Raw genomic sequence first — 45,482 nt, 5'->3', positions numbered from 1 at the left:
AGTCAGAAACCCCGGAAATACAGAGGCCGACGCCCACGGGCGCCGGCCTCTTCACTTACAGGTTACAAACTGGGAAATGCAAACTGCGAAGCCTCATGGCTGGCACGCTGCGGCCAGCGTTGGGTAATGGCCTTGCGACGGGTATAAAAACGCACCCCGTCCGGACCATAGGCATGCAAGTCACCAAAAAGTGAACGCTTCCAACCACCGAAGCTGTGATAGGCGACAGGCACTGGCAATGGAACATTGACGCCAACCATGCCGACTTCAATCTCATCGCAAAACAACCGCGCCGCTTCGCCGTCACGGGTAAAGATGCAGGTGCCGTTGCCATATTCGTGATCGTTGATCAGTTGCATCGCCTCTTCCAAGCTATTGACCCGGACGATACACAGCACCGGCCCGAAGATTTCTTCCTTGTAGATGCGCATCTCAGGCGTCACGCGGTCAAACAGGCAGCCACCCAGGAAAAAGCCTTCCTCGTGCCCAGCAACGCTCAAGCCACGACCATCGACAATCAATGATGCCCCCGCCGACACGCCCTCCTCTATATACCCACTGACCTTGTCGCGGTGCTGCCCGGTAACAAGCGGCCCCATGTCCAGTCCGCAAGAAGTCCCCGCACCGATCTTCAGTGCCTTGACCTGCGGCACCAACTTGGCCACCAGGGCATCCGCTACTTGATCGCCGACACATACCGCTACCGAAATCGCCATGCAGCGCTCACCGCACGAACCGTACGCCGCGCCCATCAAGGCGCTGACTGCGTTGTCCAGATCTGCATCCGGCATCAGCACCGCATGGTTCTTCGCCCCACCCAGCGCCTGGACGCGCTTACCTCGACGAGTACCTTCGGCATAGATGTATTCAGCGATTGGTGTCGACCCGACAAAACTCAGCGCTTTTACCTCCGGCGCCTCGATCAAAGCATCCACCGCCGCCTTGTCGCCATGGACTACGCTCAATACACCTTTGGGCAAACCGGCTTCCAGCAAAAGCTGGGCGATCAGCAGTGTCGAACTCGGATCGCGCTCCGACGGCTTGAGAATGAAACAATTCCCACAGACGATAGCCAGCGGGTACATCCACAACGGCACCATTGCCGGGAAATTGAACGGCGTGATACCCGCCACGACACCTAAAGGCTGGAAATCTGACCAAGCATCGATATTCGGCCCTACATTGCGACTGTATTCGCCCTTCAGGATTTCCGGCGCCGCACAGGCAAACTCAACGTTTTCGATACCCCGTTTGAGTTCCCCCGCCGCGTCTTCCAGGGTCTTGCCGTGTTCTTCGCTGATCAACTGGGCGATGCGCGACTCGTTCTGCTCCAGCAGTTGCTTGAAACGGAACATTACTTGGGCGCGCTTCGCCGCCGGCGTGTTGCGCCAGGCCGGGAAAGCGGCCTTGGCGCCATCGATCGCCTGCTGGACAGTTGCGCGATCCGCCAGCGGTACTTGATGGATTGCCTGGCCGGTGGACGGGTTGAACACATCGGCTGTACGGGCGTTATCGCTCAACAGTTCGCCATTGATCAAATGCGGGATGAGGCTCATGGGGACTCCAGGAAATTGATCACCAGACGCCCATTAACGAGCGTCTCTCTATATAGAAGAAATCAGTCGATCTTGTTCAGCACTTCACCAACTGCGTCGAACAGGCGATCCAGGTCCTGCGGCTTGCTGTTGAACGTCGGCCCGAACTGCAAGGTATCGCCGCCAAAGCGCACATAGAACCCAGCCTTCCACAGTGCCATTCCCGCCTCGAAAGGACGCACGATAGCGTCACCGTCACGGGGGGCGATCTGGATCGCCCCGGCCAAGCCAAAGTTGCGAATATCGATAACGTTTTTCGAGCCTTTCAAGCCATGCAATGCGGTCTCGAAATGCGGCGCCACCTCGGCCACACCCTGCACCAGATTCTCTTTTTGCAGCAGGTCCAACGCCGCCAGTCCCGCCGCGCACGCCACTGGGTGCGCCGAGTACGTATAGCCATGGGGGAATTCCACGGCATATTCAGGCGTCGGCTGGCTCATGAACGTCTGGTAGATTTCGCTGCTAGCAATGACCGCCCCCATCGGAATTGCACCGTTGGTGACTTGCTTGGCGATGCACATCACGTCCGGCGTCACGCCAAAGCTGTCGGCACCAAACATCGCGCCGGTACGACCGAACCCGGTGATCACTTCGTCAAACACCAGCAAAATGTTGTGCTGGTCGCAGATTTTCCGCAGACGCTTCAGGTATCCCTCTGGCGGCACCAGCACACCGGCGGACCCAGCCATCGGCTCGACAAACACGGCGGCGATATTGGAAGCGTCGTGCAGCTCGATCAACTTCAACAGCTCATCGGCCAAGGCGATCCCGCCCTCCTTGGGCATGCCGCGGGAATAGGCGTTACTGGCCAGCAAGGTATGGGGCAAATGATCAACATCCATCATGGCTTGGCCGAACAATTTGCGGTTGCCGCTGACGCCGCCCAGGCTGGTGCCGGCAATATTCACACCGTGATAACCGCGGGCACGACCGATCATCTTGGTCTTGGTGGCCTGCCCCTTGAGGCGCCAATAAGCGCGAACCATCTTCACTGCGGTATCGGCGCACTCGGAACCTGAATCGGTGAAGAACACATGGTTGAGGTTGCCCGGGGTCAGGTTGGTGATCTTTTCCGCCAATTGGAACGACAACGGATGTCCATACTGGAATCCCGGCGAGTAATCGAGCGTGCCCAGTTGCTTGGCGACCGCTTCCTGGATCTCCTTGCGGGTGTGCCCGGCGCCGCACGTCCACAATCCCGACAGCGAATCGTAGACCTTGCGTCCCTTGTCATCGGTCAGCCAGCTACCTTCGGCGGCGACGATCAGGCGAGGGTCGCGTTGGAAATTGCGATTGGCCGTATAAGGCATCCAATGAGCGTCCAGCTTGAGCTGGCTGGCCAGGGAACCGACAGCGTGTTCGGGCATGTTCATCGACAAAACCTCGCAAGACATAAACGGTATGAAATCAGGAGCGTTCTTGCGACTACGTTGCCACGGCGATAAAGTCGGTGAAACCCAGCTTTTCTAACCTTCAGTCAGCGGATTACTAAACTATGAGCATGCGTCGTTCCGATCCGCTGGCCCAGGTCAGCGACTTCGATATCCGCTTGCTGCGCATTTTCCGCAGCGTGGTGGAATGCGGTGGTTTTTCTGCCGCCGAAACGGTCCTCGGGATCGGCCGCTCGGCTATCAGCCAGCAGATGAATGATCTTGAACAACGCCTAGGGCTGCGCTTGTGCCAGCGTGGCCGCGCGGGCTTTTCCCTGACTGAAGAAGGTCGCGAGGTCTATCAGTCGGCGCTGCAACTATTGAGTGCGCTGGAAAGTTTCCGTACCGAGGTCAACGGCCTCCATCAACATTTACGCGGCGAATTGATCATTGGCCTGACGGACAACCTTGTCACCCTGCCGCATATGCGTATCACCCACGCCTTGGCCCAGTTGAAAGAACGCGGGCCAGACGTGCAAATCCAGATTCGCATGATCGCACCCAACGAAGTCGAGCAAGGCGTACTCGACGGTCGCCTTCACGTCGGCGTGGTCCCCCAGGCCAGCGCCCTTTCGGGTCTTGAATACCAACCGCTCTACAGCGAACGCTCGCTGCTGTATTGCGCGGTCGGTCATCCACTGTTTTACGTGGACGACCAGCAACTCGAAGACGCTCGCCTCAATACCCAGGACGCCATCGCGCCAACCTTTCGCTTGCCGGCCGACATCCAGGCCCATTACCAGGCACTGAACTGCACGGCCAGCGCATCGGACCGCGAAGGCATGGCGTTTCTGATTCTCACGGGTCGTTATATCGGTTATCTACCGGATCACTACGCCAATCTCTGGGTACAACAAGGTCGCCTACGCGCGCTCAAACCCTTCGCGCGTTTCTACGACCTGAGCCTGGCATCGGTCACGCGCAAGGGGCGTCGCCCTCATTTGGTGCTGGAAAACTTCCTCGAAAATCTCGCGGCAACACGCTGAATTTCTTCAACGTGCCGCTTTTATAGCCGCAGCACTTGTCTGATCCGCGCCGGTGCGCTATGAACGCATTTGCCCGCACCCACAGACCCAGCCCGGAAACGTCCATGACTTTTGAAGTTCCCGCCCATGGCGGCAAGCCTACCGGCCGCATTCGTCAACAGAACGAAGAGACCATCCTCAGGGCCGCCGAGGATGAGTTCGCCCGTCACGGTTTCAAGGGCACCAGCATGAATACGATTGCCTTGAAGGCTGGATTGCCCAAGGCCAACCTGCACTACTATTTCACCAATAAGCTCGGGCTCTACGTGGCGGTATTGAGCAACATCATCGAGTTATGGGACAGCACGTTCAATTCCCTGACGGCCGAAGACGATCCGGCGCAGGCATTGACCCGCTACATTCGCGCCAAGATGGAGTTCTCGCGGCGCCAACCTCAGGCATCGCGGATCTTCGCCATGGAAGTGATCAGCGGCGGCGAGTGCCTGAGCGAATATTTCAACCAGGACTATCAGGCCTGGTTCAAGGGCCGAGCGGCTGTTTTCCAGGCTTGGATCGATGCAGGAAAAATGGACCCGGTCGATCCGGTGCATCTCATCTTCCTGCTATGGGGCAGCACCCAGCATTATGCCGACTTTGCTACCCAGATCTGCCGCGTGACCGGTCGCAGCAAGCTGACCAAGCAAGACATGATCGACGCTGGCGACAACTTGATCCGTATCATTCTAAAAGGCTGCGGCCTGACACCTGACCTCTCATACAGATCCTAGGACTACATGCCTTATACCCTCGCCGGCTTTTGTGAGTACCGTGAAGAAATCCGCAAAAGCCGTTTCATTACCCTTGCCGCCGCCATCAACAGCCCTGCCGAGGCCCAGGCCTTTATCGAACAGCACAGCGACCTGGCCGCCACGCACAATTGTTGGGCCTGGAAATTCGGCAACCAGTACCGCAGCAGCGACGATGGCGAACCAGGCGGTACCGCCGGACGTCCGATCCTGGCAGCCATCCAGGCCCAAGCCTGCGATCAGGTGGTGGTGCTGGTGATCCGCTGGTACGGCGGAATCCAGCTGGGGACCGGTGGGTTGGCGCGGGCGTACGGCGGCGGTGCAAACAAATGCCTGCAAAACGCCGAGAAGATTGAATTGATCAGCCGCGTGGGGCTGCGCTGCGTTTGCGGGTTCGCGGAACTGGCCCTGGTGAAACTGCGCACAACCGAATGCGGGGGGTTGGTGAACGCCGAGCATTTCACCGCCGATGGTGTAGAGCTTCAATTGGCGGTGGGCGAAGAACACATCGAAACGCTGCAGGCACGGCTGGCCGACCTGAGTCGCGGGCACATACGCCTGGAGCGTGAGACCGCCGTGTGACGGCAAAACGCGGATTTGCCCACACGCGCTGTGCACCCGCTTGTGGATAACCTGGGCGTACCACGCTGTAACCCTTCTGTCATGCGGCTTTCGGGGATTTGTACATTTTTCGTACAGGGACATCCAGACTTCAGAGATCCGTCAGCAAAACAATCACTTGCGGCGCTTTATCACCTTTAGAAGAAAGCCGCCCGGGGCTTATTCCCGACCTTGGAGCTTGCGCACAATTACTGTGGAACAAGCTGTGGATAACCCGTTCATGGGTCCAGCAGCCTCAGTAACGGCATGGACCGCAGCCGCTTGATCAATTTTTAATCAATCGATACGGTGATACAAACCCGACGCGTTGCGTCACGAGTTGAAACAACGGCTCGGGCAATGTTGTCCATTAAATCCATGGCCTTTTCTTTCAAGGATGCCTTCATGAATTCGGCGAAAAATGCATTGATCATCGGTGCTTCCAGGGGCTTGGGCCTGGGTTTGGTAAAGACGTTGCTCAGCGACGGCTGGAACGTCACTGCTACCGTGCGCAACCCGCAGCACGCGGACGCCTTGAAAGCGCTGGGTCCGGTGCGAATCGAAAGGCTCGACATGGACGACCAGCAAGCCGTCATCGCCTTGAGCCAGCAACTCAAGGGCGAAATCTTCGACCTGCTGTTCGTCAACGCCGGCGTAAAGGGCCCGGCCAATCAGAACCCTGGCGGCGCAACGCTGGCGGAGGTGGGCCAATTGTTCTTCACCAACGCAGTGGCACCGATCAATCTGGCCCAGCGCTTCGTCGGGCAGATTCGCGAACGTAGCGGCGTGCTGGCTTTCATGAGCTCCGTACTGGGCAGCGTGACCATGCCCGACGCGCCGGAACTGGCGTTGTACAAGGCAAGCAAAGCCGCCCTCAACTCAATGACCAACAGTTTCGTCAGTCAATTGGGCGAGCAGTCGCTGACCGTACTGTCCCTGCATCCGGGCTGGGTGAAGACCGACATGGGCGGTGAAGGTGCCGAGATAGACGTCCCGACCAGTACCCGTGGGCTGATCGACCAGGTCAATGCCTTCACCGGCAAGGGCGGGCATCACTTCGTCAATTACAGGGGCGAGACGATTCCCTGGTAAACGCCACCCATTACGTCGCCGGGTACTGGATATGTGCCGAACAACCTGAGTAAACTCCGACCCGCGCCCTCCCATGGCGCCCCTGGATCAGCAGACAGGGCATCACTGAGCTGGCTAACCTGAACCCACTTTCAGAGGAGCCGGCCATCATGCCTGCGACCCGTACCTGGTTAAAAAATCCCCTCGCCGTCTTCACGGCCAACGGCCTCGATGCCCGTGGCGGTCTCGTCCTGCAGGACGGTGCGATCGTCGAACTGCTGGGCCTCGGCCAGCAACCTCGCCAGCCCTGCGACCTAGTCTTTGACGCCCGCGATCATGTAATCCTGCCTGGGCTGATCAACACTCATCACCACTTCTATCAGACCCTCACCCGCGCCTGGGCACCGGTGGTCAACCAGCCGTTATTCCCTTGGTTGAAAACCCTCTATCCCGTATGGGCACGACTGACGCCAGAAAAACTCGCGCTGGCAAGCAAAGTGGCGCTGGCTGAACTGCTGCTGTCAGGCTGCACGACGGCGGCCGATCATCATTATCTGTTCCCGCAAGGCCTGGAAAATGCGATCGATGTGCAGGTTCAAAGCGTTCGCGAGCTGGGCATGCGCGCAATGCTGACTCGCGGCTCCATGAGCCTGGGCGAAGCCGACGGTGGCTTGCCGCCGCAACAGACCGTCCAGCAGGGCCAGGTGATTCTCGACGACAGCCAGCGATTGATTGCCCGCTATCACCAACGAGGCGATGGCGCGCAGATCCAGATTGCCTTGGCGCCGTGCTCGCCGTTTTCAGTCACGCCCGAGATCATGAGCGCCAGCGCCGAACTCGCGGAAAAACTCGACGTACGCCTGCACACGCACCTGGCCGAAACCCTCGACGAAGAAGATTTCTGCCTGCAACGCTTCGGCCTGCGCACCGTCGATTACCTGGACAGCGTCGGCTGGCTGGGCCCGCGCACCTGGCTGGCCCATGGCATTCATTTCAATCCGGACGAAATCGTCCGTCTCGGCGCCGCCGGCACCGGTATCTGTCATTGCCCCAGCTCGAACATGCGCCTGGCCTCGGGGATCTGTCCGACGCTTGAACTCACCGCCGCCGGCGCCCCGCTGGGCCTGGGGGTTGATGGCTCAGCCTCCAACGATGCCTCAAACATGATCCTGGAAGCCCGCCAAGCGCTCTACATCCAGCGCCTGCGCTACGGCGCACAAGCGATCACACCGGAACGGGTACTGGGCTGGGCGACCCGGGGTTCGGCGCAATTGCTGGGGCGCAGCGACATCGGTGAATTGGCGGTGGGCAAGCAGGCTGACCTGGCGCTATTCAAACTTGATGAGTTGCGCTTTTCCGGCAGCCACGACCCGATCTCGGCACTGCTGCTGTGCGGTGCCGATCGGGCGGATCGAGTGATGGTTGCAGGCGAGTGGCGTGTGATCGACGGACAGATCGAAGGCCTCGACCTGAAAGGGTTGATTGCCGATCACAGCCAGGCCGCGCGGGAGCTGATTGCTGCATCGTGACCCAATCAAAGGACGAATGTGGGAGCGAGTCTGCTCGCTCCCACAAGGACTCTGACAAGCTAAAGGCCCAGCAAAGACAACATCACAAACGTCGCAAACAACACAAAATGGGTCATCCCCTCGATGGCGTTGGTTTCGCCATCGTTGAGGTTGATGGCGCTGACGATCAGGGTGATGAAAATCATCACCGTCTGCACCGGCGTCATCGCCATCTGGAAAGGTTGCCCGGTGTAGAGCGCCATCGCTTCCATCACCGGCACGGTCAGGATCACGGTGGACAACGACGCCCCCAGCGCGATGTTGACCACCGACTGCATGCGATTGGCCAGGGCTGCGCGCAGGGCCGTGAGGATCTCCGGCGCAGCGGAGATGGCCGCCACCAGGATTGCCGTGACCACTGGCGGCGCGCCGGAGCCCTCCAGCCCCAGGTCGATGGCTTTGGACATGACTTCTGCCAGCGCACCGATTACCACTACGCCAAACACTAATGCGCCGATTGAAAATGCCAGGCTGATGGGTTTCGGCTCGGTTTCCACGGGCTCTTTCCTGCGGCGCTTTTGCGGGTAGCTGTAGCTGAAAAAATAGCTGTGGGGTCCCACCTGCATCCGTAGGAACAAGGTATACAACACGACCATCGCGCCGATGGTGAACGCCGAATAATGTTTCCAGTTTTCCTGTGGAATGAACTCCGGCACCACCATCGACACGCCCATGGCGGTGAGAATCATCACGCTGTAGGTGCGCGCCGAGTCATCGTTATAGACCTGCTCGCCATGCTTGAGCCCCCCCATCAAAGCCGCGAGCCCGAGAATGCCATTGATGTCGAGCATGACCGCAGAATAAATCGTGTCTCGTACCAGGGTGGGTGATGCTTCGTTACTCATCATGATCGCCAGGATCACGACTTCCACCAGCACCGCCGACAAGGTCAGGATCATGGTGCCGTAGGGATCGCCAACCTTTTCCGCCAACAGTTCCGCGTGATGAGCAACGCGCATGGACGCAGAAACAATAAAACCGATCAGCACCAACCCACTCGCCAGCGCCACGGCCTGCCCGCTGCCCAGAAACCAATGTTCCAGCGGGTAGGCGACGAAGGCGGCGAGCAGGGCCAACAACAGCAGTTTTTCTTGCTTGATCAACGAGAACATCGTGGGCCTGGCAATGGACGGGTCATGAGCTACTAGACTGTGACGGGCCGGGAACGTTTCGTGCGGATGCGGCCTGCGTAGTGGATCAGCCGGTCAGGTTTTACCAGACATCGGCGCCTACCCCTGTAGAATGCCCGCCATCGATTCGCTGATGAGAAAAAGACATGTACGACTGGCTGAACGCCTTGCCCAAGGCTGAACTGCACCTGCACCTGGAAGGCTCGCTGGAGCCCGAGTTGCTGTTTGCCCTGGCCGAACGCAACAAGATCGCCCTGCCATGGAACGACGTTGACACCCTGCGCCAGGCCTACGCCTTCAACAACCTGCAGGAATTTCTCGACCTGTACTACCAGGGCGCCGACGTGCTGCGCACCTCCCAGGATTTCTATGACCTGACCTGGGCCTACCTGCTGCGTTGCAAGGCGCAGAACGTGATCCACACCGAACCGTTCTTCGATCCCCAGACCCACACCGATCGCGGCATTCCATTCGAAGTGGTGCTCAACGGCATCGCCGCCGCCCTCAAGGACGGCGAACAGCAACTGGGCATCACCAGCGGCCTGATCCTGAGTTTCCTGCGCCACCTGAGCGAAGAACAGGCCGAGCAGACCCTCGACCAGGCGCTGCCTTTCCGTGACGCGTTCGTGGCCGTCGGCCTCGACAGCTCGGAGATGGGCCATCCACCAAGCAAATTCCAGCGGGTGTTCGACCGCGCGCGAAACGAAGGTTTCCTGACCGTCGCCCACGCTGGCGAGGAAGGTCCGCCCGAGTACATCTGGGAAGCCTTGGACCTGCTGAAGATCCAGCGCATCGACCACGGCGTTCGGGCAATCGAAGATGAACGGCTGATGCAGCGAATCATCGACGAGCAAATCCCGCTGACGGTGTGCCCGTTGTCCAACACCAAGCTCTGCGTGTTCGACGACATGTCGCAGCACAACATCCTCGATATGCTCGAACGCGGCGTGAAGGTAACGGTGAACTCCGATGACCCGGCGTATTTCGGCGGCTACGTCACCGAAAACTTCCATGCGCTGCATACGCATTTGGGCATGACTCAAGACCAGGCCAAGCGCTTGGCGCAAAACAGCCTGGATGCGCGACTTGTAAAACCTTAAGCCCGTCTCAACGCCTGTGGAAGCGAGTTTGCTCGCGATGGCGGTCGATCATTCAACATTGATGTTGGCTGACCCGGCGCTATCGCGAGCAAGCTCGCTCCCACAGGAGACTGTGTTCAGTCAGCGACATTCGCTTCGCTCAACTCCTCCAGCGTCTTGCCCCGCGTCTCCATTCCGTACAACCAGACCACACCCGCCGCCACCGCAAAGCACAGCGCGCCCAGGGCAAACACACCGCCTTGCCCGGTGATCGGAAATACCAACCCTGTTACCAAGGGGCCAAGCAGCGAACCGATGCGTCCGACCGCCGAGGCAAAGCCCGATCCCGTGGCTCTCGCCGAGGTGGGGTAAAGCTCCGGTGTATAGGTGTAAAGCACCGCCCACATGCCGAACAGGAAGAACTGCATCAACAGTCCGGTGCTTATCAGCAGGCCGACGTTGCCGCCGAACACCGCGCTCTGGCCATACAGAAATGCCATGACCCCGCCGCCCAGCAGCGTGATGATGCACACCGGCTTGCGCCCCCAACGTTCCACCAGCCAGGCCGCCATCAGGAAACCGGGGATCCCGCCGAGAGAAATCAGAACCGTGTAGTAGACCGACTGCGTCACCGCAAAACCCGATTGCTGCAACAAGGCGCTGAGCCAGGACGTCAGCCCGTAGAACCCGAGCAGGGCGAAGAACCAGACGCTCCAGATCATCACCGTGCGTTGGCGGTACAACGGTGACCAAATCTGCGCCAGGGCCGAGAAAAAGTTGCCAGGCACGGTCGCCAGCCTCGGCAGGCGAATGGGCTCGGGCAAATCGTGCGTGCCCAGCGAGGCGCGGACTTTGTCTTCGATCCGCTTGAGCACGGCATCCGCTTCATCGCCCCGGCCAGCCTGCTCCAGCCAACGCGGCGATTCGGGAATGAAAAAACGAATCACCAGGACGAAGACCGCCGGCACCGCCAATACCAGGAAAATGTCACGCCAGCCGATCACCGGCAGGAGGAAATACGACAACACGCCCGCCGCCACAAAGCCCAGCGGCCAGAAGCCGTCCATCAAGGCGATGTAGCGTCCACGGCGCTTCGCTGGAATAAGCTCCGAAAGCATCGACTGGGCGATTGGAAACTCCATGCCCATGCCGACGCCCAACAGGACACGAAACAACGTCAATGTCTCGATGTCCTGGGCGGTGGAACACAGGTAACTGGCCACCCCCCACAGTACGATGCTCCACTGGAACACCGGCTTTCGTCCAAATCGATCGGCCAACATGCCCGACAGCGAGGCGCCCACCACCATGCCAAAAAAGCTCGAGCTGGCCAGCAGCCCTGCCTGGGCCGAACTCAGGCCGAACTCGGTTTTGATCGACCCCAGCAAGAACGTCATCATGGCCAGGTCCATGGAGTCGAAGAAAAACGCCAAGGCGATGATGATGAATATGACCCGGTGATAGCCGCTGATCGGCAATCGCTCCAGTCGTTCCGCGGCACTGTAAACGTGAGTGTCCATTGCATTCCCCAATCCGAAAGAACCCCAGACCGAGTGTGCGCGAACCTCACAGGCGACTATTGCTGATAGCGACCTGCCGACAGCCCTAGAGCGCCATTTCCAAGGTGTCCTGCCTGGCGAACCGATGGATTTCCTGCTGGCCGAGGGTGGTCACCTGCAGGGCCCTCGAGTCATTTGGAAGGCTCAGCCAACCCGATTGCATGAACAACTGCAGCAACGCAGCCCCCAGCGCGCCACCCAAGTGTGGGCGCCGCTCACTCCAATCAGGGCAGGGGCAAGCAATGCGCGCGTTGCGATGAGCCAGTGCCTGGATGAACAGGCCACGCCCGGCCAACTGGTTCGCGCCCTTGTGCGTGACGATTACCCGCTGCTCAACCTGTTCAAGCCATCCGGCATCCAACAATCGCTGATACAGATCCGCCGCCAGGGTACCGCCCAGATGATCATCGCAAAGCCTGGCGCGCATCAGCGAAGCCGGTGCCGTCGGCGCCTTGGTTGGCATGAGGCCGCGTTTGAAAACTTCTGGAACCTGTCGCGGCGTGCTGGCAAGGGTCGCACTCGCCAACGCCTCGACGGCGGCACCGATCTCGGGGGCCGCCAGGCGAAAAAAACGCTTGCGGCCGCGGACTTCGACTTTCAACAGACCGCCCGTGGATAACCGCCCCAGATGGGCGTTGGCCGAAGAGGGCGAAAGCCCGGCCAGCAAAGCCAATTCATCGGCCTGTCGGGCCGTACCATCCATCAACGCCCACATCATCGCGCTACGCTTTGGGTCGGCCAGCAGCGTGGCAATCTGGCTGATGCAAGGTGCATGTTCCATGTATTCACTCCCTGTTGAATCGTCTGTCTACTGCTTTGGGGCATATTGACCCGTAAGAAGGTGCCGCCCAAAGCGGCTGACCGCCTGGAAGACCGGCATGCCCGTGCGGACTTCGCTTGCCGTCGTGCCCGTTTCAACGCTGACACAGGCGGCCGCTAGTATAAGCGTGCGGATCAAGGTTTCCTGTCCTCCAGAAACCTTTGGAGGCGATTGTGCGTGAGGGAAAAATCTCTATTTGCCCGCGACTAATGGTCATTATCAAAAAAACACTGAAAGAGCCTGTTGGTTTAGCCGCTTTTACCCCGCCCCCAAATCGCCAAACATGGGCGCCATCGTCCCTGCTCACGGAGCCGCTTCATGAAAGCCATCGCCTATTACCAATCACTGCCCATCAGCGATCCTCGCGCGCTGCAAGACGTCGAGCTGCCGGAGCCGGTTGCCGGCCCGAGAGACTTGCTGGTGGAGGTCAAGGCCATCTCGGTCAACCCCGTCGATACCAAGGTTCGCCAGAACGTGCAGCCAGAAGGCGGTGCCGGCAAGGTATTGGGCTGGGACGTGGCTGGAGTCGTCAAGGCCGTGGGCAGCGAGGTCACGCTGTTCAAGGCTGGCGACAAGGTGTTCTACGCCGGATCCATCGCCAGGGCCGGTGGCAACAGCGAAATGCATGTGGTGGATGAGCGTATCGTCGGCCACATGCCCAAGACCCTCGGTTTCGCCGAAGCCGCCGCGCTGCCGCTCACGGCGATCACCGCCTGGGAACTACTGTTCGACCGGCTGCAGATAAAAGAAGGCCAGGTTGACCACGGCCAGACCCTGCTGATCGTCGGCGCCGCCGGGGGCGTGGGTTCGATCCTGACGCAACTGGCCAGCCAGCTCACCGGCCTCAAGGTCATCGGTACCGCGTCCCGACCGCAGACAGTGGATTGGGTGCGTGACCTGGGTGCCGACCTGGTGGTCGATCACAGCCAGCCGCTGAGCGAAGTCCTCAAGCAGGCAGGCCAGGCTCAAGTGACCCACGTGGCCAGCCTGACCCAGACCGACCAGCACCTGGATCAATTGGTCGAAGCCTTGGCGCCCCAAGGCAAGCTGGCCCTCATCGACGACCCGAAATCCCTGGACGTGACCAAGCTCAAGCGCAAGAGCCTGTCCTTGCATTGGGAGTTCATGTACACCCGTTCCCTGTTCGAGACAGCCGACATGCTTGAACAGCACAAGCTGCTCAATCGCGTGGCGGGATTGATCGACGCCGGCACCTTGAAAACAACGGTGGGCGAACATTTCGGCGTGATCAATGCAGAGAACCTGCGCCGAGCCCACGCATTGCTTGAAAGTGGGAAGGCCAAGGGTAAGATCGTGCTTGAAGGATTCTGATGCCGGGCAGTCGCCCGTGGCGAGGGAGCTTGCTCCCTCGCCACAAAAGCCTGCACCGTCAGTCCGACAATTGACCGTTGTCACAACTGCGCTCGCAATCGGGTCTACACTCGAGGCCTTTGCAACGCAATCTTTTACACGAGGAGGTCAGCAATGAAGATCCTGATAAAAGAGGTGGCAAAATCTCAATGGCAAGTGCGCCTTGACCAGCATGTCGTGACCTTTCGCTCCGAAGCCGAAGCCCAGGCTTTCGCGAACACCCTGCAAGCGCGCATTCGAGCGCCCCATCACTTTCCCGAACATCAGCAGCGCGCGGCCGGTTGAATCAGCTTCGCTGACTCGCCTGGGCAAGCGCCAAAGCGTTTTGCAGACGACGGGTCAGCATTGCCGCGCCGACCACCAACAATCCGCAAAGGCTGATGACGATCGCCATCGGCACCGCCGTGCCGTCATGTAGCGCTGCCACCAACGCGGCGGCACCCGCAGCGACGGAAAACTGAAGGCATCCCAACATGGCCGAGGCGCTCCCCGCCCGGGCACCCTGCCCGTTCATGGCGCAAGCCGACGCATTGGGGATGATGCAACCCAGACTGGCGATGCAGATAAAGAGCGGGATCAACAACGGCCACAACCGCTCCGGCTGGAAGGCGCTGATGGCCAACAAACTCAGCCCGGCAATCCAATAGACCCAGACCGCGCGGGCCAGCAGGAAGGCCGGACCGCGTTTGGACAACAGCCTGGCATTGACTTGCGCCACCAGGATGAAGCCCGCCGCGTTGGTACCAAACAGCCAGCCAAAGTGCTCAGCGGGCACGCCATAGAGCTTGATGAAAACGAACGGCGAACCGGCGATGTAGGCAAACATCCCGGCAATCGCGATGCCGCCTGTCAAGGCATGACCAAGGAAAACAGAGTCCTTGAGAAGGCGACCGTATTGGCGCAATGCCCCGGACAACGGTTGCCGTGGCACATGCTCAGGCAGGCTTTCCGGCAACCACAAGGCAACCGCCGTCACCGCAAGCGCACTGAACAACGTCAACCCAATGAAAATGGATTGCCAACCGTAAACGTTCACCAGCAGGCCGCCGAGCATCGGCGCGAGGATCGGCGCCAGGCCCATTACCAGCATCAACTGCGAAAACACCTTGGCCGAGCCCACTGCGTCGCATTTGTCGCTGACCACCGCCCGGGAAATCACCATTCCCGCGCATCCGCCCAAAGCCTGCACGAAGCGGGCGCCGATCAGCCATTCGAGGCTTGGCGCGTAGGCGCAGGCCAGGGATGCCACGGTGAACAAGCCGACCCCCGCCAGCAGCGGGATACGCCGTCCGAAGCGATCCGCCACCGGCCCGTAGGCCAGTTGGCCGAGGGACAGCCCGAGGAAATAAGCCGCCAGGGTCAGTTGGATATGTTTTTCATCGGTGCCAAAAGCGATTGCCATCGCCGGGAACGCCGGCAGATAAAAATCGATCGCCAAGGGACCGAAAGCGCTCAAGGCGCCAAGAATCAGAATGGTACGGAGGTTCATCAGGCGTCCAGATCAGCGTCAGTCGGCAGCCCGACAGTTTAGCCGGGCTGAGCGCTCTTGAACATTCCGATAGGTCGCTAACGATTAAGAATCTCAGGCGGGACTGGCTTCGTAGCCCTCCTCCCTTATCGCATCGATCACCGTCTTCTGCGGCAACGTGCTTTGGACCTGGACGGTCCCAGCCCCCAGATCCACTTGCACCTGCGCGGTTGGATCCTGAGCCTGCACAGCCTGGGTAACGGCCTTTACGCAATGACCGCAAGACATTCCTCGAACATTGAAGATTTGCATGAAATGACTCCTTGGGATTGGAATTGACCACAGTTTCAAGCTTGCCATCATGGCAAGGTCAAGTTTTGGCAAAAACTGCCGGGCTGGCAATCGGCGTCCTGCTCGGCCAAGCTGCACCTATCAGGATTTCATACCGGAGGTTCAGCCATGCGCTGGTCAGCGTTCAGCCTGTTTTGCATGCTCGGTCTTTCAGCAGTGCCCCCCCAGGCATCGGCTGTTGGCGAAGACTATGGTGTGCTGATCATTTCTCGTGAGCGCCTGGAAGTGCCGACCAGTTGCGAAATCGGCATCTACATCGAGGATCAGCTCTCGGCCAGGCTATTCCAAGAGCAAAGCACCTCCTTCAATCTGCCGCCCGGTCGGTTTTCCTTGCGCCTGAAACTACTGCCTGGCCAGGCCGCGGGTTGCGCCCCGGGCATGCTCGCTCCGGGATCGCAGGACATCACGCTCAAGGCCGGCGACATTCTGAAATACCGAATCGCAGCGAATGGGGAAGGCATGTACCTCAAGCAGGCTGACCTCGGATACTGACGTTGCCCCTAACATGGGGGAGCGAACTTGCTCCCACGGTGCAACGTGCAAGCTTTTGCATTGGCGCTTGACCTTGCCAACATGGCAAGGTTGATCCTGTGGTCGTCCACTACAGGGAGCCTGCCCCATGCCTGAACCCACTATTTTTGATCTGCCGATCTGCGGCATGACCTGCGCCAGCTGCGCCGGGCGAGTCGAGCGAGCGTTGCGCAAGGTGACCGGCGCCAGTGCCGTCAGCGTCAACCTGGCGACGGAACAGGCGCGGGTCCAGGCGCCAGAAGGAAGCCTGCCCGCCTTGATGGAGGCAGTCGAACAAGCAGGTTACGGCGTTCCCGTGCAGACCCTGGAATTGAGCATCGAAGGCATGACCTGCGCCTCTTGCGTTGCACGGGTCGAGCGAGCATTGAGCAAAGTCGCCGGCGTGCATCGCGCCAGCGTGAACTTGGCCAATGAGCGGGCTCACCTCGAATTGCTGGGCCAGATCGACCCGCAAACGCTCCTCGAAGCGGTCAAGCGCGCCGGCTATGACGCCAGTGTCTGGGAGGTGGAACAACCGCGAAAAAACCAGGGCGATCGACTGAACCGCGAGCGGCTGGCACTGATACTGGCAATTTTGCTGTCCCTGCCCTTGGTATTGCCGATGATGTTGCAGCCCTTCGGCGTGAGCTGGATGCTGCCAGCCTGGCTGCAGTTCGCGTTGGCGACGCCCGTCCAATTCATCTTCGGTGCACGTTTCTACGTCGCGGCTTTTAAAGCTGTCCGCGCCGGGGCCGGGAATATGGACCTATTGGTCGCCCTGGGCACCAGCGCCGGTTATGGCCTGAGCCTCTACGAATGGGCGATTGCCCAGCCCGGGAGCATGCCGCACTTGTACTTCGAGGCCTCGGCCGTGGTGATTGCCCTGGTATTGCTCGGCAAATATTTGGAAAGCCGTGCCAAACGACAAACCGCCAGCGCCATCCGCGCCCTCGAAGCCCTGCGACCGGAGCGGGCTGTCCAGGTGATCGACGGCGAGGAACGGGACGTTGCCATCAACGCGCTGCGCTTGAATGACTGGGTGTTGGTCAAGCCTGGCGAGCGATTCCCGGTGGACGGCGAAGTGATCGAAGGCCAGAGCCATGCCGACGAGGCACTGATCAGTGGCGAAAGCCTGCCCGTGCCCAAGCAACCCGGTGACAAGGTCACCGGTGGCGCGATCAATGGCGAAGGTCGTTTGCTGGTGCGCACCCAGGCCCTTGGCGCAGAGACGGTCCTGGCGCGCATCATTCGCCTGGTGGAAGACGCCCAGGCGGCCAAGGCCCCCATCCAGAAGCTGGTGGACAGAGTCAGCCAGGTATTCGTGCCGGTTGTGTTGCTTTTGGCCCTTGCGACATTGGCGGGCTGGTGGCTCTACGGAGCGCCGCTGGAGACAGCACTGATCAACGCCGTCGCCGTGCTGGTGATCGCCTGCCCCTGTGCCCTGGGCCTGGCGACGCCGACAGCGATCATGGCCGGCACCGGCGTCGCCGCGCGCCACGGCATCTTGATCAAGGACGCCGAGGCGCTGGAGCGCGCCCATGACGTGGACACAGTGGTGTTCGACAAAACCGGAACCTTGACATCCGGCGCGCCGCGCATTGCTCACTTGGCGGCGCTCGAAGGTGAAGAAAATGCGCTGCTGAGAATGGCCGGCGCCCTGCAACGGGGCAGCGAGCATCCGCTGGCCAAAGCAGTGCTGGACGCCTGCGCCGAGCGCGGCTTGAACGTACCGGACATCAGCGATAGCCAGTCGCTTACCGGGCGCGGCATTGCCGGCAGCCTCGACGGGCACCGCCTGGCGCTGGGCAATCGGCGCTTGCTGGAAGAGCTCGGGCCAGACCCCGAGTCGCTGGCCGAGGCGGCGCAGGCCTGGGAAACCGAAGGTCGGACGTTGTCCTGGCTGATCGATCAAGGCTCGACACCTCGCGTCCTCGGCCTGTTTGCCTTCGGCGACACACTCAAGCCGGGCGCCTTGGCGGCGGTGGAGGCCTTGAACCAGCGTCATATCACCATCCATCTGCTCACCGGCGATAACCGAGGCAGCGCTCGGGTTGTGGCCCAGGCGCTGGGAATCAACAACGTCCACGCCGAAGTATTGCCGGCCGACAAATCCGCCATCGTCGAGCGACTGAGGGGCCATTCGGTGGTGGCGATGGTTGGCGACGGCATCAATGACGCCCCGGCCCTGGCCGCAGCCGACATTGGCATCGCCATGGGCGGCGGCACCGACGTGGCGATGCACGCCGCCGGCATCACGCTGATGCGCGGCGACCCTCGCCTGGTGCCGGCGGCGCTGGATATCAGCCGCAAGACCTACGCAAAGATCCGCCAGAACCTGTTCTGGGCCTTCGTCTATAACCTGGTCGGGATTCCCCTGGCCGCGTTCGGCTTGCTCAACCCGGTGCTGGCCGGCGCGGCCATGGCGCTGTCGAGCGTCAGCGTGGTCAGCAATGCATTACTGTTGAAGTTCTGGACACCCGCAGATCTGGAGGACAAGCGATGAACATCGGCCAAGCGGCCCGCCAGAGTGGCCTTAGCGCGAAGATGATCCGGTATTACGAGTCCATCGGCTTGCTCAAGGCGGCCCATCGCACGGACAGCGGCTACCGGATCTACGGCACCGATGATTTGCACACGCTGGCGTTCATCAAGCGCTCCCGAGACCTGGGGTTTTCCCTGGAGGAAGTCGGCAAACTGTTGACGCTTTGGCAGGACCGCCAACGTGCCAGTGCCGACGTGAAGACCCTGGCCAAGCAACACATCGATGAACTGAACCAGAAAATCCGTGAACTCGCGGAGCTGCGCGATACCCTCCAGGACTTGGTGGAGCACTGCCAGGGCGATCACCGGCCCGACTGCCCGATCCTCAAGGAGCTGGAATCGGGGTGTTGCAAGAAGTGATGCCCTATACCGAACACAAATAAAAAACCCGGCCTGGGCCGGGTTTCTGGGACAACCGATCACTGCATCCAAGGCGGAGGCGGCTCCTCGGTCTTGCCTGGCGGCGCATCGTCGGCGGCGCGCACAGCCTGGCGTCGTTCTTCGTCCAGGCGCGCGGCCTCGATCTCGCGCATGATCCCGCCAACATCCGCCAGCTCTTCGGGCTCGTCGAACTCACCGGTCAACACACTGCCCGGGTGCAACGTGCCGGCTTCATAAAGCGCCCACATTTCCTTGGCGTACCGGGTGCGTTTCAGCTCCGGAGCGAAACGGCCGAAGTAAGACGCCATGTTGCCGACATCCCGCTCCAACATGCTGAAGGCGTGGTTGTTGCCAGCGGCGTCCACCGCTTGCGGCAGATCGATGATGACCGGGCCTGTCGGCGTGAGCAGCACGTTGAACTCCGACAGGTCGCCGTGCACCAGGCCGGTACACAGCATCAGTACGATCTGAGAAATCAGATAGGCGTGATATTCGCGTGCCTGGTCCGGCTCCAGCACGACATCGTTCAGGCGTGGCGCGGCATCGCCATACTCGTCGGCCACCAGTTCCATCAGCAGCACGCCTTCAAGGAAGTCGTACGGCTTGGGCACTCGCACACCGGCGTTGGCCAACCGGAACAACGCAGCCACTTCGGCGTTCTGCCAAGCGTCTTCAGTTTCCTTGCGCCCGAACTTCGAACCTTTTGCCATGGCGCGGGCCTGACGACTGTTACGGACCTTGCGACCTTCCTGGTATTCGGCCGCCTGGCGAAAACTTCGCTTGTTCGCCTCCTTGTAGACCTTGGCGCAACGCAGCTCATTGCCGCAGCGCACCACGTAAACAGCTGCTTCTTTGCCACTCATGAGTGGGCGCAGCACCTCGTCGACCAGACCGTCCTCGATCAGGGGTTCAATGCGTTTTGGAGTCTTCATCAGCTTTTATTCTGGGTCCTTTATTACCAAACACGCGAATGACAGGTCGTTATACGGCAATCCTCCCTTCACGGGGAGGGGTTCCGACCTATGAACCCTGAATGCACACACTGTGCCGGATCAGATCAACCGCGCAAGATCATAGCCGAGACCCGGCCCGTCGCAGGTCATTGGATAAGCAAGTATTTGCGACAAGAACTGACAAGGGCTCAATGCGTGAACAGTTCGCCCGGGGTGAAACCGAACAATCCCTTGAATGCCGCGATGAAAGCGGACGTCGACTCATACCCGCAAGACAGCGCCGCGCTGGTCACACTGTCGCCTTTCTCCAGCGATCCCAAGGAGGACAACAGCCGCATGCGTTGGCGCCACGCGCGAAAGTTGAGGCCGGTTTCACGTAGAAACAAACGGGTCAGGGTCTTTTCCGATGTGCCCAGTCGCTCGGCCCAGGCTTGCAGGGTGACGCAGGATTCGGGCTGTTCGATCAACTCGTTGCACAGCTCCAGCAGGCGGGCATGCCGTGGCAGCGGCAGGGAAAAACCCACTTCCGGCAATGCCGCCAACTGGTCCAGCAGCACTTGCACCAGCCGCGCCTCCTGGGTATCGCCTTGCGGGTAGGCGGCGGGAAATTGGCAGAAGACCTTGATCAGCTCTCGCGCCAAGGGCGTGACCTCCAGCACCCGGCAACGCCCATCGCCCCACGGGCAAGCCTGGCGATGCACATAAAGGCTGCGCATTTCCGCACGGGTGGATGTCACGACGTGATGTTCGAGGTCGGCCGGGATCCAGATGCCCCGTTGCGGCGGCGCGAAGAAACTGCCCTCGGCGGTATGAACGCCGAGCACACCGCTGATGGCATAGGAAAACTGCACCCAATCGTGTCGATGCACCTGGGTCCATGAACCCGCATCCAGGCTTTCGACCCGAGCATAAAGTGGCCGAGGCAGTTCCGTCAGGTCGGGAATGCGCCGTTCAAGCTGCTGCTGTCCGTTAGTCGGCATTGATTGGCCTTATATCGCAAGACGACTGTTCAGGCCGACGTTAGGCTAAGTCGACTTCTCATACAACTTGCGGTGCCCTATGCACATCCTCAGACACCTCAAACGCCTGGTGACCGACTGGTTCCTGTGCGGCATGTTGTTTGCCACGTTGTTGGCGTATTTCTTTCCCGGATTCGGCGCCACGGGCGGCGCGATGCATGCGGAGTGGGTGGTCAACATCGGCATCTTCGTGGTGTTTTTCCTCCATGGGATCAACTTGTCCGGGGAGCAGGTCCGCCACGGCTTGAAGAACGTCCGGCTGCATTTGATGGTGCAGGGTTTTACCTTCGTCGTGTTTCCCTTGATCTGGCTGATCGGTGATTGGTCATTGGGCAGCCATGTGCCGTCGCTATTGATGCTGGGGTTCTTTTACCTGTGCGCCCTGCCCTCGACCATCTCCTCGTCGGTGGCCCTCACAGGCAGCGCGGGCGGCAACGTGCCGGCGGCGATTCTCAACGCCAGCCTGTCCAGCGTGCTCGGGATTTTCCTGACGCCACTGCTGGTCAGCCTGGTGGTCGGCAGCGGTGCCGGTGGCATCGACCTGGGCTCGACCCTTCTCGATCTGTGCCTGATGTTGCTGCTGCCATTGGTGCTTGGGCAATTCCTGCGGCGCTGGCTGGCCGGTTTCTTCGCCCGATACAAGCGCTATACCAGCATCATCGACAAATTGGTCATCCTGCTGCTGGTGTACGCCGCGTTCTGCAATTCGATGGTTTCCGGGATCTGGCGACAACAAGGCAATGGCGCGCTGGTTAGCGCGGTGCTCGGCAGCGCCGTACTGCTGGCCATTATCCTGTGGATGACCACCCGCACCGCCCGCGCTCTGCGGTTCAGCAACGCCGATGAAATCGCTGCAGTGTTCTGCGCGAGCAAAAAATCCCTGGCCGCCGGGGTGCCGATGGCGGCGTTGATCTTCGGCACCGATCCCGGCCTGGGGCTGATCCTGCTGCCGATCATGATCTATCACCCCATGCAACTGATCGTCTGTTCGATCCTCGCCGAACGCTACGCCAGCCGCCAGCGAGCCCAGGCTGCGCCCACGCGCGAGGCGATGGTCAGCGCTCGATGATCGCCGTCACACCTTGGCCGGCCGCCGCGCAGATGGAAATCAGGCCCCGGCCCTTCCCGGCCGCGTCCAGCAGTTTGGCCAGGTTGGCGACGATACGGCCGCCCGTCGCGGCGAATGGATGCCCGGCGGCCAATGAGCTGCCTTTCACATTCAATCGGCTGCGGTCGAGGGCGCCCAGCGGCGTGTCGAGGCCCAGCCGGGATCTGCAGTAATCCGGGTCCTCCCAGGCCTTCAATGTACACAAGACCTGGGCCGCGAACGCCTCGTGGATTTCGTAGTAGTCGAAATCCTGCAACGTCAGGCCGTTGCGTGCCAACAAGCGCGGCACCGCATAGACCGGCGCCATCAGCAGGCCTTCAGCGCCGTTGACGAAATCCACCGCTGCCGTTTCACCGTCACGCAGGTAGGCCAGGATTGGCAGTCCGCGGGCGTTCGCCCACTCTTCGCTGCCCAACAATACCAGGGAGGCACCATCGGTCAGCGGCGTGGAATTGCCTGCGGTCAGCGTGCCCTTGGCGCTTTTTTCAAAGGCCGGCTTGAGGGACGCGAGCTTGTCCAGGGTCAGGTCCGGGCGCAGGTTGTTGTCGCGGGTCAGGCCCAGGAACGGCGTCATCAAATCGTTATGCCAGCCTTCGGCATAGGAAGCGGCCATTTTCTGATGACTTTCCAGGGCCAGACGGTCCTGCTCGTCTCGGGGAATCTGCCAGGTCTGCGCCATCAACTCGCAATGCTCGCCCATGCTCAGGCCCGTGCGCGGTTCGTTGATGCGCGGCAGGTCGGGAACCAAGTGTTGGGGACGCAGTTGCAGAAAAGCCTTGATCTTATCGGCGGTGGTCTTGGAGCGATTGGCTTGCAGCAGGATCCTGCGCAGCCCCTCATTGACGCCGATGGGCGCGTCGGAGGTAGTGTCCACGCCGCCGGCGATGGCGCTGTCGATCTGGCCCAGGGCGATTTTGTTCGCCACCAGCAGCACGGTCTCAAGCCCCGTGCCGCACGCCTGTTGCACGTCATAGGCCGGGGTGCTGGGTGCCAGCCGTGAGCCGAGCACGCATTCGCGAGTCAGGTTCATGTCCCGGGAAAACTTGAGCACCGCCCCCGCGGCCATTTCCCCGATGTGAGCACCGTGCAGGTTGTAGCGCTCGATCAAACCTTCGAGCGCAGCCGTCAGCATCGCCTGGTTGCTGGCGGTGGCATAGGGCCCGTTGGAGCGGGCGAACGGAATGCGGTTACCACCGATGATCGCGACGCGGCGTAGCTGTGCCATGAAGAACTCCCCTGTATGCGCGAATGTGTGAAATTGGCCTGCGGTAACGTGCCCAGCCACAAGCTTAGGCTTTATCCGGGCGATCGAACGACCAATTGCCAAACATGGTCCACACTTGGAACCTCATCAGCCGGAGTGTGTTCCATGTCAGACCGTTACATAGACTTCGCCAACTCGCCCATTGGCCTGCGTCTGGTTGGCGCTCTGGGCTTGCCCTCCCCGGTGCGCCTGGAACGCTGGCAGGCCGGGCGGCTGCGGCCTATCGAGGGCGCCTTGCTGTTGGGCGGTGGCCCCCTGACCGAACAGGTCGCCACGTTCGCCAAGCGCTTGACCGACGCGATTTTCATCTACGGTGGCGAACCGACGCTGGCGACCGAATGGATCCCCGGCCACGGCCCGAAAATCAAGGCGGTGGTGTACGACGCCAGCCATCTGGTGCAGGTCGAGCAGCTCAAGCAGTTGCGCGAATTCTTCCAGCCCCTCATGAAAAACCTCGACCACAGCGCCCATGTCGTCATCCTCGGTCGCGCCCCGGAAAGCCTCGATGACCCGTTTGCCGCCAGTGCGCAACGGGCGCTGGAAGGCTTCAGCCGCTCCCTGGCCAAGGAATTGCGCCATGGCGGGACGCTGCAGTTGCTTTATGTCGGTGACGGCGCCGAAGCGCAGCTGGAGGGGGCCCTGCGGTTTTTCCTGTCGCCCAAGAGTGCCTACGTTTCCGGGCAGGTTATCCGCCTCAAGGCCTGCCAGACCCAGGTCCAGGATTGGACGCGACCGCTCACCGGGCTCAAGGCGCTGGTAACCGGCGCCGCCCGTGGCATCGGCGCGTCCATCGCCGAAACCCTGGCCCGTGACGGCGCCGATGTGATCCTGCTCGATGTCCCGCAAGCCAAGGCCGACCTGGACGCCTTGGCCGCGCGCCTGAGTGGGCGCAGCGTGACGCTGGACATCTGCGCCGAAGATGCCGCCGCGCAGCTGATCGAACACCTGCCCGACGGCGTCGACATCGTGGTGCACAACGCCGGCATCACCCGGGACAAGACCCTCGCCAACATGACGCCCGAGTTCTGGGACGCGGTGCTGGCGGTCAACCTCAACGCGCCGCAGGTGCTGACCAAGGCCCTGCTCGACAGCGGCACCCTGCGGGACAATGGCCGGATCGTGTTGCTTGCCTCCATCAGCGGCATCGCCGGCAATCGCGGCCAGACCAACTATGCCGCGAGCAAGGCCGGGCTGATCGGCCTCGCCCAAGCCTGGGCGCCTGGCCTGGAGGCGCGGGGAATCAGCATCAACGCGGTGGCACCGGGCTTTATCGAGACACGCATGACCGCCGACATTCCCTTCGCCCTGCGTGAAGCCGGGCGCCGCATGAGTTCGCTGGGCCAGGGCGGCTTGCCCCAGGACGTCGCCGAAGCCGTGGCCTGGCTGGCACAACCAGGCACCGGCGCCGTAACCGGGCAGGCGCTGCGCGTGTGCGGGCAAAGCTTGTTGGGGGCGTGACCATGACGATCCAATGGCAGGAAATAAACACCGCCCCTTCGATGTCAGGGCTGTACGCCAAGGCCGCGACTCGCCGCAAGATCACCGGCACGGTCCTGCCTGACGTCGGGCTGCGCCAAGTGATCCAGGTCGACCAAAAGAACCTGGCGGCCTATCGCAAAGTGTGTGGTTTCAGCGAAAGCGGACTATTGCCGCCGACCTATCCACACGTGCTGGCGTTCGCCTTACAGATGCAATTGCTGACCGCCCGGGATTTCCCGTTCCCATTGCTGGGCTTGATCCACCTGAACAACCGCATCCGCGTGCTGCGGCCCATGGGCGGTGTCAGCCAGGTGCGGGCGAGCGTCAACGTCGAGAACCTGCAGCCTCATGCCAAGGGGGCGGTATTCGATCTGGTGACCCGTATCGAAGATCAGTTGGGCCCCTTGTGGCAGGCCCAAAGCCAGATGCTCTGCAAAGGCGTCCAGCTTGACGGCGCATTGGCCGAGGACTCATCCGAGGACAGCCTCGAGTTGACGCAAGTGACACGCTGGACCGCACCCGCGGATATTGGCCGGCAATACGCCAAGGTGTCAGGCGACTACAACCCGATCCACCTGAGCGGCGCCAGCGCCCGGTTGTTCGGCTTCCCCACTGCCATCGCCCATGGTCTGTGGAACAAGGCAAGGACGTTGGCGGCGCTCGATGATCATTTGCCCGAAGCCAATATCGAAATCGACGTAACGTTCAAGAAGCCGGTGCGCCTGCCCAGCGAGGTGACATTGTTGGCGAGCGCGGCCGGTTCCAGCGGGCAATTGCGATTGGTGGGGGCTGGTGAGCTGGAGCATATGCTGGGAAGTTGGCAGCCGGTTGCTTGAAAGTATTTCCACCCAGCCTATGGGTCAACCAATCAACGCGGTGGGTAGTTGGACAGGATCCGCCCCACCGTCTCGCGCACCTTCGCGCTGCGATCCATCGGGTTGGGTGAATCACTGAGCAATTGCTCGTCGCTGCCACGCCAGACGAGCTTGCCATCCTTGCCGTCGAGCAGGTCGATCTGCACGGTGGCGACCTTGTAGCTGAGGTTACGGGTTTCGTTGTACATCGGCCCGCCCCAATAACCATTCCATGGGCCGCCCCAACCGCCGCCATAGTTGGTCGTCACCTGTTGCTGGCGATCCTCGACGATCAGGTAGGCCTGGACCTGCACATCGCCCCGCGCGCCGCCCGAAGCCGGACGCAGGCCACGCTGGTCGAGTTGATCGGCGACCGCCTGGCGGATGCGCTGTTCGGTCAGGTCGCTCTTGATGCGCGGATCGTCCGGGCGATATTGCAACGCCGGCTCCTTCCAGCTCCAGCTGCGGTAGGCCGCGAAGTCGCGGCTGGTGTCGAAATCATGATTGACCTGGTTGGAAGCGCAGGCGCTGAGCAACAGGGCAAGGGCAAGCGGGACAAGACGGCGAAACATGGTTTTTTCTCCGTTGTTTGAATCAACTGGGAGGATAGGCCGACATGGCCTTTTCCACCGCGTCACGAATGGCATCGGTGCGCTCGCTCTGATTGCCGCGCTGGCTGGTCTCGGCGCTGGCGCTCCACACGGGCTGGCCATTGCGGGCGTCGAACAGATCGACCCGAACCACCACGACCTGCTCCTGATAGGTGCGCACCACGGGAATGGTGTTGTACATGCCATAACCCGGCCCGTAGCGGTTGTAGCCGCCGTAATAGCCCGCGTCATAGTCGTCCCGGACCTGCCGCAGCCGGGTTTCCAGGCGCAGGTCGGCACTGACGAAGAGGTCCGCCGGGCGATTGTCATGCAGCGGACGCAGCCCGCGTTGGTCCAACGCTGCGCTTACCGCTTCGGCCACCTGGGCCGAATCCGCCCAGGCAGTACCCGGCGGCAACCGACCGTTGAGCCAGGCCCAACTGCGATAGCGGCCATAGTCACGGGGCGGCGCCGGATAGGCGGTGCGATCGAACACTTTGGCGGCCTCGGGCGGCGCCGGCGGCAACGGATTGGAAGCCGCGACATACGGATTGTCGCTCTGGCAGGCTGCCAGCCCGAGGCATAACACCAATAATCCTGAACGACCTTTCATTTCGCTCTCCGACTGTTCTTTCGGATCAGAGGGGACGACAGACCCAATGCAGGTAGCGTCCCAACCCGGCAAACGCTGGGTGGCGCCGGTGGGCCAGTTCCATTTCCAGCAATTGCGCGAGCTCTACGCGGCCCTGGAATTGCACCGGCATGTAGTCATGAAAAACCCGCACGCCACTTTGAATTTCGACCTGCCACAGGTCTTCAAGTTGCGCCGCCAATTGGCGAGGATCAAGGGGTTGTTGCGGGGTCAGGCTCTGTTTTTCACCGGCCAGGTCGTTTTTGCGCAACTTGCGGAAATGCCCTTTGAGCAAGTTTCGATAAACCAGCGCGTCGCGGTTGTAGAACGCCAACGACAACCAGCCGCCAGACGCCGTCAGTTGATGCAGAACCGGCAGGATCGCGTGGGGCTCGGCCAGCCACTCCAGCACCGCGTGACACAGCACCAGATCGTACGGTTCGGTGAGCTGGCCGAGCAGGTCCTGCCACGGCGCCTGAATGAACGTTGCGTCCTGGCCGGCCTCGGCAAACCGCTGACGGGCACCCTCAAGCATGGGCTCGGCCGGTTCAGCCAAGGTCACCTGGTGACCACGCTCGGCCAGCCACAGTGACATGTGCCCCAGGCCCGCGCCAACATCCAGAATACGCAACGGGCGGTCAGGCAAGGCTTCAAGCAAATCGGCCTGGAGCACCGCCAGGCGGATCGCCCCCTTGGCCCCGCCGTAGATTTTTTCCGCGAAACGCGTGGCGAGCTGGTCGAAATGACGGTCACTCATGGGGCGAACCGCCGCTCGCTGTCGGCCAATTTGCCGCGCACCACGGCGTCCATATCCAAGCCCAACTCGCTGCACAGCAGCAACAGGTACAACACAATGTCACCGACTTCCTGCCCGGCGTGGGCCAGTTTTTCCGCGGGCAGCTGGCGCGACTGGTCCTCGGTCAGCCATTGGAAAATCTCGACCAGCTCGGCCATCTCGACGCTGGCGGCCATGGCGAGGTTCTTCGGGCTGTGGAATTGCCGCCAATCGTTACGGTCACGAATGGCATGCAGGCGTTCGGTCAGTTCAACAAGGTTCATCGGGTTCTCCTGAATGCGCATAGCTTCGGGGCGATGACGAGGGAAGGCAAGCGTCTCGGTACGAAGCGGTGAATTGCTCCATAATCGAACGATCGCAGCCGCCACAACTCCTACAGTCAGGAGCCGACGGCTCGATTCCGATTCCTCTCCATCAGGATGCAAACATGCAGGTAGAAAGTTTCTTCGAATGGCTCGGCCAGGCGCTCGGTTCGGTGATCCGTTTCATCGTCGACCTGCTCAGCGGGCTGTTCAACACCTTGGCCAATGCCGGTGGCAATTTTGTCGATGGCCTGTCCCGCACGCTTGGCATGGACACCTCGATCATCAGCATCGTCGCACTGATCCTCGGGCTGATGCTGCTGTATTCGGCGATCCGCGCCTTTATGCGGGCCTCGATTGTCATGGGTATTATCTGGCTGGTATTGGGGTTGTGGTTGCTGAGCTGGATCATCCACTGAAGACAAACAGGGCGACATCAGGAACGAACGCTGCGATAACGCTACAATCGCGCTCCATCAAGGAGCCACCATGTCCAACCTGATCGCCGACTGGCGCGACCGCCTCACCCACCGTCGGGTATGGGCGCTGGCCGCGCCAATGATTCTCTCGAATATATCCGTACCGCTGGTAGCACTGGTGGACAGTACCGTCATCGGCCACTTGCCCCATGCCCATCAGTTGGGCGCGGTGGCGGTCGGGGCGAGTCTGTACACGGTGCTGGCCTGGGCCATGGGGTTCCTGCGCATGGGCTCGACCGGTTTCGCCGCCCAGGCAGCCGGGCGTGGCGATGGCGCTGCGCTGCGGCAGGTCTTGCTGCAAGGACTCTTGCTGGCGTTGGGGCTGTCGGTGGTGCTTGGGGCGGTCGGGGTTCCGTTGAGCGACGTGGCATTGCACTTCATGCAGCCCTCGGCCGAGCTCGACCAATTGACCCGGGATTTCTTTCATACACGGCTTTTCGGCTTGCCGGCGGCGCTGGCCAGTTACGCGCTGGTGGGCTGGTTCCTTGGCGCCCAGAACGCCCGCGCACCGTTGACGATCCTGTTGGTCACCAACCTGGTGAACATCGCCTTGAACCTGTGGTTCGTCATCGGCCTGGATTGGGGCGTGACGGGTTCGGCACGCGCCTCGGTCATCGCCGAGTGGGCGGGCGCGCTGGTGGGCCTGGCCCTGGCCCGAAGGACGCTGCGCGCCTGGCCAGGGCGGATCGCCTGGGCCGCCCTGAGCCTGTGGCAGAGCTGGCGACCGCTGCTGGCGGTAAACCGGGACATTTTCATCCGCAGCCTGGTGCTGCAATCGGTGTTTTTCCTGATCACCGTGCAAGGCGCGCGGCTGGGGGACGCGACGGTGGCGGCCAATGCGCTGCTGCTCAATGGCCTGCTGCTTACCGCCCATGCCCTGGATGGCCTGGCCCATGCGGTGGAAGCGCTGTGCGGCCACGCCATTGGCGCTCGCGACCGCCTGGCCCTGCGCCGTTCGCTGGTGGTCGCCTGCGGTTGGTCCTTGATCGCGAGCGTCGGGTTCGCACTGCTGTTTCTGCTGGCCGGACATTTGTTCATCGACATGCAGACCGACATTGCCGACGTGCGCGACACCGCTTACCGCTACCTGCCTTACCTGGCAACGCTGCCATTGATTGCCGTGTGGAGCTATCTGCTCGATGGCCTGTTCATCGGCGCCACCCGCGCCCGGGAAATGCGCAACGGCATGCTCCTGACCCTGTTGCTGGTGTTGCCGCTGGCCTGGGCGCTGCAAGGACTCGGCAACCACGGACTGTGGATCACTTTCCTGTTGTTCATGACGGTGCGCAGCCTGACGCTCGGGACGGTCGCCTGGCTCTTGCACCGTCGTGGCGGCTGGGTCGATGCCGAAACTCGATGATGTTCAGCCCTGTTTGCCTTGCCAGAGGCGTCGCAAATGATCGAGACGTTCTCGCTGGGAACCACCAGGCAGCCCCGGCACGGGCTCGGCATCGGGGTATTGCAAGCGCAGCCATAACCAGCCGTCGAGAACGGCCTGCTCGCTGAACCCCAGCTTGCGCCCCTGTTGCACGTAGTCCCAGAGCACCCAATAGTCATGGCCAGTGGAGCGAGACCATCGCCAGACGTGACGTTCCAGGAAGCACTCCTGCAATTTGACCTGTTGCCTGTCGCTGAGGCCATGCTCGTTTTCCAGCGCAGGCACCGCAAGCCTGGGATTGGAGAGCTGTTGCCACCCCTGGCACCCCATCGTCCGATCGGCCCAGGTGCCACCGAACCAGCGCAACAGGCTGATCGGTCCCAGCCAGCAACTGAGCTCCCGGGGATCGCAGGCATCGAAGAAATAGCTGGCGGTGTGCGGGTTGTAATAACTCAGGAAGGCCTTGTAATGCAGGCCCAGCGTCACCGTCAGCATGCGCCGCAAATGTACCAGCAAGGACTCGGCTGGCGTCGAGGTCACCAACAGCAACCCGGGCCAGGATCGAGCGTCCAGATGGCACAGGCTGGCCAGCGCAGGCGATTGCCTAAGATCCACCAACAACGGGCCGTGTGATCTCGCTCCGTCGAACTCGGTTCCCTCGAACAGGGCAAAACGCGGCACCTCGGCAAACTGTTCCTTCAGGCGCTGTGCGGCCTCGGGCGCGTCCGGAACGTCTAACAGCAGCCATTGGGGAGCGGGACCCGGCAAGGTGGCCACATTCATGGCGCCGCGCCCGCGCCCTGTCCCATCACCATGCGACAGGTACACACCGGCTGCGCACAAGGGCTGAAACGCCCCCCGCCTGGCAAAAGGCACAGCAAGACCAGTGGCTCACCATCCTTGATTGCGGACAACAAGGATGAATCGACTCCAGAAGCCCCGGGAATTTCCTCGGCAGGCGCGGTGGGAGAAGGCGCCTGCGTTGACTGCGCGCCGGGGGCGCCACCCAGGAATGCGCTGACCAGGGGACGGTCCGGGTCGCCCTCGATAAAACTCACCAGAACCTCGGTGCCCTCGGCAATCGTCCCCACGCCACGCGCCGCAAGCTCGGGTGCCAAGGGCAGCCAGCAATGGCTGGGGATGGCGCCCTCTCCCTGATAGGCCCAGTCGAACTGCACCGCCACTCGCCCGGCCACTCGCGGCTCATCCACTTCCACGACCCAGCCGCGTTGCCTGCTCACCATGACAGGCTTGTCCGGCGCCCTGTCCACCAGGAAGGGCATCCCCCAGGGAATGGCCTGGAAAAGATTGCCATAACCGCCCGCATGACCGTGGTGTTCAACCTGCGTCAATAACCAGCCCTGGTTCCACTTCCCATGAGGATGGCCCTTCAGCGATAGGATCTGGCCGGCGTGCAAGTGCGTCAGATCGCTACGGCCCTGGGCGACCAAAGCTCCGTGGATATCCGCCTTCACCGTGAACGCACGCACTGCTTGGGCCCGCCCTTCAACACTGTACAAAGCCTTGTCCATCGTCGGAACGTTGCCCGCCGTATCCGCAAAAACCAGGCATTGCCCGTCCCGGGTGTGATCGAAATGAAAGTGGATACCCGCCTGGGCGCACATTCGTTGTAGGAAATGCAGGTCGGATTCGCGGTACTGGGTATACAGATCCAACGAAGGATAAGCGTTGCTCAGATCCAGGCACAGGCTGCGGCCGTTGATACCATGCCCGCCCAGGACCTGGCGGATGATCTGTGGCACCGAGCAGGCATTGAAGACCCGTTGACTGAAACGCTGCGCAAGGCTCGCCAGCTTCGGCCCGATGCGTACCCGGCAGCTCTCGCCATGGCGGTGGACGATTTCGTGAAGTCGCCCGTGGATGCCTTGATCCTTGGTTCCGAAGCTCAGCCAGACGTTGCGGTACAGCAACCCGGCCATGTCCAGGGCCATGTCGCTGACCGACAGCTCCACTTCGAAAACGAAGGGTTCGCTGATGGCTTCATTGCCTGTTAAGGCTACGACGACGAAAGGTTCGGACAGACCGGGTATCTCCAGACGAAAAGGTAGCTCGCAGGCTGGATCGGACATCGGCGTTTTCTCTACAGGAGGGGCGACCGGGCATTCTCGCCGACAGCAGAGGACGAGTAGAGGGCTCAAGGACTATTTAGGAAAGGGACTACATGAAATTAGGACGCCGTCAGCTAAACGGCATCAATAGGCCGATAAACGCGGCGCACGGGTTTGCAATGCAGAAACAACGTGGCGAGGAAGCTCGCCACGATGGATCGCTCTAGCCTGCAACAGCGGCCCCGCAAGGGGCCACCGTCAGGAAGAAAGGTAGGACGAACGCGTCAGCCCCAGTCGCAGCGCATCCAGGAACTGAGTGCGCTCGGCCGCCGTGATCCGGGCGCTGGCGCACTTGTCACGGTAGTGAGTCATCAACTCCTCCGGCGACAGGTGCACATAGCGCAACATGTCTTCGATGGTGTCGTGGGTTTCGATACCGGCGTGGTACACGCTGCCATCGGCGTTCTGGTAGATGTTCACCGAGTCGGTGTCACCAAACAGGTTGTGCATGTCACCCAGGATTTCCTGGTAGGCACCCACCAGGAAAATACCCAACAGATAATCCTCGCCTGGATTGAGCGAGTGGACCGGCAGGCTGGTCTCGATGCTCTGCTCGTCGACGTACTGCTTGATCTTGCCATCGGAGTCGCAGGTCAGGTCTTGCAGCACGGCACGGCGCAGTGGCTCTTCGTCGAGGCGATGCAGCGGCAGGATCGGCAATACCTGGCCGATCGCCCAAGTGTCCGGCAGGCTCTGGAAGACAGAGAAGTTGCAGATGTACTTGTCGGCCAGCTTGTCGTTGAGCTCGTCCAACACCTGGCGGTGCGAACGCTGGCGGGCCTTCAGCGAATTGTGCAGGCGACGGCACACCGCGAAGTAGCACTGCTCGGCCAAAGCTTTTTCCGCCAGGGTCAGCTTGCCATCGGCGTATTGGGCTGCCACGTCACTCATGTAATGGGTGGCTCGCCAGTAAGTCTCGGTGACCATCTCGATATCGGTCGGGCCCAGCAGGTCCACCAGCCACTGCACGGTTTCCGGCAGGCTTTCCTTGTTCTCGATGACCGGGACGTCATCGTGATGTTTCTCGACGTCGGTCACTTGCACCACCAACATGGCGTGGTGCGCGGTCAGCGAACGACCGCTTTCGGAAAAGATGTGCGGATGCGGCAGGCTCTGGGCATCGCAGAACTCCTTGAGCATGCCCACCACGACACCGGCGTAATCGTCCATGTCGTAGTTGATGGAGCTGGCGTTGCGCGAGTGCGTGCCGTCGTAGTCCACGCCCAGGCCGCCGCCGACGTCGATGTGATCCACCGGCAGCCCAAGGTTGCGCAGCTCGCCGTAATAACGGATCGCTTCCTTGAAGCCATGCTGGTAGTCCGCCAGGTTGGCGATCTGCGAACCCATGTGGAAGTGCAGCAGGCGGATGCCCTGGTCCAGGCCCGCGCCACGGAAGCGCTCGACCACCGACAACAGCTGCGCGGCCGACAAGCCGAACTTGGATTTTTCGCCACCGGTGTCGGCCCACTTGCTCGACGCCAGGGACGACAGGCGAACCCGCAGGCCGACCTGTGGCTTGACCTTGAGCGACGCGGCTTCTTCAATCACCAGGCCGACTTCGGATTCTTTCTCGATCACGATGAAAACGTTATGGCCCAGCTTCTGGCCCATCAGCGCCAGGCGGATGAACTCGCGGTCTTTGTAGCCGTTGCAGACGATGGTCCCGCCCTTCGGCGCCAGGGCCAGCACCGCCAGCAGCTCGGGCTTGGAGCCGGCTTCCAGGCCGATCGACACGTTCTGTGTCGCGATAATGTTTTCGATCACCGCTTCCTGCTGGTTCACCTTGATGGGGTAAAGCGCGGTGTACTGGCTCTGGTATTCCAGGCGCGCGATGTTGCTGTCGAACGCGCCGGTGAGCTGACGCACCCGGTCTTGCAGGATGTCGGGGAAGCGCACCAGCAAGGGCAGCGAAAGGCCGCTCTGGCGCAACTGGTCGACTTGCTCGTACAAATCGATGGGCGAACTGTCGGGGCCGTTCGGACGGACTTCGACGCGACCGGCTTCATTGATCGCGAAATACCCGGCCCCCCAATGGCGAATCCCGTAAACACTGCGGCTGTCCGCAACTGTCCATTGGCTGCCATCGTCTTTGCGTGTGCGTCGTACGGACATCGAAGTCCCCTATAAAGAAGTCAAAATGCACCCACCCGGTCGCAGGCTGGCGCAGTGTAGAGAATGGAAATGACGATTTGCCTGTAAGCACGGTAGACCCTGCCCGCAGCGCTGAGTTTAGAACCCGTTCAGAACAGGCTCTGTGAAAACCATGTGTGCGACCCCGAACCGGGGTTCGGATCAAGCCGGGGTGGTTTTCACAGAGGCTGCTAGCCGCCGGATTTCTTTGCCTTGAAACCGTGTTTGGTGAGTTCCGCCAACAGCAGCTCGACGTGATCGCCCTGGATCTCGATGACGCCGTCCTTCAACGCGCCACCCGTGCCACAGCGCTTTTTCAACGTCGTCGCCAGTTCTTTGAGGGCGTCTTCGGCCAGCGGCACACCGGTAATGGTCGTCACCGTCTTGCCGCCGCGACCTTTGCTTTCGCGGCGCACGCGAGCGATACCGTCCCCTTCGGGGATGATTGTCTGTTTGCAGATGCAGGCATCCACCGGTTGGCGGCAATCGGGGCAATGACGACCGGCGTCGGTAGAAAATACCAGGCCACCCAGGGCGGCGAAGGATGCGGCTTTTTTGGCCACCGGCAATCCTCTTCGGAGGACAAAGACTGGTCAAGGGGCGAAAGCCTCGACCGCGAAGCCCCACTCAGGCAGGGGCAGCGCAACTGGGCCGAACGATGTCGGCCAAGCTTGAAAAGTCGCGCAGTGTAACGGCAAAAAGGCGACTTGCTAAGGGCCAATCGGCGCCAATTTAGAGCTTCTTTGCGACACCGGCTTCGCAGGCGCGCAAATAGCGCCCAAGAGCCGCCAGGGAGTCCGGGCAATAAGGCTTGTGGCGGATTTCATCGAGCACCTGCTCGACGGGCAGAAAACGCGCCTCCAGCACTTCTTCGGGCTGCAGCACCAACGGACCATCCCACACGGCCGAGAACGCCGAGCACCACAGGCGGCTGCCGGTGTCTTCGAAATAGAAATGGTCGTGGGCGACCAGCTCCACGCCGCTGACACCGAGCTCTTCGGCAAGCTCGCGGGCCGCCGACTCGGCGTAGCTCTCGTGCGCCTGCACCATGCCGCCGGCCGCGACATCCCAGTAACCGGGATAGATGGCTTTGCTCAGCGTCCGCCGATGGACACACAACTCCCCGGCCGAATTGAACAACATGATATAGGTGCCCCGCCCGATCAGGCCGCGCTCGCGCAGATCCGAGCGCACCAGGCTGCCGAGCAGGTTGTCATGCTCGTCGACCCAGGCGATGAGCTCGGCATCCGAAGCCGCTCGGTGAGCCGCCTCCCGGGTGCTTTCGTCCATCGATCAGCCCTGGTTCAGCAACTGACGCAGGTCGATGACCGCCGCATTGGCGCGGGAAATATAGTTGGCCATGACCAGCGAGTGGTTCGCCAATACACCGAAACCGCTGCCATTGAGGATCATCGGGCTCCAGACCGGCTCTTGCGAGGCTTCCAGCTCACGAATGATCTGCCGCACGCTGACCGTGGCGTTCTTCTTGGCCAACACGTCGGCGAAGTCCACCTCGATGGCGCGCAGCAAATGAGACAGCGCCCAGGCCTGACCACGGGCTTCGTAGAACACGTTGTCGATTTGCAGCCATGGGGTTTCAACCACTTCTTCGTCGACCTGCGGCACTTGGCCGGGCGCGGGGATTTCGGTTTTCAGCGACGTGTTGAGCTTGACCCGGCCGACGCTGGCGGACAGCCGCTGGGACAACGACCCCAGGCGAGTGCCGACATCGCCCAGCCAGTTGTTCAGGTTGTCGGCGCGGGCATAGAACAATGCGCTCTTCTGGCCTGGATCGGAGAGGCGCGCCTGGTAACGACTCAAGGAATTGATGCCTTCCTGGTACTCCGACTCACTGGAGGGCAGCACCCAGCTGCGGTTGTCGAAGTTGAAGCGCGGCTCGGCCTTGGCGAGGTCCGCATCTTCGGCGGACTGTGACTGCGAGCGGGCGAAATCCTTGCGCAAGGCGCGGCTCAGGTCGCGCACCTGCACCAGCACGCCGTATTCCCAACTCGGCATGTTGTCCATCCACAGGCCCGGCGGGAAGCGGTCATTGGAAATGTAGCCACCCTGCTTGGTCAGCAAGGTTCCGGCCACGGTCTTGAGGGTTTCGACGGTGGTGTAGCCGACCACCATTTGCCTGCCGTCCTTCTCGGCCGCCGCCTGGGCGTTCTGCTGCACGGGAAACAGCGCCGGCTCCTGGCTCCAATACCAACCCACCGCAATGGTCACCAGCAGATACAAACCAATGAGCGTGGCCAGTGCCCGGCTGAAAAACAGCCCGCCCAGGTAGCTGCGGGTGTCCGATTTCGGCTCGGCGGCGCGTTCAGGCGCGCTGCCCGCGCGGTTTTTCCAGTCCAGCATGGCGATGTTCCTTCAATCACTTGAGTTCACGGTTCGACCACAACCTTACATCAACGTGCCTTGGCCGGCATCCGTCGTTGGGCTTATAGGACAATTACCGCCACCAGACCAGGAGCCACCTAAGGGTTTCCCTTAACCCTGCCAGTCATGATTTGGTAGCGAGCTGACTCGATATCAGCGAATCGAATCGTGCTTGCGCACCCAACGAAGCAACTGGACAAACAGTCCAAAAAACCCCCGAAAGCCTCTATTCTCGGCCCCCGGTGCATGACAGGCCGCCAATCGAAGACCGTGCGGTCGAAAACTGAATCGCATCTCTTGGCAGTTTATTGACGTACGACACTCATGTAAGGGAAAAGAGGTGCTAGCATAGAGCCACCAGTCGACCTCAGCATGCCCCCTAACTAGTAGTCAGGATATGACCGAGTCAGAAGACCCCAGCCGTGAGCGCCTCAAGCACCACTTTGCCCAGCGGGTAATTCATCAGGCTCGCCAGATCCTTGAGATATGGCAGCGCCTGCAACGCAGCGAGTGGTCGAGTAACGACCTGTCTGAGCTCAGCGAAGCCAATCTGCGCCTGCTGCGCTTTGCCGAGCGTTTCGAACAGCCCGAGCATTGCCAGCTTGCCCACGGCATCAGCCAGTCGCTGCAAGCGGTGGATGCCAATCGCGGCCGCCTGAGCAGCCAGTTGATCAGCGACATCAACCGTTTGATGCAACGCCTGTCCCGCACCGGCCTGCGCCACGGCGATCAACTCGAGCAGACCTTTCTGCCACCGCTGCGCAAGCCCATCTACGTGATGCTGCAAGACCATGACCGCGCGGAACGGCTGGCCAAGCAGTTGGTATTCTTTGGCCTCAGCGCCCATGCGTTGAACAGTATCGCCGCGTTCCGCTCCGCGATGGTCGAGCGCCTGCCCGCGGCGATCGTCATGGACGTGGATTTCAGCGGCCCTGGCGTGGGCCTGACGTTGGCGGCCCAAGCCCAGGAAGGCCTCGACCAGGCCATCCCGCTGCTCTTTTTCAGCCTGCTTGAAACCGATACGCCCACCCGCCTGGCGGCGGTGCGCGCCGGCGGCCAGGAATTTCTAACCGGCACGCTCGAGGCGTCGAGCCTGCTGGAAAAAATCGAAGTGCTGACCTGCGTCGCCCAGTACGAGCCCTATAAAGTGCTGATCATCGATGACTCCCGCGCCCAGGCCTTGCACACCGAACGGCTGCTGAACAGCGCCGGCATCATCACCCGGACGTTGATCGAGCCGATCCAGGCAATGGCCGAACTGGCGGACTTCCAGCCCGACCTGATCATTCTCGATATGTACATGCCCGCTTGCACCGGCACGGAACTGGCCAAGGTAATTCGCCACAACGACCGTTATGTCAGCGTGCCGATCATTTACCTGTCCGCCGAAGACGACCTGGATAAGCAGCTCGACGCCATGAGCGAAGGCGGCGACGACTTCCTGACCAAGCCGATCAAACCCCGGCACCTGATCACCACCGTGCGCAACCGCGCGGCCCGGGCGCGCAATCTCAAGGCGCGAATGGTGCGCGACAGCCTCACCGGCCTCTACAACCACACCCATATCCTGCAATTGCTCGAGGACTGCAGTTTTCGCGCCCGCCGCGAAGGCAAGCCCTTGAGTTTCGCCATGCTGGACATCGATCATTTCAAGCGGGTCAATGACAGTCACGGCCACCCCATGGGGGACCGAGTGATCAAGAGCCTGGCGCTGTTTCTCAAGCAGCGCCTGCGCAAGACCGATTTCATCGGGCGCTATGGCGGCGAAGAGTTCGCGATCGTCATGCCCGACACCGATATTGATGCAGCCTGCCAGGTGCTGGACGAAATCCGCCAACGCTTCGCCGAAATCCATTACCCGGCCCAACCCCAGGACCTGTGGTGCACCTTCAGCGCCGGCGTGGTGGAAATGAGCGAAGCGTCCGACAGCCTGATGATGGCCAGCCAGGCGGACGAAGCGCTGTACCGCGCCAAGCATGCCGGACGCAACCGGGTACAGAGCGCCAGACAATCAAAGCAAAGTGCCACCTTTTCATCGGATTCCACTGATTCAGTCATAAACGTGTAACGCAAACGCAATAACTTCAGGCACTTCGATTCTGCCCCCGGTAGACCCTTGATGCGCCTGAAGCTGCTGACCAATCTCAACACCCTTCTCTTAGTTGCCGTATGCCTTGGCCTTGGCGCGACCCTTTGGTGGTCGCAGATTGCCCTGGAGCGACCCTACCTGTTGATGGAACGCTACCTCGGCCTGTCGCGGCAGTTCCAGAGCGAAGTGGCGCGCAACATCGAGGACTACCTGGCCAGCGGCGACGCCCTGCGCCTCAGCGCGGCCACCCAAGCACTGGAAGGCCTGCAAAAGGAGCTGGACCAGTTCCCACCGGACCTGGCCAAGACCTTGCGCCCAAGCCTGTCCAACCTCGACAACTTCAGCAAGACCGACCTGCTGGCCGCCGGCAAGCTGGCCGGCGACCCACAGGCCCTGTTGTTGCAGGCCGAACGGGAACTGAGCGCCAGTCTCGATCGACTCGCCCAGTACGCCAGTGGCGCCCCGGCCTACTCACCTCCATTGTTCGCCGCTTCACAGCACCTGGGTCGGTTGTCCCTTACCCGTGACAAATTGGTCAGCAGCGGTCGCAGCGAACTGGCCGCCGATGTCGAGCGGGAACTGGCAGGCATCCGTGTGCAAGCAGAACGCCTCGAGAGCCTGCCTCTGCTGGGCGTAACCGCCAGCAGCGAATCGGGTAGCGATGACTTTGCCGCGCTGATGGGCCTGCAAACCCAGGAAAAAACTGTCAGCGAGGACGCCGGCATCGGTCTCAAGCGTGAGCTCAACAGCCTGCTCGGCCGCTACCCCGCGGAATTGACCCGCACTCGGGAGCTGATCCAAAAGCGCACCGAACTGAGCCGCGCCACCCACCTGAAAATCGCTGATGCACAGACGGCCATCGACACCCTGGAACCGGCGGTACGTGCCCAGCATGGGCAGATTCAGAGGGAGGTTCGCTTGATCCAGGGCGTGATGATCGGCTTGATCCTGCTGATCGCGCTGCTCATCGACACCTTGCAACGGCGCCTGGCCCGCACCTTGACGCACCTGGCGCCGGCCCTGTCCACCTGGGCCGAAGGCGACTTCAGCCGGGGCATCCACATGGGCGCCGGCAACCGTGAAATGCAAGACATCGAGGCGTCCCTCAATCGCCTGCGCGCTTATCTGGTGGACCTGGTGGGCACCATTCGGGTGAACGCCGAACAGGTCGCTGGCAGTAGCCGCGCCCTGGCCGAGTTGAGCGGCGAACTGCACAGTGGCGCCGAGGACCAGGCCGGCGACACCGCATTGATCCGTGACTCGCTCGGCGAACTGGAAGCGACCATCCAGCAAGTGGCTGGCGATGCCAGCCAGGCCGCGCAGGCCAGTCGCAGCGCCGGTAACGCCGTGGAACATGGCCAGCAAGTCATCGGTTTGAGTCTCGCCGGCCTCCATGCGTTGGTGGGCGAAGTGCAAGGCAACGCGCAAATGATCGAACAACTGGCCGAGGAGTCGGCAACCATTGGTGGCGTATTGACGGTCATTCGCTCGATTGCCGACCAGACCAACCTGCTTGCCCTCAACGCCGCCATCGAAGCCGCCCGCGCCGGGGAAATGGGCCGGGGCTTTGCGGTGGTGGCTGAAGAAGTCCGTTCCCTGGCCCAACGCACCGCTGGCGCCACCTCGGAAATCCAGGCGCTGATCGCCCGCTTGCAACTGGCCGCGCGCCAATCAGTGGACGGCATGCGCGCCCAGGTTGAACACGCCGAGGCCACCGCCAGCCAGGCCCAGGCGGCTGACGGCGCCTTGGATGAAATCGTCGCAGCCATCCAGACCATCGCCGATACCGCCGTGCGAATCGCCGATGTCACGGCTCAGCAAAGCGGCGCTGTCAGCGAAATCCGCGACCACAGCGAGCGCATTCACCAACTGGGCGGGGATAACCTGCTGCGCATCGGCCAGGGTCGCGAGCAAGGCGACAACCTCCTGGTGCTCGGCGGGCGGTTGCACACCGCAGTCCAGGCATTTCGGGTATGACCTCAGCAAACACCACAAACCCATTGTGGGAGCGAGCCTGCTCGCAATAGCGGTGGCTCAGTTTGCATGGGTAATGAATGTGCCGGCGTCATCGCGAGCAGGCTCGCTCCCTCATTTATTGGGTATGGTCCAAGGAAGATGCTCACCGCACATCCCCCTGTGGGAGCGAGCCTGCTCGCGATAGCGGTGGGTCAGTTCAACCGAATGACCGGATGATAAAGCTCAGTCACAAACTTCGCGTAAACATCGGTCAACGTGCTGGCTATTGCCGAGAACTGGACAGTCATAAAGGCTTTGCGGCATAGTCTCCGGGTTCTGACACCTGCTCACAGATAACAAGGAACAGCAGATGGCGACCCTATTGGTCCTGCACGGCCCCAACCTGAACCTGCTTGGCACCCGTGAACCGGGCGTTTATGGCGCCGTGACGCTGGCCCAGATCAACCAGGACCTGGAACAGCGGGCCCGGGACGCCGGCCATCATTTGCTTTATCTGCAAAGCAATGCCGAATACGAGTTGATCGACCGCATCCATGCCGCGCGTGGCGAAGGCGTGGACTTCATTTTGATCAATCCAGCAGCTTTTACACATACAAGCGTCGCATTACGTGACGCGCTGCTGGCGGTGAGCATCCCATTCATCGAAGTGCATTTGTCCAACGTGCACAAACGCGAACCTTTCCGCCATCACTCCTACTTCTCCGATGTAGCGGTGGGAGTGATCTGCGGCCTTGGCGCCAGCGGTTACCGACTGGCCCTGGAGGCCGCCCTAGAGCAGCTTGAAAAACAGGCAACAGCTTGAACAACAAGCGTTAAACGCCCCTGACCGACCCTTGGGAGTTGATGATTCATGGATATCCGTAAAGTTAAGAAACTGATCGAGTTGCTGGAAGAGTCCGGCATCGACGAGCTCGAGATCAAGGAAGGCGAAGAGTCCGTACGCATCAGCCGTCACAGCAAGACCCCGGCCCAGCAGTTCTATGCACCTGCACCGATGCAGGCTCCAGCCGCTGCGCCTGCTCCCGCTGCAGCTCCGGCCGCCGCCGCAGCGCCAGCCGCACCTGCCGCGCCAGCGCTGAACGGCACCGTTGCCCGCTCGCCAATGGTGGGTACGTTCTATCGCAAGTCTTCCCCAACCTCGCCTTCCTTCGTTGAAGTTGGCCAGACCGTGAAGAAAGGCGACACCCTGTGCATCGTCGAAGCCATGAAGATGATGAACCACATCGAAGCTGAAACCAGCGGTGTGATCGAAGCCATCCTCGTTGAAGACGGCCAGCCGGTTGAGTACGACCAACCGCTGTTCACCATCGTTTGAACCGCGGAGAGCCTTTGATGACTGCGAAGTTGGAAAAAGTTCTGATCGCTAACCGCGGTGAGATCGCCCTGCGGATTCTGCGTGCCTGCAAAGAGATGGGCATCAAGACCGTCGCCGTTTACTCCAAGGCCGACAAAGAACTGATGCACCTGGGCCTGGCGGACGAATCCGTCTGCATCGGTCCCGCGTCGGCTGCGCACTCTTACCTGCACATCCCGGCGATTATCGCCGCCGCCGAAGTGACCGGCGCCACCGCCATTCACCCTGGCTACGGCTTCCTGGCGGAAAACGCCGACTTCGCCGAACAGGTCGAAAACTCCGGTTTTGCCTTCATCGGCCCGAAAGCCGAGACCATCCGCCTGATGGGCGACAAGGTTTCCGCCAAGCACGCCATGATCGCCGCAGGCGTACCCACCGTTCCGGGTTCCGACGGCCCGCTGCCTGAAGACGAAGAAACCGCTTTGCGCATCGGCCGCGAAGTCGGCTACCCGGTGATCATCAAAGCCGCCGGCGGCGGCGGTGGTCGCGGCATGCGCGTGGTTCACAAGGAAGAAGACCTGATTTCCTCGGCAAAACTGACCCGCTCCGAAGCAGGCGCGGCGTTCGGCAACCCGATGGTCTATCTGGAAAAATTCCTGACCAACCCACGCCACGTCGAAGTGCAAGTTCTGTCCGACGGCCAGGGCCAGGCCATCCATCTGGGCGACCGCGATTGCTCGCTGCAGCGTCGTCACCAGAAGGTCCTCGAAGAGGCACCGGCACCGGGCATCGACGAGCAAGCTCGCCAGGAAGTCCTGGCTCGCTGCGTCAAGGCTTGCATCGACATCGGCTACCGTGGCGCCGGCACCTTCGAGTTCCTGTACGAAAACGGTCGTTTCTACTTCATCGAAATGAACACCCGTGTTCAGGTGGAGCACCCGGTTTCGGAGATGGTCACCGGTATCGACATCGTCAAGGAGATGCTCAGCATCGCCGCCGGCAACAAGCTGTCGTTCACTCAAGATGACGTCGTTATTCGCGGCCACTCGCTGGAGTGCCGGATCAACGCTGAAGATCCGAAGACCTTCATGCCGAGCCCAGGCACGGTCAAGCATTTCCACGCGCCAGGTGGCAACGGCGTTCGCGTCGATTCGCACCTGTACAGCGGTTATGCGGTTCCGCCGAACTACGACTCGCTGATCGGCAAGCTGATCACCTACGGGGCGACCCGTGAAGAAGCCATGGCGCGCATGCGCAATGCGCTGGATGAAATCGTGGTGGACGGGATCAAGACCAACATCCCGCTGCACCGCGATCTCGTCCGCGACGAGGGTTTCTGTGAGGGTGGCGTCAACATTCATTACCTGGAACACAAGCTGGGCAACCAGCACTGATGCTCCAAGGGATGTGAAAAGACCCCGGTCCGTTTGGCCCGGGGTCTTTTTTTGCCCATCGTCGGGCTAGAAGACCCACTCAGTTCAGGCTCACCATCGAGAACCTGTTCATCGCAAGTTGCGCCGTTGTCGCTGGCCTGCCCTGGCGGGTGCGGACGGCACCGTTGGCGTTTGTCATCAAAGGTTCGCTGCGCGTGCGCGTCATGAATCTACGCGCACGTATCGATACCGGATCGGTACTGTACTTGGCCCGAGACAGCACTGGGGCGTAATAACGCTCGACTTGGGTCTGCGACATCTTGAAGACCGAAGTGATGCCGCTCTTGAGGTTCAGCGATACACCATAGGTATTACCGAAGCAGGAAGAATACGACCAGAAGTCCCAGGTTGGCTCAAGGCCTTTGCGCCGCATCACGGTCCTGACCGGCTCGCCAATGTCCAGACCCGTCAACCAGTCCCCACCTACAAGCGTGACGCGGATATCCTTTGCGGATCCGCCAAGGCGCCGCAACAGAGCCTCGACACCTTCCTCTATGAGCCTGCCAATATTGTGATCGAAATGAATGACCGCCCCCACTCGGGTAACGGGGTTATATAACGAAGCGATCACGCATGTCTGGGCGTTGAGCGAGAACAGATACCCGTCAGCCGTCGCCTCATTGAAGCGTGCTACTACGGCCTCGCCCTGCAACGCGCCTCTTGTCACGTCAGGATCGACGCGCCCCGGGAACGCCTCCCGTAGATCGTCGACTCGCCCCAGGTTACGCACGCCATCATTACCCCCTCTCAAGCCAACGCTGTTATGCGTCCACTTGCCATTCGTCATCCTGCGTATGGGCATGTTGTATAGCGCGCCGGGACGACTGGCATCCACCAGGCATAGACCGCCAAAGTAAGCGTCCTCCTTTACCTGGAAGTACCGGCCCCGGCTGCGTATGTAATAGGTACTTCGTGGCTGCGATGCGCTGGGCGGACTGCGGTAGGTGCCGTAGAAAATCCCCTCCTCGCTCACCCATTGCAGATTTTCAGGCGTTGCGTCGACCGCCTGCCTTGGCTCCAAACGGATGGGCTGGACCAGCGGCCCGGTATCCTTGTTCACAGCGGATACCGCAGCGCCTTTCAGACGTTGCGCCGACAACGACAACGGCTTGGCCGCACGCTTGAGACTCATCACCGAACGGCGCAGCAATGCAGCCATGCCGGTCACCCCTGGCACCGCCAGCAGCGCGCCCCAGGAAACCTCCAGCCAATGCTCGAGAGCCTCCTGGGTATCGCCCTGCCTATGCGCCTCGATTGCCTGCTTGGAGCTGAGGCCGATAAATACGATATCCAACAGCAGGGCAAACGGCGGGAAGACCATGCACACCGGCGCAGCCGCAAAGAGCAGCCCTTTCTGAATCTGCTGCGTGATGGCCTCTGCACGACGGGTGGTGACATCTTCCACGTCCGCGATAGCCCGCTCGATACAGGCATCGAACTCAGCGTCGATATCGACCACACGGCTGAATTCACGCAGGGTATCGACGCGCGTGGTACCTGCCCCAATGCCCGCAACGATTGTTCGACGGAACCACGCGCGATCAATGCCACCCGCTCCACGACATAATCGTGCAGTTGCGCCGCGGTGCGCCCGGTGAAGGCCAGGTAGTTGCGAAAACGGATGCCGTCCGGGGCATCGGGCGTGTACAGCCAGTAGGAGCCCTTCGGTTCGAAGTAGGCGAAAACGTAGACGCCCAACACGACATGACCGTTGACCGTAAACTTGAACACACCTTCACGCGTGACCGCCGTCGCTGGATAGATGGGGCCGCCAGCCGGTCTCCTGTCGCTCAGCAACGTGACTTGCCGCGTGAGCCAGTTGAACGCGTCGGTGCTCAACACTGACCGGCCATACGCGATACGTAGGTCGCGATCCATCTTCGCCAGCAGCATGTAGCGACAGGCATCGCGACGCTTCTGGTATTGCGGGTCATTGGCATCGAGAAACCT

43 protein-coding genes (1 of these 43 only partly in view) are annotated in these 45,482 nt (G+C 61.2%); 21 read left to right on the top strand and 22 right to left on the bottom strand.

Annotated elements, in window-relative coordinates; all coding sequences use genetic code 11:
• Window positions 1-62 precede the first annotated feature (62 nt).
• Both J3P90_RS03360 and J3P90_RS03355 read right to left on the bottom strand, forming a co-directional pair.
• Window positions 63-1,556 (bottom strand): CoA-acylating methylmalonate-semialdehyde dehydrogenase, encoded by a 1,494-nt coding sequence (locus J3P90_RS03360; RefSeq protein WP_420766312.1) that lies wholly within the window; start codon window positions 1,554-1,556, stop codon window positions 63-65.
• 62 nt (window positions 1,557-1,618) lie between these two features.
• Window positions 1,619-2,968, bottom strand: coding sequence for an aspartate aminotransferase family protein (locus tag J3P90_RS03355; RefSeq protein WP_434607926.1), 1,350 nt, complete (start codon window positions 2,966-2,968; stop codon window positions 1,619-1,621).
• Between the two features lie 122 nt (window positions 2,969-3,090).
• Here J3P90_RS03355 and J3P90_RS03350 point away from each other — a divergent pair, with 122 nt between their 5' ends.
• From J3P90_RS03350 to J3P90_RS03330, 5 genes are all read left to right on the top strand, one after another.
• On the top strand, window positions 3,091-4,011 hold the full coding sequence (locus J3P90_RS03350) for a LysR family transcriptional regulator (RefSeq protein WP_420766310.1): 921 nt from the start codon (window positions 3,091-3,093) through the stop codon (window positions 4,009-4,011).
• A 104-nt stretch (window positions 4,012-4,115) separates the two neighbouring features.
• On the top strand, window positions 4,116-4,778 hold the full coding sequence (locus tag J3P90_RS03345; RefSeq protein WP_420766309.1) for a TetR/AcrR family transcriptional regulator: 663 nt from the start codon (window positions 4,116-4,118) through the stop codon (window positions 4,776-4,778).
• A gap of 6 nt (window positions 4,779-4,784) precedes the next feature.
• Window positions 4,785-5,378, top strand: a complete 594-nt coding sequence (locus tag J3P90_RS03340; protein ID WP_420766308.1) for an IMPACT family protein — start codon at window positions 4,785-4,787, stop codon at window positions 5,376-5,378.
• Between the two features lie 423 nt (window positions 5,379-5,801).
• Entirely contained in the window at window positions 5,802-6,488 is a 687-nt protein-coding gene (locus tag J3P90_RS03335) for an SDR family oxidoreductase (protein ID WP_420766307.1), read from the top strand.
• 149 nt (window positions 6,489-6,637) lie between these two features.
• Window positions 6,638-7,996 carry an 8-oxoguanine deaminase gene (locus tag J3P90_RS03330; protein WP_420766306.1) on the top strand — a complete coding sequence of 453 codons (1,359 nt, stop codon included), beginning with the start codon at window positions 6,638-6,640 and terminating at the stop codon, window positions 7,994-7,996.
• Window positions 7,997-8,055: 59 nt separating this feature from the next.
• Here J3P90_RS03330 and J3P90_RS03325 read toward each other — a convergent pair whose 3' ends face one another.
• Complete coding sequence (locus tag J3P90_RS03325) at window positions 8,056-9,147, bottom strand: calcium:proton antiporter (RefSeq protein WP_420766305.1); 1,092 nt, start codon at window positions 9,145-9,147, stop codon at window positions 8,056-8,058.
• Between the two features lie 164 nt (window positions 9,148-9,311).
• Here J3P90_RS03325 and J3P90_RS03320 point away from each other — a divergent pair, with 164 nt between their 5' ends.
• The gene (locus J3P90_RS03320) at window positions 9,312-10,265 is read left to right on the top strand and encodes an adenosine deaminase (RefSeq protein WP_420766304.1); all 954 of its coding nucleotides are present in this window, start codon (window positions 9,312-9,314) and stop codon (window positions 10,263-10,265) included.
• Window positions 10,266-10,381: 116 nt separating this feature from the next.
• On the opposite strand, the gene J3P90_RS03315 is transcribed toward J3P90_RS03320, so the two are convergent.
• Complete coding sequence (locus J3P90_RS03315) at window positions 10,382-11,764, bottom strand: MFS transporter (protein ID WP_434560827.1); 1,383 nt, start codon at window positions 11,762-11,764, stop codon at window positions 10,382-10,384.
• Window positions 11,765-11,849: 85 nt separating this feature from the next.
• Window positions 11,850-12,584, bottom strand: coding sequence for an ArsR/SmtB family transcription factor (locus tag J3P90_RS03310; protein ID WP_420766302.1), 735 nt, complete (start codon window positions 12,582-12,584; stop codon window positions 11,850-11,852).
• A gap of 357 nt (window positions 12,585-12,941) precedes the next feature.
• Between J3P90_RS03310 and J3P90_RS03305 the strand changes: the two genes are divergently transcribed.
• Window positions 12,942-13,955, top strand: coding sequence for a zinc-binding alcohol dehydrogenase family protein (locus tag J3P90_RS03305; RefSeq protein ID WP_434675826.1), 1,014 nt, complete (start codon window positions 12,942-12,944; stop codon window positions 13,953-13,955).
• Window positions 13,956-14,108: 153 nt separating this feature from the next.
• Window positions 14,109-14,279, top strand: coding sequence for a hypothetical protein (locus J3P90_RS03300; RefSeq protein ID WP_420766300.1), 171 nt, complete (start codon window positions 14,109-14,111; stop codon window positions 14,277-14,279).
• 1 nt (window position 14,280) lies between these two features.
• On the opposite strand, the gene J3P90_RS03295 is transcribed toward J3P90_RS03300, so the two are convergent.
• A complete protein-coding gene (locus J3P90_RS03295) occupies window positions 14,281-15,483 on the bottom strand; it encodes a multidrug effflux MFS transporter (protein WP_434675825.1) in 1,203 nt (400 codons plus the stop codon).
• Window positions 15,484-15,576: 93 nt separating this feature from the next.
• On the bottom strand, window positions 15,577-15,774 hold the full coding sequence (locus J3P90_RS03290) for a heavy-metal-associated domain-containing protein (protein ID WP_420766298.1): 198 nt from the start codon (window positions 15,772-15,774) through the stop codon (window positions 15,577-15,579).
• A gap of 147 nt (window positions 15,775-15,921) precedes the next feature.
• Between J3P90_RS03290 and J3P90_RS03285 the strand changes: the two genes are divergently transcribed.
• From J3P90_RS03285 to cueR, 3 genes are all read left to right on the top strand, one after another.
• Complete coding sequence (locus J3P90_RS03285; RefSeq protein ID WP_434675824.1) at window positions 15,922-16,305, top strand: hypothetical protein; 384 nt, start codon at window positions 15,922-15,924, stop codon at window positions 16,303-16,305.
• A 127-nt stretch (window positions 16,306-16,432) separates the two neighbouring features.
• Window positions 16,433-18,826: a heavy metal translocating P-type ATPase gene (locus J3P90_RS03280; protein WP_434675823.1), complete on the top strand. Its 2,394-nt coding sequence runs from the start codon at window positions 16,433-16,435 to the stop codon at window positions 18,824-18,826.
• Window positions 18,823-19,224, top strand: coding sequence for a Cu(I)-responsive transcriptional regulator (gene cueR / locus J3P90_RS03275; RefSeq protein ID WP_434649053.1), 402 nt, complete (start codon window positions 18,823-18,825; stop codon window positions 19,222-19,224). Before J3P90_RS03280 ends, cueR begins: the two co-directional genes overlap by 4 nt.
• Before the next feature lie 59 nt (window positions 19,225-19,283).
• Here cueR and J3P90_RS03270 read toward each other — a convergent pair whose 3' ends face one another.
• A complete protein-coding gene (locus J3P90_RS03270) occupies window positions 19,284-20,177 on the bottom strand; it encodes a PA4780 family RIO1-like protein kinase (RefSeq protein ID WP_039593547.1) in 894 nt (297 codons plus the stop codon).
• A 209-nt stretch (window positions 20,178-20,386) separates the two neighbouring features.
• On the bottom strand, window positions 20,387-21,178 hold the full coding sequence (locus J3P90_RS03265) for an AraC family transcriptional regulator (protein ID WP_434607943.1): 792 nt from the start codon (window positions 21,176-21,178) through the stop codon (window positions 20,387-20,389).
• Window positions 21,179-21,257: 79 nt separating this feature from the next.
• Between J3P90_RS03265 and J3P90_RS03260 the strand changes: the two genes are divergently transcribed.
• Window positions 21,258-22,286, top strand: a complete 1,029-nt coding sequence (locus tag J3P90_RS03260) for a bile acid:sodium symporter family protein (protein WP_434675822.1) — start codon at window positions 21,258-21,260, stop codon at window positions 22,284-22,286.
• Here the strand turns inward: J3P90_RS03260 and J3P90_RS03255 are convergent.
• Window positions 22,273-23,550: an acetyl-CoA C-acetyltransferase gene (locus J3P90_RS03255; protein ID WP_420766292.1), complete on the bottom strand. Its 1,278-nt coding sequence runs from the start codon at window positions 23,548-23,550 to the stop codon at window positions 22,273-22,275. The two genes, J3P90_RS03260 and J3P90_RS03255, sit on opposite strands and share 14 nt — an antisense overlap.
• A 144-nt stretch (window positions 23,551-23,694) precedes the next feature.
• On the opposite strand from J3P90_RS03255, the gene J3P90_RS03250 reads away from it, so the two are divergent.
• Together J3P90_RS03250 and J3P90_RS03245 are read left to right on the top strand one after the other, a co-directional pair.
• Window positions 23,695-25,047 (top strand): 3-oxoacyl-ACP reductase, encoded by a 1,353-nt coding sequence (locus tag J3P90_RS03250; protein ID WP_434607949.1) that lies wholly within the window; start codon window positions 23,695-23,697, stop codon window positions 25,045-25,047.
• A 2-nt stretch (window positions 25,048-25,049) separates the two neighbouring features.
• A complete protein-coding gene (locus J3P90_RS03245) occupies window positions 25,050-25,904 on the top strand; it encodes a MaoC family dehydratase (protein WP_434675821.1) in 855 nt (284 codons plus the stop codon).
• Between the two features lie 32 nt (window positions 25,905-25,936).
• On the opposite strand, the gene J3P90_RS03240 is transcribed toward J3P90_RS03245, so the two are convergent.
• The 4 genes from J3P90_RS03240 to J3P90_RS03225 are packed head-to-tail and all read right to left on the bottom strand — an operon-like array spanning window position 25,937 to window position 28,202.
• Entirely contained in the window at window positions 25,937-26,494 is a 558-nt protein-coding gene (locus tag J3P90_RS03240; RefSeq protein WP_420766289.1) for a DUF4136 domain-containing protein, read from the bottom strand.
• Window positions 26,495-26,516: 22 nt separating this feature from the next.
• Entirely contained in the window at window positions 26,517-27,125 is a 609-nt protein-coding gene (locus J3P90_RS03235) for a DUF4136 domain-containing protein (RefSeq protein ID WP_434675820.1), read from the bottom strand.
• 25 nt (window positions 27,126-27,150) lie between these two features.
• Entirely contained in the window at window positions 27,151-27,900 is a 750-nt protein-coding gene (locus J3P90_RS03230) for a methyltransferase (RefSeq protein WP_434607957.1), read from the bottom strand.
• A complete protein-coding gene (locus J3P90_RS03225) occupies window positions 27,897-28,202 on the bottom strand; it encodes a MazG-like family protein (RefSeq protein WP_434607959.1) in 306 nt (101 codons plus the stop codon). The genes J3P90_RS03230 and J3P90_RS03225 overlap by 4 nt, the downstream gene beginning before the upstream one ends.
• 164 nt (window positions 28,203-28,366) lie before the next feature.
• Here J3P90_RS03225 and J3P90_RS03220 point away from each other — a divergent pair, with 164 nt between their 5' ends.
• Window positions 28,367-28,660, top strand: coding sequence for a hypothetical protein (locus J3P90_RS03220; protein ID WP_420766285.1), 294 nt, complete (start codon window positions 28,367-28,369; stop codon window positions 28,658-28,660).
• Window positions 28,661-28,730: 70 nt separating this feature from the next.
• The gene (locus J3P90_RS03215; RefSeq protein ID WP_420766284.1) at window positions 28,731-30,080 is read left to right on the top strand and encodes an MATE family efflux transporter; all 1,350 of its coding nucleotides are present in this window, start codon (window positions 28,731-28,733) and stop codon (window positions 30,078-30,080) included.
• A 3-nt stretch (window positions 30,081-30,083) separates the two neighbouring features.
• Here J3P90_RS03215 and J3P90_RS03210 read toward each other — a convergent pair whose 3' ends face one another.
• The 6 genes from J3P90_RS03210 to J3P90_RS03185 form a co-directional block, all read right to left on the bottom strand.
• A complete protein-coding gene (locus tag J3P90_RS03210) occupies window positions 30,084-30,881 on the bottom strand; it encodes a DUF4123 domain-containing protein (RefSeq protein WP_434675819.1) in 798 nt (265 codons plus the stop codon).
• Entirely contained in the window at window positions 30,878-32,188 is a 1,311-nt protein-coding gene (locus J3P90_RS03205) for a type VI secretion system Vgr family protein (protein WP_434675818.1), read from the bottom strand. The genes J3P90_RS03210 and J3P90_RS03205 overlap by 4 nt, the downstream gene beginning before the upstream one ends.
• A gap of 237 nt (window positions 32,189-32,425) precedes the next feature.
• Window positions 32,426-34,339, bottom strand: a complete 1,914-nt coding sequence (speA, locus tag J3P90_RS03200; protein WP_039593533.1) for an arginine decarboxylase — start codon at window positions 34,337-34,339, stop codon at window positions 32,426-32,428.
• Between the two features lie 209 nt (window positions 34,340-34,548).
• Complete coding sequence (locus J3P90_RS03195; RefSeq protein WP_420766281.1) at window positions 34,549-34,920, bottom strand: translation initiation factor Sui1; 372 nt, start codon at window positions 34,918-34,920, stop codon at window positions 34,549-34,551.
• 169 nt (window positions 34,921-35,089) lie between these two features.
• Complete coding sequence (locus J3P90_RS03190) at window positions 35,090-35,647, bottom strand: NUDIX hydrolase (RefSeq protein WP_434560855.1); 558 nt, start codon at window positions 35,645-35,647, stop codon at window positions 35,090-35,092.
• A 3-nt stretch (window positions 35,648-35,650) separates the two neighbouring features.
• Window positions 35,651-36,718 (bottom strand): DUF2333 family protein, encoded by a 1,068-nt coding sequence (locus J3P90_RS03185; RefSeq protein ID WP_420766279.1) that lies wholly within the window; start codon window positions 36,716-36,718, stop codon window positions 35,651-35,653.
• A gap of 418 nt (window positions 36,719-37,136) precedes the next feature.
• Between J3P90_RS03185 and J3P90_RS03180 the strand changes: the two genes are divergently transcribed.
• From J3P90_RS03180 to accC, 5 genes are all read left to right on the top strand, one after another.
• Window positions 37,137-38,807, top strand: a complete 1,671-nt coding sequence (locus J3P90_RS03180) for a diguanylate cyclase (RefSeq protein WP_434607968.1) — start codon at window positions 37,137-37,139, stop codon at window positions 38,805-38,807.
• 51 nt (window positions 38,808-38,858) lie between these two features.
• Window positions 38,859-40,805 carry a methyl-accepting chemotaxis protein gene (locus J3P90_RS03175; RefSeq protein WP_434635432.1) on the top strand — a complete coding sequence of 649 codons (1,947 nt, stop codon included), beginning with the start codon at window positions 38,859-38,861 and terminating at the stop codon, window positions 40,803-40,805.
• 349 nt (window positions 40,806-41,154) lie between these two features.
• On the top strand, window positions 41,155-41,607 hold the full coding sequence (gene aroQ / locus J3P90_RS03170) for a type II 3-dehydroquinate dehydratase (protein ID WP_420766277.1): 453 nt from the start codon (window positions 41,155-41,157) through the stop codon (window positions 41,605-41,607).
• 48 nt (window positions 41,608-41,655) lie between these two features.
• Window positions 41,656-42,120: an acetyl-CoA carboxylase biotin carboxyl carrier protein gene (accB, locus tag J3P90_RS03165; RefSeq protein ID WP_434560857.1), complete on the top strand. Its 465-nt coding sequence runs from the start codon at window positions 41,656-41,658 to the stop codon at window positions 42,118-42,120.
• Between the two features lie 17 nt (window positions 42,121-42,137).
• Window positions 42,138-43,493 carry an acetyl-CoA carboxylase biotin carboxylase subunit gene (accC, locus tag J3P90_RS03160; protein ID WP_420766275.1) on the top strand — a complete coding sequence of 452 codons (1,356 nt, stop codon included), beginning with the start codon at window positions 42,138-42,140 and terminating at the stop codon, window positions 43,491-43,493.
• A gap of 79 nt (window positions 43,494-43,572) precedes the next feature.
• Here the strand turns inward: accC and J3P90_RS03155 are convergent, their stop codons facing one another.
• Window positions 43,573-44,691: a hypothetical protein gene (locus tag J3P90_RS03155; protein WP_434675817.1), complete on the bottom strand. Its 1,119-nt coding sequence runs from the start codon at window positions 44,689-44,691 to the stop codon at window positions 43,573-43,575.
• A gap of 5 nt (window positions 44,692-44,696) precedes the next feature.
• Window positions 44,697-45,482, bottom strand: the 3' end of a protein-coding gene (locus J3P90_RS03150; protein WP_434675816.1) for a dermonecrotic toxin domain-containing protein. The gene runs 2,067 nt beyond the window's last position; only the last 786 of its 2,853 coding nucleotides appear in the window; the start codon falls outside the window, past its right edge; the stop codon is at window positions 44,697-44,699.

The organism is Pseudomonas sp. D3-10, from assembly GCF_051132175.1.
GTDB lineage: Bacteria > Pseudomonadota > Gammaproteobacteria > Pseudomonadales > Pseudomonadaceae > Aquipseudomonas.
The sequence above is the reverse complement of the archived record's forward strand: the minus strand, read 5'-3'. Positions and strand labels throughout refer to the sequence as shown.

Excerpts from the sequence above, each read along its gene's own strand:
- J3P90_RS03360 (WP_420766312.1), bottom strand. The coding sequence starts at position 1,556 with ATGAGCCTCATCCCGCATTTGATCAATGGCGAACTGTTGAGCGATAAC.
- J3P90_RS03355 (WP_434607926.1), bottom strand. The coding sequence starts at position 2,968 with ATGAACATGCCCGAACACGCTGTCGGTTCCCTGGCCAGCCAGCTCAAG.
- J3P90_RS03350 (WP_420766310.1), top strand. The coding sequence starts at position 3,091 with ATGAGCATGCGTCGTTCCGATCCGCTGGCCCAGGTCAGCGACTTCGAT.
- J3P90_RS03345 (WP_420766309.1), top strand. The coding sequence starts at position 4,116 with ATGACTTTTGAAGTTCCCGCCCATGGCGGCAAGCCTACCGGCCGCATT.
- J3P90_RS03340 (WP_420766308.1), top strand. The coding sequence starts at position 4,785 with ATGCCTTATACCCTCGCCGGCTTTTGTGAGTACCGTGAAGAAATCCGC.
- J3P90_RS03335 (WP_420766307.1), top strand. The coding sequence starts at position 5,802 with ATGAATTCGGCGAAAAATGCATTGATCATCGGTGCTTCCAGGGGCTTG.
- J3P90_RS03330 (WP_420766306.1), top strand. The coding sequence starts at position 6,638 with ATGCCTGCGACCCGTACCTGGTTAAAAAATCCCCTCGCCGTCTTCACG.
- J3P90_RS03325 (WP_420766305.1), bottom strand. The coding sequence starts at position 9,147 with ATGTTCTCGTTGATCAAGCAAGAAAAACTGCTGTTGTTGGCCCTGCTC.
- J3P90_RS03320 (WP_420766304.1), top strand. The coding sequence starts at position 9,312 with ATGTACGACTGGCTGAACGCCTTGCCCAAGGCTGAACTGCACCTGCAC.
- J3P90_RS03315 (WP_434560827.1), bottom strand. The coding sequence starts at position 11,764 with ATGGACACTCACGTTTACAGTGCCGCGGAACGACTGGAGCGATTGCCG.
- J3P90_RS03310 (WP_420766302.1), bottom strand. The coding sequence starts at position 12,584 with ATGGAACATGCACCTTGCATCAGCCAGATTGCCACGCTGCTGGCCGAC.
- J3P90_RS03305 (WP_434675826.1), top strand. The coding sequence starts at position 12,942 with ATGAAAGCCATCGCCTATTACCAATCACTGCCCATCAGCGATCCTCGC.
- J3P90_RS03300 (WP_420766300.1), top strand. The coding sequence starts at position 14,109 with ATGAAGATCCTGATAAAAGAGGTGGCAAAATCTCAATGGCAAGTGCGC.
- J3P90_RS03295 (WP_434675825.1), bottom strand. The coding sequence starts at position 15,483 with ATGAACCTCCGTACCATTCTGATTCTTGGCGCCTTGAGCGCTTTCGGT.
- J3P90_RS03290 (WP_420766298.1), bottom strand. The coding sequence starts at position 15,774 with ATGCAAATCTTCAATGTTCGAGGAATGTCTTGCGGTCATTGCGTAAAG.
- J3P90_RS03285 (WP_434675824.1), top strand. The coding sequence starts at position 15,922 with ATGCGCTGGTCAGCGTTCAGCCTGTTTTGCATGCTCGGTCTTTCAGCA.
- J3P90_RS03280 (WP_434675823.1), top strand. The coding sequence starts at position 16,433 with ATGCCTGAACCCACTATTTTTGATCTGCCGATCTGCGGCATGACCTGC.
- cueR (WP_434649053.1), top strand. The coding sequence starts at position 18,823 with ATGAACATCGGCCAAGCGGCCCGCCAGAGTGGCCTTAGCGCGAAGATG.
- J3P90_RS03270 (WP_039593547.1), bottom strand. The coding sequence starts at position 20,177 with ATGAAGACTCCAAAACGCATTGAACCCCTGATCGAGGACGGTCTGGTC.
- J3P90_RS03265 (WP_434607943.1), bottom strand. The coding sequence starts at position 21,178 with ATGCCGACTAACGGACAGCAGCAGCTTGAACGGCGCATTCCCGACCTG.
- J3P90_RS03260 (WP_434675822.1), top strand. The coding sequence starts at position 21,258 with ATGCACATCCTCAGACACCTCAAACGCCTGGTGACCGACTGGTTCCTG.
- J3P90_RS03255 (WP_420766292.1), bottom strand. The coding sequence starts at position 23,550 with ATGGCACAGCTACGCCGCGTCGCGATCATCGGTGGTAACCGCATTCCG.
- J3P90_RS03250 (WP_434607949.1), top strand. The coding sequence starts at position 23,695 with ATGTCAGACCGTTACATAGACTTCGCCAACTCGCCCATTGGCCTGCGT.
- J3P90_RS03245 (WP_434675821.1), top strand. The coding sequence starts at position 25,050 with ATGACGATCCAATGGCAGGAAATAAACACCGCCCCTTCGATGTCAGGG.
- J3P90_RS03240 (WP_420766289.1), bottom strand. The coding sequence starts at position 26,494 with ATGTTTCGCCGTCTTGTCCCGCTTGCCCTTGCCCTGTTGCTCAGCGCC.
- J3P90_RS03235 (WP_434675820.1), bottom strand. The coding sequence starts at position 27,125 with ATGAAAGGTCGTTCAGGATTATTGGTGTTATGCCTCGGGCTGGCAGCC.
- J3P90_RS03230 (WP_434607957.1), bottom strand. The coding sequence starts at position 27,900 with ATGAGTGACCGTCATTTCGACCAGCTCGCCACGCGTTTCGCGGAAAAA.
- J3P90_RS03225 (WP_434607959.1), bottom strand. The coding sequence starts at position 28,202 with ATGAACCTTGTTGAACTGACCGAACGCCTGCATGCCATTCGTGACCGT.
- J3P90_RS03220 (WP_420766285.1), top strand. The coding sequence starts at position 28,367 with ATGCAGGTAGAAAGTTTCTTCGAATGGCTCGGCCAGGCGCTCGGTTCG.
- J3P90_RS03215 (WP_420766284.1), top strand. The coding sequence starts at position 28,731 with ATGTCCAACCTGATCGCCGACTGGCGCGACCGCCTCACCCACCGTCGG.
- J3P90_RS03210 (WP_434675819.1), bottom strand. The coding sequence starts at position 30,881 with ATGAATGTGGCCACCTTGCCGGGTCCCGCTCCCCAATGGCTGCTGTTA.
- J3P90_RS03205 (WP_434675818.1), bottom strand. The coding sequence starts at position 32,188 with ATGTCCGATCCAGCCTGCGAGCTACCTTTTCGTCTGGAGATACCCGGT.
- speA (WP_039593533.1), bottom strand. The coding sequence starts at position 34,339 with ATGTCCGTACGACGCACACGCAAAGACGATGGCAGCCAATGGACAGTT.
- J3P90_RS03190 (WP_434560855.1), bottom strand. The coding sequence starts at position 35,647 with ATGGACGAAAGCACCCGGGAGGCGGCTCACCGAGCGGCTTCGGATGCC.
- J3P90_RS03185 (WP_420766279.1), bottom strand. The coding sequence starts at position 36,718 with ATGCTGGACTGGAAAAACCGCGCGGGCAGCGCGCCTGAACGCGCCGCC.
- J3P90_RS03180 (WP_434607968.1), top strand. The coding sequence starts at position 37,137 with ATGACCGAGTCAGAAGACCCCAGCCGTGAGCGCCTCAAGCACCACTTT.
- J3P90_RS03175 (WP_434635432.1), top strand. The coding sequence starts at position 38,859 with ATGCGCCTGAAGCTGCTGACCAATCTCAACACCCTTCTCTTAGTTGCC.
- aroQ (WP_420766277.1), top strand. The coding sequence starts at position 41,155 with ATGGCGACCCTATTGGTCCTGCACGGCCCCAACCTGAACCTGCTTGGC.
- accB (WP_434560857.1), top strand. The coding sequence starts at position 41,656 with ATGGATATCCGTAAAGTTAAGAAACTGATCGAGTTGCTGGAAGAGTCC.
- accC (WP_420766275.1), top strand. The coding sequence starts at position 42,138 with ATGACTGCGAAGTTGGAAAAAGTTCTGATCGCTAACCGCGGTGAGATC.
- J3P90_RS03155 (WP_434675817.1), bottom strand. The coding sequence starts at position 44,691 with ATGGCTGCATTGCTGCGCCGTTCGGTGATGAGTCTCAAGCGTGCGGCC.